The following is a 57,671-nucleotide window of genomic DNA, read 5'->3' on the forward strand; positions in this document are numbered from 1 at the left end:
ATCACCTGCTCAGAGCGATCGACCACTTCGTCGACCTGTCCGCCATCCGCCAGCATCTGGCGCCCTTCTACAGCCCGATCGGCCGGCCCTCGATCGATCCGGAACTGATGATCCGGATGCTGATCGTCGGCTACTGCTTCGGCATCCGCTCCGAGCGCCGGCTCTGCGAGGAAGTACATCTGAATCTCGCCTATCGCTGGTTTTGCCGGCTTGGCCTGGAGGGTGATGTCCCGGACCATTCCACTTTCTCCAAGAACCGGCACGGCCGCTTTCGCGACAGCGATCTGCTGCGCGAGTTGTTCGAGACTACGGTTCGCCGCTGCATCGAAGAAGGTCTCGTCGGCAACGAGGGCTTCGCCGTCGATGCCAGCCTCATCAGAGCGGACGCGAACAAGCAGCGCTCAGCCGATGGATCGGAGCAGGTCGACTGGGAGACGATGGCGGCAACACGCCGCTCGGTACAGGAGTATCTCGACACGTTGGACGATGCCGGGTGGGGTGCAGCCAGCGAGGTGAAGCCGAAGTTCGTGTCGAGGTCCGACCCAGCGGCGCAGTGGACCGGAGCGATGAAGGGGCATCCCTTCTTTGCCTATGCCACCAACTATCTGATCGACCTGAACCACGCCGTCATCGTGGACGTCGAGGCGAGCCGCGCAATCCGGCAGGCGGAGGTCGGTGCGGCACGTACCATGATCGAGCGCGTCCAGGATCGCTTCAATCTCTATCCGGAGCGGCTGGCCGCCGACAGCGCGTACGGTTCGGCCGAGATGCTGGGTTGGCTCGTGCACGAGCGCGGGATCGAGCCGCACATCCCGGTCTTCGACAAGTCGGAGCGTCGCGATGGGACCTTCGAGCGGGCAGAATTCAGCTATGATCGCAGGCGCGACCTCTACACTTGTCCAGGCGGCAAGGAACTCAGGCAGTATCGTCGGCGCTTCGCCTCACCCCGCGAGGGTGTCGACGACGAGGGCTTCATGCGCTACCGCGCCAGCAAGCTCGACTGCGACGCCTGCGCTCTCCAACCTCGATGCTGTCCGAACGCTCCAGCCCGCAAGATCCTGCGCTCCATCCACGAGGGTGCGCGCGACATGGCCCGTGATATCGCCGCCACCGACACCTATGTGACCTCGCGCCGCGAGCGAAAGAAGGTCGAGATGCTGTTTGCGCATCTCAAACGCATCCTGAAACTCGATCGCCTGCGACTACGGGGACCGAATGGCGCCCGAGACGAGTTCCACCTGGCAGCAGCCGCCCAGAACCTCCGGAAACTGGCCAAGCTGATCCCGGTGCGGATGCCGAAACCGGCGTGAGAGCCCTGGCCTTCGAACATCCTCAAATGGCGACAAACGAACACGCTGTCATCAGTCGACTTCTTCAACACAATCGGCGCCTAGCCGCCGTCCGCTGTCCTCCAGATCTGGCTACTGGCGCTTGATGCCAGGACAGAATTACCAACACTGACGCCCGCCTTCGGGTCCGATGCCCCTCACCTGCCCCTAGACAAGCTCCCCAAAATCCCGCGGACGATCGCCCGTCCGACCGACGACCCGACCGAGCGCACGACTGATTTGATCGCCGCCTCCGCCACCGTCTGGCGGTTGGAGGGGCGCGGCGCGCGGCGGCCGCCGGTCGGCTGGGGATCGTCATTGCCGAAGCCGGGAATGGTCCAGCGCGAACGGCCTGGGTCCTGTTGCTGCGCCTGTGCCTCCTGGGCGTCCCTGGCCTTCTTCTGCAGCATCTCGAAAGCCGATTCGCGGTCGATGGTCTGGTCGTATTGTCCGGCAACCGGGCTCTCAGTGATCAGCTTGCGGCGCTCGTCGGGCGCGATCGGGCCAAGCCGCGACGATGGCGGGCGGATCAGCGTTCGCTGCACCATGGACGGCACGCCCTTGGCTTCCAGCGTCGAGACAAGCGCCTCGCCGGTGCCGAGCTGCGTGATAACGGTTGCGCAGTCGAAATCGGGATTGGGCCTGAACGTCTCGGCCGCCGTCTTGACGGCCTTCTGTTCGCGCGGCGTATAGGCACGAAGTGCGTGCTGCACCCGGTTGCCGAGCTGAGCCAGCACTGTTTCAGGGATATCCAGCGGATTTTGCGTGACGAAATAAACGCCGACGCCCTTCGAACGGATCAGTCGGACCACCTGTTCGACGCGGTCGATCAGCACCTTCGGGGCGTCGTCGAACAGAAGGTGTGCCTCGTCGAAGAAAAAGACCAGCTTCGGCTTGTCCGGGTCGCCGACTTCCGGCAGTTCCTCGAACAGTTCCGACATCAGCCACAGAAGGAACGTCGCATAGAGCCTGGGATTCATCATCAGCTTGTCGGCGGCGAGCACGCTGATGGCGCCGCGTCCATCGCGAGTGGTGCGCATGATGTCGGATATCCGCAATGCCGGCTCGCCGAAGAAATTGGCAGCGCCCTGCTGCTCCAGGACCAGCAGCGTGCGCTGGATCGCGCCGACCGAAGGCTTCGTCACATTGCCGTAGCGGGCGCCGATCTCTTCGGCGCGGTCGGCGATATTGGCCAGCAGTGACTGCAGGTCCTTCAAATCGAGCAGCAGAAGGCCTTCCTCGTCGGCGATGCGGAAGGCGATGTTCATGATGCCTTCCTGCGCCTCGGAAAGGTTCATCAACCGCGACAGAAGCAGTGGGCCCATCTCCGAGATGGTGGCGCGGATCGGGTGGCCCTGCTCGCCGAACAGATCCCAGAAGATGACCGGGAATTCCTGGAATTCATAGGGATCGAGCTTGACCTGCTCGGCCCGCTTGACCAGGAAATCCTGCGCTGTGCCCATCATGGCGATACCCGACAGGTCGCCCTTGATGTCGGCGCAGAATACCGGCACGCCGGCATTTGAGAAACCCTCGGCCAATATCTGCAGGGTCACCGTCTTGCCGGTGCCGGTCGCGCCGGTGACCAGGCCGTGACGATTGCCATATTGCAGCAAAAGCTGTTCGGGCCGCTGATAGCTGTCGTCCGGCTTGCGGCTGGCCCCTATGAAGATACTGGTATCGTCGGCCATGTGTCCGGTCTCCGGCAAACCTATAGGGTTGAATGCCCTGATCCCTTGAAGAAAAGGGAGCCCCGCCGCAGGTATAGTGAGGCCATTGCGCAGCGACAATGGGCGTTGTCGAAAATGGCCTTTGGAGCTTGCGGAACCTGCCCATGTTTGGCAATCGGTTGACGGTCACCATCACGGAAGGCGCGTTGCACGGCATGTGTGCTGCATTGTGATATCGGGCCGGGGACCGTAGACTGACATAGTCGGCCGCTGCGGCCGCTAGAACGAGGAGAACCGATGGGCGCCGGTGCCTTGACCCAGGATGCCGAACTTCCGAACGCCGACCGGCAACGATGGCTGGCGCTGGCGGAGAAGGCGCTGGCCGGCGGGTCCTTCGAGGAAAAGCTCGTCTCGCATACAGACGACGCCATCCGCATCGAGCCGCTCTACGAGCGTTCGGTCACGGCGGAGCCTGTCGTGCGCGCCAACCCGGGATCACCGTGGATCGTCAGCCAGCGCATCGACGATCCGGACATAGGCCGCGCCAGTGCGCAGGCGCTGGAAGACGTCGCGCAGGGTGCCACCGGACTGTCGCTTGTCTTCGAGGGTGCGCCGAACGCCTTCGGCTATGGCTTGCCGAGGACGGCGGAGGCGCTGGAGGGCGTGCTCGACGGCGTGCCGCTCAACCGCATCCAGATCCGCATCGACGCCCATCCCTGGAGCCGTGCCGTGGCCGACTGGCTGGTGGCGTTTTTGACCAAGCGCCGCTCCGACCCGGCAAAGCTCAACCTCTCCTTCGGCATCGATCCGGCCGCGATCTTTGCCGGGACCGGCAGGCTGCGCATGTCGATCGAGGCTTTGCAGGCTTCGATGCCGCAGTCGCTGGCGCATTTCTTTTCGATGGGTGTGCCCGGCGTGCTGCTGGAGGCCGACGGGCGGGTATTCCACAATGCCGGCGCCAGCGAGGCGCAGGAGCTTGGCACCATGCTCGCCTCGGCCGTCTCCTATTTGAGGCTGTTCGAGAAGGCGCGCCAGCCGCTCGTCTACGCGGCGCCGCATATCGGTTTTGCGCTCAGCGTCGACCAGGACCAGTTCGTTTCGACGGCCAAGGTCAGGGCGTTGCGCAGGCTGTGGGCGCGTGTCCAGGAGGCCTGCTCGATACCGCCCTCCAGCGCCAGCGTCCATGCCGAAACCTCCTTCCGGATGATGACGGCGGCCGACCCGGAAACCAACATCCTGCGCACCACCATCGCCGCTTTTGCGGCTGCCGCCGGCGGCGCGGATTCGATCGCCATCCTGCCGCACACGATCGCGCACGGCCTGCCCGCGGGTTTTGCCCGCCGCGTTGCCCGCAACGCGCAACTGATCATGGCCAATGAAAGCAATATCGACCACGTCGCCGATCCGGTTTGCGGTTCGGGGGCCGTCGAAGCGCTGACTGCGGAGCTCTGCGCCGCGGCCTGGCAGGAGTTCCAGCAGATCGAGGCGGAAGGCGGCGTGCTGACCAGCCTTGAGCAAGGCCACATCCAGAGGCGCGTCCAGGCAGCTTCCGCCCGTCGCAACGCAGCCTACCAGGCGGGCGAACGGGCGATCGTCGGCACGACGCTGCACCCGTCGAAGACCGAGCGTCCGGTCGAGACGCTGGCGGCGGAGCGGCGGCCTGCCTTCACCGAAGGCGTTGCGGTGTGCGAGCCGCTATTTCCGATCCGCATCGATCAGTCGATCGGAGCCGTGCCATGATCCCGGATTTCAGCCAGATCGCCTGGTCGCCGCCGCGGCGGGCGCCGGTCGAGATCAAAGGCCAGCGGATGACGCCGGAAGGAATCGCCGTCAAGCATCTCTACAACCAGGGCGATCTCAAGGGCTTGCCGCACCTCGATACCTATCCAGGCCTGCCGCCTTTCGTGCGCGGCCCCTATCCGACGATGTATGTCCAGCAACCCTGGACGATCCGGCAATATGCCGGCTTCTCGACGGCCGAAGAGTCCAACGCCTTTTACCGGCGCAACCTTGCCGCCGGCCAGAAAGGCCTGTCGGTCGCCTTCGATCTCGCCACGCACCGCGGCTACGACAGCGACCATCCGCGCGTCGCCGGCGATGTCGGCATGGCCGGCGTCGCCATCGATTCCATTCTCGACATGCGCCAGCTGTTCGACGGCATCCCGCTTAACGAGATGACGGTATCGATGACGATGAACGGCGCAGTGCTGCCGATCATGGCGCTCTATATCGTCGCGGCGGAGGAACAGGGCGTTGCGCAGAAGGACCTCACCGGGACCATTCAGAACGACATCCTGAAAGAGTTCATGGTGCGCAACACCTACATCTATCCGCCAAAACCTTCGATGCGGATCGTGTCGGACATTTTTTCCTACACGTCGAAGCACATGCCGAAGTTCAATTCGATCTCGATCTCCGGCTACCACATGCAGGAGGCGGGAGCGACGGCGGACCTCGAGCTCGCCTACACGATTGCCGACGGTATCGAATATGCCCGCGCCGGCGTCGCGGCTGGCCTCGACATCGACCGTTTCGCGCCGCGCCTTTCGTTCTTCTGGGCGATCGGCATGAATTTCTTCATGGAAGTCGCGAAGCTGAGAGCAGCGCGCCTTTTGTGGGCCAGCCTGATGCTGAGGAACTTTTCGCCGAAGGACGAGCGCTCGCTGTCGCTGCGCACCCATTGCCAGACTTCGGGCTGGTCGCTGACGGCGCAGGATCCCTACAACAACATCATCCGCACCACGATCGAGGCGATGGCGGCGACTCAAGGGCATACGCAGTCGCTGCACACCAATTCCTTCGACGAGGCAATGGCGCTGCCGACCGACCATTCGGCCCGCATCGCCCGCAACACACAGCTCATCCTGCAGAAGGAGTCCGGCACGACGCGCATCATCGACCCGTGGGGCGGCTCCGCCTATGTCGAACGGCTGACGCATGATCTGGCGGCGCGTGCGCTTGCGCATATCGAGGAGGTCGAGAGCCTCGGCGGCATGGCCGCGGCGATCGAAAAGGGCCTACCGAAGCTGCGCATCGAAGAGGCTGCCGCGCGCACCCAGGCGCGCATCGATTCAGGCGAACAGATCGTGGTCGGTGTCAATGCTCACCGTCCCGGCACGGACATCGAAGTCGACGTGCTGAAGATCGACAATGCCGAAGTCAGGGCGCGGCAATTGTCGAAGCTGCAGCGGCTAAAAGGCACGCGTGACGTCGCCGCTGTCGAGAGCGCGCTCGATGCGCTTACCCGTGCTGCCGGGAGTAACGCAAACCTGCTGGAATTCGCCATCCGGGCCGCACGGGCCAACGCCACGGTCGGCGAGATTTCGCTGGCGCTGGAAAAAGTTTTCGGCCGCCATGTCGCCTCGGTGCAGACGATCTCCGGCGTCTATCGCAACGCGCTCGGCGACAATCCGGTGGTCGACCGGCTGCAGGACAAGATCGTCGCGTTCGAGGAAAAGTCCGGCGGCAAGCCGCGCATTCTGGTCGCCAAGATGGGGCAAGACGGCCATGATCGCGGCCAGAAAGTGATCGCCACCGCCTTTGCCGACCTAGGCTTCGACGTCACCGTCGGGCCGATGTTCCAGACTCCGGACGAGATCGCCAGGCTGGCCGTCGAGCATGACGTGCACATCGTCGGCGCCTCGTCGCTGGCTGCGGGCCATTTGACGCTTATTCCCGAACTCAAGCATGCGCTGAAGAAGCTCGGCCGCGACGACATGCTGATCGTCGCCGGCGGCGTCATTCCACCGCAGGATTACGACGCAGTCCGGCAGGCAGGCGCCACTGAAATCTTCCCGCCCGGCACGGTTATCCCCGAAGCGGCGGAGCGGCTGATGGACCGGCTGCTTAAGGTCGGCTGATGCGCTGTTGTTATAATGTCTGTTGCCACAGAAACACGGTTGGTTATAATCAGCGTTGCAACAGGATGTCTCACCATGAACACGACCATTCGCAAGATCGGTAATTCCGAAGGCGTGATCCTGCCGAAGGAAATTCTCGACCGCATGAACCTGAAGGCCGGCGACAGCATCGTCATCGTCCAGGAGGGCGATGAGCTTCGCCTGCGCCGCACCGAGGACACTGCCGAAGAATTCGAGCGCAAGATGAAGATCGCGCGCGAGCGGATGAAGAAGTACGAGGTTGCCTACCGCGCGCTCGCAAAATGACCGAGCATCATTCGAGGGAGTTCGTGGAGGCGCTTCACGCCGAGCAGTTGCGCCTCCACGGCGGCGCAGCGGGAATCCGCGATCAAGGAATGCTGGAGTCGGCGCTTTACAGGCCGCAGCAAAGAGAAATCTATGGCGAGCCCGATCTCTGTGAACTCGCAGCCGCCTATCTTTTCGGCATTGCCAAGAACCATCCATTCGTCGACGGCAACAAGCGCACGGCTTTTGCGGCGGCCGATCTGTTCCTTTATTTCAACGGGCTGAGCATCGAAGCCGAGCAGGCGGACATTATTCAACTGGTCATGATGGTCGCCGCCGGCGAAATCGACGAGGCCGGCGCCTCAGCGTTCTTCCGCGATCATGTCGTCAAGCTCGAAGACTAACTGTCGGAGAGCTTGACGATCTCCCATTCCTTGCCATTGACCACGGCAACTTCGCCGACCTTCTTGCCGAACAAGGCCATCGCCATCGGCGACATATGAGAAATTGTCCCCTTAGCGGGATTGGCTTCGTCCTCGCCGACGATCTTCCAGTGAACCTTCTTGCCGTCGTGGCTTTCCAGCGTGACGCCCATGCCGAAGCGAACCATGTCGCTGCCCGGTTCCGGCACCGAAAGCTCGGCGCTTTCGCGCCGCGCCGTCCAGTAGCGGAGATCACGCGACACCAGCGCGATACGCTCGCGGTCGGCCCTCTTTTCGGCTCTGCCCAGTTCGTCGCGCAGAGCGGCCACCTCCGCATCGATCAGCGTCAGGCCGCGTTCCGTCACCAGATTGCGGTGATGACTGATCGGCCGCTCGCCGATGCCGGCGATGGCGTTTTCGCTGTCTTCCTCGCGGGTGAAAGCCCTGCTCATTTATCGAACTTATGCCTGACGCGACGACTCCACAAGCCGTAGCCGGCGAACCGACGTCGGAGCCGATCCGGGCCGATCCTGTCTGGCACGAATCCTGCGGCGCGACCGTTGAACGCAAGGAATCTGTGCCGATGTTGAACAGACGAACGCTGCTTGCGCAGACCGCCGGCTTTGCCGTCATGGGGCTTTCGCTCGGCAAGGCAGCGGCGAAAAACCTGCCAAGCATCGAGAAAGCCGCGATGCGTGGCGCGATCAACGCGACCGAGCTCGGCGTCCGGCCCGGTGCGCTTGACGATCAGAGCAAGGCTTTCACCAAGCTGCTGCGCGACGCGCACGACCGCGACATGCCGGTGTTCCTGCCGCCGGGGATCTATATCGTTTCCAACCTGTCGCTGCCCGGCCGCGTGCGCCTGTCCGGCGTGCCGGGCGCATCGCGGATCGTCTATGGCGGCAATGGCCATCTCATCATGGCCGAACGGGCCGAGCACATCGAACTCAGTGGGCTGGTGTTCGATGGCCGCAAACGCTGGATGGGCGACTACACGCAAGGCCTGCTCGATCTGCGCCGCATCGCCCATCTGGTCGTCGACAATTGCCAGCTTACCGGCAGCGGCAAGAACGGTCTGGCGCTCGAGCACGCCTCGGGCCGCATCGAGCGCTTGGAGATTTCCGGTGCGGCCGATGCCGGCATCTATTCGGTCGAGGCCGATGGCCTGGAAATATCAGGCAATAGCGTCTCCGACTGCGCCAATGGCGGCATTCTCGTGCACCGCTGGCAGGCGGCTGAAGACGGCACCATCGTCAGCGGCAACCGGATCGAGCGCATCCAGGCGCGCAGCGGCGGAACCGGCCAGAACGGCAACGGCATCAATGCGTTCCGCGCCGGCAACGTCATCATCTCCGGCAATATTGTCTCGGACTGCGCGTTCTCGGCGATCCGCGCCAACACTTCCAGCAATTTGCAGATCACCGGCAACACCTGCTCGCGTTCGGGCGAGACGGCCGTGTATTCCGAATTCTCGTTCGAAGGCGCCGTCATCGGCAACAACATCGTCGATGGCGCCGCGAACGGTATTTCGATCGTCAATTTCAATGAGGGCGGCCGCATGGGCGTGTGCTCCGGCAACATCGTCCGCAATCTGTCGACCAGCGGCCCCTACCCTGCCGACGCGCCCGGCTTCGGCGTCGGCATCAGCGTCGAGGCCGACACCACCGTTTCCGGCAACGTCATCGAGAATGCGCCGCTCTACGGCATGCAGATCGGCTGGGGACCGTTCATGCGCAATGTGGTCGCCACGGGAAACATCGTCCGCAAGGCCGGAACCGGCATCGCCGTCAGCGTGGTTGAAGGTGCCGGAACGGCAATCATCTCCGACAATGTCATCGACGGAGTCCAGAACGGCGCGATCGTCGGCCAACGCTGGGCCGAGCGAGTGACCGGTGACCTCGCCGCATCAGGCAATGCCGGCTACGCGCATTTGACCGTCGAGCGCAACCACGTCAGTTGAAGGTGGCCGTCGGCCGGAGCGCGCCAACCTTGGCGCCGATCCGGCTCTCGATAGGCGGATTTGCCTGTTCGGTCAGTTTCGCTGCGAGCGCCTGGTCGGCTTGCAAAAGCTTAGCCAGCACGGCCGCGACCATCACTTCAGCGGCGCGGCCGGCGCCATCGTCGCACTTCAGCGCGATGCCAAGGCCAAGCTCCGGAAGGGCTGCACAAAAAACACCTTCGGCGCCTCCCTTGACGAAAATCCGGCCCGGTGCGGCGTCCATCATCGCGACATCGGACCTGCCCGTGCCGGCGACGAAAAACGGCTCGGCCATGCAGGCGGAAAGCAGCCGCTTCGCCGCCCGGGCGCGCACCGGCTCGAACCCGGCACCTGTCGCCATGCGGGCAAAGCCAAGGGCAAAGCTGCGCAGCGGCACGGCATAGGTCGGAATCGAGCAGCCGTCGGTGCCGCGGTGATCGGCGTCATGGGCAGCACCGGTCACCGCCTGCATCGCTTCGCGCACCATCTCCTGCGAGGCATGGCCAGCCTTGACGTAACCACGATGGGCGATGCCGCTGTGAACGCAGGTGCAGAGAAAGCCCGAGTGCTTGCCGGAACAATTGTTGTGCAGCGCGTTCGGCACGCTGCCGGCGCGGGCAAGTGCCAGGGTCGCTCCATGGCTCGAAGGCCAATGCGCGCCGCATTCGAGTGCCGTCTCGTCCAAGCCGGCCTTCGCCAGCATGGCGCGCGCCAGCTCGACATGTGACGGCTCGCCGGAATGCGAGGCGCAGGCCAGCGCCAGCTCCCGATCACCGAAGCCGTAGGCATCGGCAGCGCCGCTCTCGACCAGCGGCAGCGCCTGGATCGCCTTGACCGCCGAACGCGGGAACACCGGTTGTGCCGTGTCGCCGATCTCCCAGACAGGCTTGCCGTCGGCGTCGAAGACGGCAACAGCGCCGCGATGAGCACTCTCGACGATTGCGCCGCGCAAGACTTCGACCAGAACCGGATTTGCCATGTCACCTCCCGCGAATGCGGGCGGGTTTATCTGATCCGGTCGAGAATGGAAACGTAGTTGGCGACCGCGGCACCGCCCATGTTGAAGATGCCGCCGAGTTTTGCTCCCGGCACCTGGATGCCGCCCGCCTCGCCGACAAGCTGCATGGCGCTCAGCACATGCATCGATACGCCGGTGGCACCGATCGGGTGGCCCTTGGCCTTCAGTCCACCGGACGGATTGACCGGCAGCCTTCCATTTTTCGCCGTCTCGCCATCCAGGGCCAGCTTGGCGCCCTCGCCCGGCTTTGCCAGGCCCATCGCCTCATACTCGATCAGTTCGGCGATGGTGAAACAGTCATGCGTCTCGACGAAGGACAGGTCGCCGAGCGTCACGCCCGCCTGCTTCAGCGCCTGGTTCCACGCCTGCTCGCAGCCTTCGAAGGCGAGAATGTCGCGCTTCGACATCGGCAGGAAATCCTGCACATGCTCGTTGGCGCGGAAGGCGACGGCGCGGCGCATCTTCAGCGCCGTGGCCGTGTCGGCAAGGACAAGCGCGGCGGCACCGTCCGACACCAGCGAGCAGTCTGTGCGCTTCAGCGGACCGGCGACGAAGGGGTTTTTTTCGCTTTCCTGCCGGCAGAACTCGTAGCCGAAATCCTTGCGCATCTGCGCGTAGGGATTGTCGACGCCGTTCTTGTGGTTTTTGGCGGCGATCATCGCCAGCGCATCCGACTGGTCGCCGTAGCGCTGGAAATAGGCTTGGGCGATCTTGCCGAAGACGCCGGCGAAACCTGCCGGCGTGTTGCCGTCCTCCGGCAGATACGAGGCCTTGAGCAGGTTCTTGCCGATCTCGGGACCGGGCGTCGTCGTCATCTGCTCGGCGCCGACCACCAGCACGATACGGGCGGCATTGGCGTCGATGGCGCGGATGCCTTGCCTGACCGCCGCCGAGCCGGTGGCGCAGGCGTTCTCGACGCGGGTCGCAGGCTTGAAGCGCAGCCGGTCGTCTGCCTGGAGGACCAGGCTCGCGGTGAAATCCTGGGCGGAAAACCCGGCGTTGAAGTGGCCGAGCACGATCTCGTCGACGTCATCCGGACCGATGCCGGCATGATCGAGCGCCTCGACTGCCACCTTGGTGATCAGGCCCTCCAGCGTCTCGCCTTCGAGCTTGCCGAAGCGCGAATGCGCCCAACCGACGATGCATGCTGTCATGGCGATCTCCATCCTGTGGACCCGGGCTACGCGATACTTGCAGCGCGCCTCAGCATTGTTCAAGCATGAACCGTTCCGCCGGCTTCGTGAAGGGGCCAGAACCGCACAATCGCTTGATCTTGATCATCTGGTCATAGTGCCTGGCTTTTGCCAGCAAATCAGGCCGGATTTTTGTTGATTGATGCGTCAATAAAAAATAATCTTGCCCCAACAGGCCGGAGCAAGAATGCCGAAACTCGGAATGGAGCCGTTGCGCCGCAGGGCGCTAATCGATGCAACGATCTCGGCGATCGGCGAGCGCGGTTCGCTTGATGTGACGATGTCGGAAATCGCCGGGCGCGCCGGCGTGTCCTCGGCGCTTGCCCACCATTATTTCGGCGTCAAGGACGAATTGCTGTTGGCGACGATGCGGCACATCCTCAGCGAGCTCACCGCCGATACGCGCCGTGCACTTCGCGCGGCCGGCACGGCGCGCCAGCGCGTCTCGGCGGTGGTCGCGGTCAATTTCTCCGACATCCAGTTCCAGCCCGAAACGATCGCCGCCTGGCTCGCCTTCTATGTCGAGGCGCAGAAATCGGCAGCGCTTCGACGGCTGCTCAAGGTCTATGCGCGGCGGCTGCATTCCAATCTGCTCAGCGGGCTGGCCGGGATCCTGCCGAGAAGCGAGGCCGACCGGGTCGCCGAAGCGACGGCGGCGCTGATCGACGGGCTCTATATCAGGCGCGCGCTGAAAGACGGTGTTCCCGATGCCGCGACCGCGATCGCACTGGTCGAGGACTATCTCGAAACGAAGCTCAGCGGACGGCAGAAGCAGTGACATCCAAGCGACCCAACATCCTGATCGTCATGGTCGATCAGCTCAACGGAACGCTGTTTCCGGATGGGCCGGCGGACTTCCTGCACGCGCCGCATCTGAAGGCGCTCGCCGCGCGTTCGGCGCGTTTTTGCAACAATTACACGGCCTCGCCGCTCTGCGCGCCGGGCCGCGCCGCATTCATGAGCGGCCAGTTGCCGTCACGCACCGGGGTCTATGACAACGCCGCCGAATTCGCGTCTTCGATCCCGACCTTTGCCCATCATCTGCGCGCCGCCGGTTATCACACCTGCCTCTCCGGCAAGATGCATTTCGTCGGGCCGGACCAGTTGCACGGTTTCGAGGAGCGGCTGACCACCGACATCTATCCGGCCGATTTCGGCTGGACGCCCGACTATCGCAAACCCGGCGAGCGCATCGACTGGTGGTATCACAATCTCGGCTCCGTCAGCGGCGCCGGTACTGCTGAGATCACCAACCAGCTGGAATATGACGACGAGGTCGCCTTCCATGCCGTGCAGAAGCTTTATGATTTTGCCCGCGTCTCCGACGATGCCGCACATCGGCCCTGGTGCTTGACGGTTTCTTTCACCCATCCGCACGATCCTTACGTCGCACGGCGGCAATACTGGGACCTCTACGAGGATTGCCCGGCGCTCGAGCCTGAGGTCGGCTTCATTCCTTACGACAGGCAGGACCCGCATTCGCAGCGGCTCTACCGCGCCAGCGACTATGACAGGTTCGACATCACCGCTGAGCAGATACGCCGCGCACGGCGCGGCTATTTCGCCAACATCTCATATCTCGACGACAAGCTCGGCGAGCTGCTGTCGGTGCTCGAGCGCACGCGCATGCTCGACGACACGATCATCCTGTTCTGCTCGGATCACGGCGACATGCTCGGCGAGCGCGGCCTGTGGTTCAAGATGTGCTTCTTCGAAGGTTCGGCGCGGGTGCCGCTGATGATCGCCGGCAAGCGTATCGCCGCCGGGCTGATCGACACGCCGGTCTCCAACCTCGACGTGACGCCGACGCTTTGCGACCTCGCCGGCATCGACATCAGCGCGATTGCGCCGTGGACCGACGGCCAGTCGCTGCTGCCGCTGCTGAATGGAAAGAAGCGCTCCGCGCCGGTGCTGATGGAATATGCCGCCGAAGGCTCGAACGCGCCGATGGTGGCGCTGCGCGAGGGCCGTTACAAATTCATCCATTGCGAGATCGATCCGCCGCAACTGTTTGATCTTGAATCGGATCCGCTGGAATCGACCAACCTCGCCGCCGATCCGGCCAATGCGGCTTTGGTGACCGCTTTCTCCGACAAGGTGCGGGCGCGCTGGGACATGGCGGCGTTCGATGCAGCGGTGCGTGCCAGCCAGGCACGCCGCTGGGTGGTCTACCCGGCGCTGCGCAACGGCACCCATTATCCCTGGGAATTCCAGCCGCTGCAGAAGGCATCGGAGCGCTACATGCGCAACCACATGAACCTCGACCTGCTCGAAGAGCAGAAGCGCTTTCCGCGAGGCGAATGATGGCAGATAGTCTCGTCCCCTCGCTCGACCATCTCAGGCAGGCCTATGCCGTCACCTCCAAGGCGACGCAGATCACGCCGCTCCTGGAATCGGCGGCACTTGCCCGCGAGACCGGCGCCGCCCGCGTCTTCGTCAAGGCCGAATCGCTGCAATGGGCAGGATCGTTCAAGGTGCGCGGCGCCTACTGGCGGCTGAAGAAGCTCTCGCCTGACGAAACCAAAAAGGGCGTCGTCGCCTACTCCTCCGGCAATTTTGCGCAGGGGCTAGCGGCGGCTGGCCAAGCGCTTGGCATTCCCGTCACCATCGTCATGCCGATCGACGCCCCTGCCGCCAAACGCGATGCCACGTCAGGGTATGGCGCGCGCGTGGTGCTGACTGACCATGGCGAACGCGCGCGTGAGGAAGTCGCCGCCGCCAGAGCGCGTGAGATCGCCGCGAGCGATGGCTTGGCGCTGCTGCACCCGTTCGACGATCCGGAGATCGTCGCCGGCCAGGCCGGCGCCGGACTGGAGGCACTCGACCAGCTCGCCGCCAGGCAAGTGGAGGCCGATGGCTTGTTCTGTTCGGTCGGCGGTGGCGGGCTGATCGGTGGCGTTTCGCTGGCCTTCCACTATCTGTCGCCCGCCACGGAGATCATCGGCGTCGAGCCGGAAGGTTTTGACGGCATGGGCTCGTCGCTCGCGCATGGCGCCATCGAAACCATGCCGATCGGACCGAAATCGATCTGCGACGGGCTGATGTCGCGGCGGCCCGGCGACGCGCCGTTCGCAGCGGTGAAGGCCGCCGGCGTTCGCGGCGTCACCGTCGACGATGCTTCGGTGCGGCGCGCCATGCGCCTCGCCTTCGAGCGGCTGAAGCTGGTGCTCGAGCCATCCGGCGCTGCCTCGCTGGCGGCGGTGCTCGGCGGCAAGGTCGACATAACCGGCAAGACCGTTCTGGTGATGGCAACCGGCGGCAACGTCTCGCTGGCCGATTTCATTGCGCATATGAACCACGGGCGCGCATGAACCATGCTTGAAGCGGATTTCGTCATCATCGGCTCCGGCTCGGCCGGCTCGGCCATGGCCTACCGGCTGTCGGAGGACGGCAAGCATTCGGTGATCGTCATCGAATATGGCGGCAGCGATATCGGGCCGCTGATCCAGATGCCGTCGGCGCTGTCGATCCCGCTCAATATGAGCCTTTACGACTGGGGCTTCGCCAGCGAGCCGGAGCCGCATCTCGGCGGCCGCGTGCTGGCGACGCCGCGCGGCAAAGTCATCGGAGGCTCATCCTCGATTAACGGCATGGTCTATGTGCGCGGCCATGCCCGCGACTTCGACCATTGGGCCGAACAGGGCGCGACCGGCTGGGGCTTTGCCGATGTGCTCCCGTACTTCAAGCGCATGGAGGACAGCAATGGCGGCGAGAATGGCTGGCGCGGCCACGGCGGCCCGCTGACTGTGCAGCGCGGCTCGAGGACGAACCCACTCTACGGCGCCTTCGTCGAGGCAGGCCGTCAGGCCGGTTTCGAGCTGACCGACGACTATAACGGCGCGAAGCAGGAAGGCTTTGGGCCGATGGAGCAGACCATCCGCGGCGGCCGTCGCTGGTCGGCCGCGAGCGCCTATCTGAGGCCGGCGCTGAGGCGGAAAAATGTCAGCCTGGTCAAGGGTTTCGCCCGGCGGGTAATCATCGAGAATCAACGCGCCACCGGCGTCGAGATCGAAGTGCGCAAACGGATTCAGATGGTCAGAGCGCGGCGCGAGGTGATCGTTGCCGCGTCCTCGATCAACTCGCCCAAGATCCTGATGCTGTCCGGCATCGGCCCCGGCCAGCACCTTAGGGAGAATGGCATCCCGGTGATTGTCGACCGGCCCGGAGTCGGCCGCAATCTGCAGGACCATATGGAACTTTACATCCAGCAGGAATCGACAAAGCCGATCACGCTGAACTCCGTCTTGAACCCGTTCTCGAAGGCGCTGATCGGGGCACAATGGCTGTTCTTCAAGTCCGGCCTCGGCGCCACCAATCATTTCGAGGCGGCCGCCTTCGTACGCTCGCGCGCCGGCGTCGACTATCCCGATATCCAGTATCATTTCATCCCGGCCGCGGTCCGCTATGACGGCAAGGCGGCGGCCAAGGCGCACGGCTTCCAGGCGCATGTCGGGCCGATGCGGTCGAAGTCGCGCGGTTCGGTCACGCTGCGCTCGCCCGATCCCAAATCGAAGCCGGTGATCCGCTTCAACTACATGTCGCATCCGGACGACTGGACGGAGTTCCGCCACTGCATCCGGCTGACCCGCGAGATCTTCGGGCAGGCGGCCTTCGATTCGTACCGCGGCAAGGAACTGTCGCCAGGTTCACATGTGCAATCGGATGAGGAGCTCGACGCCTTCATCCGCGACCACGTCGAAAGCGCCTATCACCCGTGCGGCACCTGCAAGATGGGCCGTGCCGACGATGCGATGAGCGTCGTCGATCCAGAATGCCGCGTCATTGGCGTCGAAGGGCTTCGGGTCGCCGATTCCTCGATCTTCCCGCGCGTCACCAATGGCAATCTCAACGCTCCGTCGATCATGACCGGCGAGAAGGCCGCCGACCACATTCTCGGGCGTACGCCGCTGCCACCTTCCAACCAGGAACCATGGATCAATCCGCGCTGGCAGGTGTCGGACAGATAGGCCATGATCCGGCGGACGCATATTCCGCATGCCGCGACAAGACGATTTGGAGAACAGTCATGCGCGCCCAGCCAACGGCATCGCATTATGTCAACGGCCGCTATATCGACGACGAGCGCGGCGCAGCGCTGCCGGTTATCTATCCGGCAACCGGCGAGACCATCGCCATGCTGCGCTCGGCGACGCCGAACGTGCTGGAGCTCGCGATCGAGGCCGCGCGTGCAGCACAACCGGCCTGGGCGCGGCTGAAGGCGGTCGAACGCGGCCGCATCCTGCGCCGCGCCGCCGACATTTTGCGCGCGCGCAATGCCGATCTGGCGCGCATCGAGACGCTGGACACTGGTAAACCGATCCAGGAGACGCTGGTTGCGGACGCCCCGTCGGCGGCCGACTGCCTGGAATATTTCGGCGGCGCCGTCGCCGCCTTTAATGGCGAGGCCGTGGATCTCGGCGGACCCTTTGCCTATACCAGGCGCGAGGCGCTCGGCGTTTGCGTCGGCATTGGCGCCTGGAACTATCCGATCCAGATCGCCGGCTGGAAATCCGCACCCGCCCTCGCAATGGGCAATGCGATGGTTTTCAAACCATCGGAAAACACGCCGCTATCAGCGCTGGCGCTCGCCGAAATCTACACCGAGGCCGGGCTGCCCGACGGGCTGTTCAACGTGGTCCAGGGTTTTGGCGATGTCGGCGCCGGCCTTGTCGGCCACGATGTCGTCGCCAAGGTCTCGGTGACCGGCTCGGTGCCAACCGGCCGCAAAGTGCTGTCGCTCGCCGGCTCAAAGATGAAGCACGCAACGATGGAGCTCGGCGGCAAGTCGCCGCTGATCGTCTTCGAAGACGCCGACCTCGAAAATGCCATCGGCGGCGCGATGCTCGGCAATTTCTATTCGACCGGCCAGATCTGCTCCAACGGCACGCGGGTCTTCGTGCAGAGCGGCATCCATGACCGTTTCGTCGAGAGGCTGACCGAACGGACGAAGAAAATCCGCATCGGCGATCCGCTCGATCCGGACACGCAGATGGGGCCGCTGGTCTCGAAGGCGCAGCACGACAAGGTCGTCTCATACATAGAGGCCGGCAAGCAGGATGGCGCGGTGCTCGCCTGCGGCGGCAATGTGCCTTCGCTGCAGGGTTTCCAGGATGGCTTCTTCGTCGAGCCGACGGTGTTCACCGGTGTCACCGACACGATGCGCATCGCCCGCGAGGAGATTTTCGGGCCGGTTATGAGCGTGCTGAAGTTTGACAGCGAGGACGAGGTGATCGAGCGCGCCAACGACACCGAATTCGGCCTCGCCGCAGGCGTGTTCACGCGAGACCTGGCGCGCGCCCATCGTGTCATCGCCGAACTGCAGGCCGGCACCTGCTGGATCAACGCCTACAATCTGACGCCGGTCGAAATCCCCTTCGGCGGCTTCAAGCAATCCGGCATCGGCCGCGAGAATTCGCTCGCGGCACTGGCGCTCTATTCGCAGCTGAAGTCGGTCTATGTCGAGACCGGGGATGTCGCCAGCCCGTACTGATCCTTGGGCGCCGTGCCGTCCAGATACTGCGTCAGCGCGCAGACGAGATGATAGAAGATGCTGGCCGGCACCTCGCTCGCCAAGGAGCGGCCACGCTCGTCGATGCGGTCGATCCACAGGCCGAGCGGCGCCGGATTGATGTGCCAGCGGAACAGCCGGCCGACCCGTGCTTCGATCTCCGGCTTCAGGTCGGGACCGCCCGAACCGTCCAGCGCGATCGCCGCCTTGATCGCTTCGGCCTGCGGCCAGCTGCGCGAGACGCGGTCGAGCGGCAGGCCTTGCCGCGAGACGGCGCCGTAGGCGAGGCCCGTGGCGCGGTTCAGGCCATTGGCGATCGCCGACGCGTAGAGCTTCCGCGCAAGGCCGGTCAAGCCGCTCTGGCCGCTGCGGCCGGCGAAGTCGACCAGCAGCGAGGCCCATTCGAAATGATGGCCGGGTTCGGTCCACGTGCCCTTCTCACCAGGGGTCGGCCGCCATTCATGGTCGAAATACTCACCCAGCGTCCAGCTTTCCGGGTCGAAGAAATGGCTGCGAAACAGATCGACGATGCGCGCGGCGCGACGAAGATGGGCGCGCTCGCCGGTCGCCTGATGCCAGGCCAGGAATGCCTCGAGCAGATGCATGTGCGGGTTGGAGCGGCGCTCGCCCTCGCCGCTCGAGGTCTCGCGGAAGCCGGTCAGGCGTTCGTCCTCGAGATGCGCGTCGATGAACGCAAAGGTCTCCTGGCCAAGCCGCAACGCATCGGGATTGCCGCACATATGGGCATGCGCCAGCGCCAGGAGCACGCAGGAATGGTCATAGGCATCCTCGGCGGCGTCGGCGACGGTGCCGTCGACGTTGAGCGTGCGTACCCAGCCGCCATTGTCGGTACGTCCGTGCCTGGCCATGAATTCGAGGCCGTGGCTGATCAGCCGATCGGCCGGGCCGTTCCAGCCGCGCGCCTTGGCGACGGCGAAGGCGTAGATCTGCCTGGCCTGCGTGCGCATGCGCTTGGGTTTCATCAGAGGGGCGGCATCGAAGCCGAGCGCCTCGTGGAACCCGCCGTGGCGCTCATCGACGCCGACCGTCGACCATAAGGGCACCGTCTCCTCGAACAGCCAATGGTGCACGCGGCGCTGCCAGGCGCCGCTTTCGATGACGCGGTCGTCGGCGGGCGTGAACCTGGTCTCAAGGCGGCCGCTTTTTTCGAGCTGCTCGACGATCTTCTTGACGTTCTGGCTGTGACTGACCGGAGCAACGAAAGTGGCGTCGGCGGTCGACACGATGGCGACGTCCTTCAGGCCTATGGCCGACAGCAGGCGGCCGTCGCTGCGGATATAGGAGTTCTCGCAATCGATGGCGACGACATCGCCGACGATGACATTGCCCTGCGTGTCGGAGGGGCCGACGTCGAGCAGCGATTGCCAGGAGCCGAGATCGTTCCAGCGAAAGCCGGCCGGCACCATGGCGATGCCGCTGGCGCGCTCCATGATCGCATAGTCGATCGATGTCGATGGGATGGCGGCATAGAGATCCAGAGGCATGTAGAGGCCGGAAAGATCCGATGTCGCAGCCTGGTAGGCAGCCTCTGTGGCGCTCCAGATGTCGGGCTGGAAGGCCATGAACGCGTCGCGCATGGCACTTGCGCGAAACAGAAAGATGCCGGTGTTCCAGTAGAAGTTGCCAGCCTTGAGATAGCTCTGCGCCGTGGCGAGATCGGGTTTTTCGACGAAACGCGAGACATCGCAGATGCCATCGCGCTCGCCGGCCACCTCGATGTAGCCGTAACCGGTCTCGGGTTGGGCGGGCTTGATGCCGAACACAACCAGCCTGCCTTGGCGCGCGGCCGCCGTGCCGGCCTCGATGCTCCGCCAGAATTGCTGTGGCGTCGCGATCTCATGATCGGACGGCACCACCAGCACCAGGCTGTCGCCGAATTCCGACAGCGTGCGCAGGCTTGCCAAAGCGACGGCCGCCGCGGTGTTGCGTCCGGTCGGCTCGAACAGCGGGCCGCCGCCGGAAAGCTCGTGACCGGCAATGTCGGCATGAACGCGGTCGGCGTGCCTTTCCGAGGCAATCAGGAAAACCGGCGTTTCGCCTTCCGGCCGCGCGGTCAGCCGCCGCAGCGTCTTGGCCAGCATTGAGCCGTCGCCCGAGAAGTCATGGAACTGCTTGGGATTGTCCTCGCGCGACAACGGCCACAGCCGCGAGCCGACGCCGCCGCTCATCACAAAACTGACGATCCGTTCGGTCATGAAAACAAGCCCCGCGTTCAAAAAGTCTGATTGTAGGCGCCGACTTCGGGGCTGCGGCGCAGCACCGCATCGACGGCTTCGAACATCTGCCGGCGCCGCTCGGACGATACCGGGCTCTCCACCACCACCACAAGCTCCGGCTTGTTCGATGATGCCCGCACCAACCCCCATGTACCATCCTCCGCCACGACCCTGACACCGTTGACGGTGATCAGTTCGGCGATCTTCTGGCCGGCGAAGACCGTGCCCTCTTCCTTCATCTTGCGAAAGTCGCCTACGACGCGCTCGACGACGCCGTATTTGAGCTCGTCGGCGCAGTGTGGCGACATGGTCGGCGTGCCAAAGGTCAGCGGCAGATCGCGATAGAGGTCAGCCATGCTGCTTTGCGGGCTGCGATCCAGCATCTGGCAGATGGCGATGGCCGTGACCAGGCCATCGTCATAGCCGCGGCCGATCGGAGGATTGAAGAAGAAGTGGCCCGATTTCTCAAAACCGGCGACAGCGCCGAGTTCGGCCACGCGCCGCTTGATATAGGAGTGACCGGTTTTCCAATAGTCGGTGACCGCGCCATTTTCCCGCAACACCTTGTCAGTCATGAACAATCCGGTCGACTTGACGTCGACGACGAAAGTCGAGCCGGGACAGAGGTGCGAAATGTCGCGCGCCAGCATGACGCCGACCTTGTCGGCGAAGATCTCGTTTCCTTCATTGTCGACCACGCCGCAGCGATCGCCGTCGCCGTCGAAGCCTAGCCCGACATCGGCGCCCGTTTCCAGCACCTTGTCGCGAATGGCGTGCAGCATCTGCATGTCTTCGGGGTTGGGATTGTAATTGGGAAACGTATGATCGAGCTCGACGTCGAGCGGGATGACCTCGCAGCCGATCCTTTCCAGTGCCTCGGGAGCGAAAGCCCCGGCGGTGCCGTTGCCGCAGGCGGCCACCACCTTGAGCTTCCTGGAGATACGCTTTCCCGCGGTCAGATCGTCAAGGTAGGTTTTGCGGAAATCCGCAACGAAGGCGTAGGAGCCACCACCGACAAGGTCGAAATCGCCTGACAGCACGATCGCCTTCAGCGCGCTCATCTCCTCCGGACCGAAGGTCAGCGGACGCGCCGCGCCCATCTTGACGCCGGTCCAGCCATTCTCGTTGTGTGAGGCAGTGACCATGGCAACGGACGGCGTGTCGAGCGCGAACTGGGCGAAATAAGCCATCGGCGACAGGGCAAGCCCGACATCCTTGACCCGTGCGCCGGCCGCCATCAGCCCGGAAACCAGCGCCAGCTTGATGGCAAGCGAATAGGAGCGGAAATCGTGACCGGTGACGATGTCGGGTCCGGCACCCAGGCGACGGATCAGCGTGCCGAGCCCCATGCCGAGCGCCTGGACGCCGATTAGATTGAGTTCCGGCGTTTCGTTCGAGCCGGGATGGCCGAACCACCAGCGCGCATCATATTCGCGAAACCCGGACGGCATGACGAGCGCCGAGGTTTCGAACTCGAATGTGTTTGGTCTGGCATCGCTAACGATCTTCATCGACAAGGCTGCAAACTCCAGGCGGCTGAATCAGGTGCTTCGAGGCAAGTGGACGGTTACCCAGATGCCCTTTAAGCCGTGTTTGTGCGACAGGAAACTGAAACCTGTATGACGTGGCGGCGAAAGCGAAAGAAATGCGACAGAAGCGCTGCCATTGGCGCTTGCAGTAACCAAACTCGGCGGCTATAAGCCCGCGGTCTGGTCACGGAGTGTAGCGCAGCCTGGTAGCGCACATCGTTCGGGACGATGGGGTCGCAGGTTCAAATCCTGCCACTCCGACCAGAAAAAACATTGTCCAACCCGGGAGGCAATGGCTCAGGGCTCGTAGGGGCTCTTCCAAGTTGCGCCTGTACATTCGACAAAAAGAGGTTTGGCCGAGGAGAGGCTACGCGGTGCCCGCAGTGGCATCGGATCGCGGCTATTGCTAACGCATGTTCGTCACCGAAAAAAGCGAGATTTCCAAGGCATCGGAAACCTCCCCCGCTTCGAAATGCCAAATCGTCCCGTGAAGGCCGGCGTGAGATTTACACCTCGGTTGCAACCGGAACATGGGATAGCCCGAGCCACCATTTTGATGCGGCTGTCAGCCGCCCTCCGGGAATGCACCAAGACTCGTCATCCGGCGGGAAAGCCAAGCCGGCGAGATTCTGCGCCGCCTTTCGCAAGTCTTTGCATCTCACGGCACTATCGCCCATTTTGCTTGTTGCAAAGCCGGTCTTGTTGCCTCTTCTAATGATCCCCGTCCGCAGGACGAACAACTTCGGAGCAAAAAAGGGGACCATCGTGACGACCCATCATCATGCCCGCACGGGAGCGGTGTCTAGCGCTTCAGGTATGCTGCGCCCTCAACTCGGGCCTGCCGCCGCCGGCAAATATCAGCCCCCGATCTCCAGGGCCGATGCCCGCCGCCTGACTGTCGGTGACATCCTCGCCGCCTATACCGAAGCACGCCAGGCCAAGATTGCCGGTCGCAAGGAATTTCTCGCCAGGATGCGTTTTCTGAACGAATTCTTCGGCACCGAGCCGGTCGCCAACATCAATGGAAATCGCTGCCGCGCCTATGTCGAGCACCGTTCGCGCGAGCGCAATCGGGTAGAGCGTGAGCGAATCGCCAAGCTCAACGCTGCGGCGATGGAGACCCGCCGTGGGTTACTCCCGGCGTGGCGAGACAAGGACTTTACATCAGGCCCGCGTCGCGATCTTGAGGACCTCCGCTCGGCGATCAACTTTTGGGCCAAGGAATACGGTCTCGATCCGAAGCCGTCCGTCACCTTGCCAGACAAACCAGCAGCGCGCGAGCGCTGGCTGACGCGCGAGGAAGCAGCGGGACTGCTGCGCGCGGCATTGCGGCTGCGCCGGAAGCACGGTCAGTACGCTCATCTCTGCCGCTTTATCATTGTGGGGCTCTACACTGGCTGCCGACATCGTTCAATCCTGCAACTCAATTGGGATGGCGAGGCCGCAGAAGCTTGGCCGGACCTAGGCCGCGGCGTGCTCTATTGCAAAGATCAGCACGCGAAAAAAAGCAAGAAATGGCGTCCGCCGACGCGACTGCCGTCACGGCTGATCGCCCATATGCGCCGCTGGAAGCGTATCGATTGCGACTGCGGGCCGGTCGTCCATGACAGCCTGGGCGAACCGACAAAGCGCATCGAGAAGGCGTTCCGCACCTGCCGCGTGGAAGCCGGGCTCGGCGACGATGTCACCCCGAATGTGCTTCGCTATACCCGCGCCATGTGGCCTGTGCTGTGCGACGTCGACATGTGGCGGATCGCCAGCAAGGCTATGCGCTCAGGCGAAATCGCGTGACATCGATGGCCGCGGCCATCAGTGTCTGTGTGTAGGTTGCCTGCGGATTGCTGAAGATCGCCTCGGCCGGCCCCTCCTCGACGATCTTGCCCTGTTTCATGACGATGATGTAGTCGGCCATGGCGCGCACGACGGCGAGATCGTGGCTGATGAACAGATAGGACAGTTCGTGGTCGGCCTGCAGCTTGCGCAGCAATTCGACGATCTGCTTCTGCACGGAGCGGTCCAGCGCCGAGGTCGGCTCGTCCAGCACCACCACTTTAGGCTTGAGTATCATGGCGCGCGCAATGGCGATGCGCTGCCGCTGACCGCCGGAGAATTCATGCGGATAGCGGTTGCGCGTGTTCGGGTCGAGCCCGACTTCGAGCAAGGCATCGACCGCGCGGAGATCGCGCTGCCTGCCCGACAGATTGGGCTCATGGACCAGGAGCCCCTCGGTGATGATCTGGCCGACGGTCATGCGTGGCGACAGCGAGCCGAACGGATCCTGGAAAACCAGCTGCAATTCGCGCCGCAGCGGCCGCATCGCCTGGCGGTCGGCGTGGGAAATGTCGCGGTCACCAAGCCGGATGATACCGTCGCTGGGCAGGAGCCGCAGCAAGGCGCGGCCGAGCGTCGATTTTCCCGAGCCGGATTCGCCGACGATGCCGATCGTCTGGTTGCGCTTCAGCCGTATCGAAATGTGATCGACGGCGCGCAGCAGCAGCGGCTCGCCGCCAAGAAATCCGCCGCCGATCTTGAAGGTCACCTCGACGTTCCTGCCTTCAAGCAGGACAGGGGCATTCGGAGGCGGCGGCGCCTTGGTGCCGGTCGGCTCGGCGGCAAGTAGCATCTTGGTGTAGCCGTGCTGCGGGTTGGCGAAGATCGCTTCCGCCTCGCCCTCCTCGACCACCTCGCCATAGCGCATCACATAGACCCGATCGGCAAAGCGCCGGACGATGCCGAGATCGTGGGTGATGAAGACGATCGCCATGCCGAGCTTGCGCTGCAATTCGGCGAGCAGCATGAGGATCTGCGCCTGGATGGTGACGTCGAGCGCGGTCGTCGGCTCGTCGGCGATCAGTATGTCGGGGTCGTTGGCCAGCGCCATGGCGATCATGACGCGCTGGCGCTGACCGCCCGACAACTCGTGCGGATAGGATTTCATCCGCCGCTCCGGATCGGGAATATGGACCAGCCGCAGCAGCTTGAGCGCCTCCTCGCGCGCCGCGGCGGCGCCAAGTCCGCGATGCTTGCGGATCGGCTCGATCAGCTGGTTGCCGATCGAATAGAGCGGGTCTAGCGAAGTCATCGGGTCCTGGAAGATCATGCTGATCTTGCGGCCGCGGATCTTGTTGAGCTCGGGTTTGCTCAAGGTCAAAAGATTGCGGCCGCGATAATCGACTGTGCCGCTGGCTTCGCCGTTCGAGGCGAGCAGGCTCATCGCCGCCATCATCGTCTGGCTCTTGCCGGAACCGGATTCGCCGACGACGGCGACGGTTTCGCCTGATTTGACGTGGATATTGATGCCCTTCACCGCCTCCACCACACCGTCGAGGGTGCGGAAGCGGACTCGAAGGTCCTTGACGCTGAGAATGGTATCGGAAGCAGCCATCTCAACGATCCTTCGGGTCGAGCGCGTCGCGCAGCCCGTCGCCGACGAAATTCAGCGCGAACAGCGTGGAGACGAGAAAGAAGGCCGGGAACAGAAGCAGCCAGTTGGCCGAGCCGATGTTCTGGGCGCCAACCGAGATCAGCACGCCCCAGCTGGTCATCGGCTCCTGGACGCCGAGCCCGAGGAACGACAAAAAACTCTCCAGGATAATGACCTGCGGCACCAGCAGCGTCATGTAGATCACCACCGGCCCGAGCAAATTGGGGATCACATGGCGCAGCAGAATGCCGCGCTGGCCGACGCCCAGCGCCTCCGCCGCCTGGACATATTCCTGCCGGCGGATCGACAGCGCTTGTCCGCGCACGATGCGCGCCATGTCGAGCCACAGCACCGCGCCGACCGCCAGGAACATCAGCACGAAATTCCTGCCGAAGAACACCACCAGCATGATGACGAAGAAGATGAACGGCAAAGAATAAAGCACGTCGACGACACGCATCATCACCTCGTCGACCCTGCCGCCGGCAAGGCCGGCGGTGGCGCCGTAGAGCACGCCGATGACCACGGCCACAATGCCGGCAAGCAGGCCGATGGCCAGCGATATGCGCCCGGCCATCAGCGTTCTGGACAGGAGATCGCGGCCGGTATTGTCGGTGCCGAAAAGGAAATATTGCTGCTTGATCGAGGCACTCATCACCATTTCGAGACCGTCTGGCGATTTGCTCTCGATCTTTGTGTCATCAAAGGTATCGGAACGATCAAGGTAGCGAATGTTGCGGTCGTCGATCGGCTTGGACGATTTGACGGTAACGAACACACGGCTGCCCTCTTGCCGCCACTCCTTGATGTCGACGCGCATACGCCTGATCGCCTCATCGAGAGCGCCTTCGATCATGTCGGCCTTCGGATAGGCGGAGAAGCTCGGCGGCGTACGGACATAGTCGGCATAGATGGTGGTGTATTGGTGCGGCACGAAAGAGGGCCCAAACACGCTGATGACGGCGATGAAGGCAAGATAATAGAGGCTGAACATGGCCGCGCGATTGGCCTTGAGGCGCGCCCAGGCGTCACCCCACAGGGACCGGCCGACGACCGGTGCGGCAACTGCGATATCAGTCATAGCGCACCCTCGGATCGACGACCCCATAGAGGACGTCGACGATCAGGTTGAAGACAATGGTGAAGAGCGCGATGACCACCACCGTCCCCATCACCAGCGTGTAGTCGCGGTTGAGTGCAGCAACGACAAAATGGCGGCCGATGCCCGGGATAGAGAAGATGGTCTCGACGATGACCGAGCCGGTGAGAAGGGCTGCGGCTGCCGGACCGGTGAAGGAGACGATCGGCAGGATGGCGCCGCGCAGTGCATGCTTGACGACGACTGACCAGTCGGACAGGCCGAGAGCGCGCGCGGTGCGGATGTGATGCGAGTGCAGCGATTCGATCATCGAGCCGCGCATCAGGCGGGCAACAATGGCGATCTGCGGCAGAGCGAGCGTCAGCACCGGGCCGACCTTGTTGATGAGGGCTCCGTCGCCCCAGCCACCGATCGGCAGCAGCTTCCAGGTCAATCCGAATACAAGCTGGATTACCGGGGCGATGACAAAGGTCGGTATGGTGCTGCCGGCGGTCGCCAGCGCGATCACCGAATAGTCGGCAAGCTTGTTCTGGTTGAGCGCGGCAACAGTGCCGAGCACGCTGCCGAGGAGCAGCGCCAGAACGAGCGCCGAAGCGCCGAGTTGGATCGAGATCGGCAGGCCTTCCCTGAACAGCTCGCCGACGGTGAAATCCGGCATGTTGTAGCTGGGGCCGAAATTGCCGCGCAGAAGATTGCCTAAATAATGGAGGTACTGCAGCCAGAGCGGGTCGTTGAGCCCGAACTGGGCTTCGAGATTGGCCCTGATCTCGGGGCTCAGGCCCCGCTCCTGGTTGAACGGGCCGCCCGGCGCGACGCGTATCAGGAAGAACGCTATAGTCACGATGACGAACAGCGTCGGGATGGCGGTCAGGAGCCGCCGGAAAACGAATCGCAGCATCGATGCCCCGCTTGATCCAGAGCAGCGCGCGTCCGGCTGGACGATTGCGCTCTAGCCTTCAAATCTTCGCACCGACATTGTCGAAAATCGAATCCGGTTCCCGGGCCGATGCGATGGCAAACCGGCGCCGCCGCGCATTGAGTCGCGCGGCGGCCTGGCTAAGGGATCAGTCCTTGCTGATGAAGCGGGACGGATGGATGTCCATCACATTGTCGTCGAAGCCGTGCAGCTTCGAGGAAACGATGTCGTGGTAGCTGTAGTAGAGAAGCGGGATCTCGCCGACGTCGTCGACGAGGATGCGCTCGGCCTCGGCGAGTTCCTTCATGCGCTGGTCGGGCTTGCCGCCGGCGGCGGCAGCCTTGTCCATGGCCGCCTCGAATTTCGGGCTGTTATAGCTCGAATAATTGTTGCCGCTGGCCTTGCGAGATATGCCGAGGAAGGTTTCCGGGTCCTTGTAATCGGCGATCCAGGCGGCACGCGCCACATCGTAGTCGCCCTTCTGCTCGAGGAAGGAGTAGTGGGTCTTGGTGTCGGTGTTGAGCAGCGTGACCTCGACGCCAAGCGGCTTCAACTGTTCCTGGATGGCGACAGCGGTGTTCTTGTGGTTTTCCGAGGTGTTGTAGCGGATCTGCATCTTCAACGGATGCTCGGGTGTATAGCCGAGTTTCTCGAGGATCTTCTTGGCAGCGTCCTCGCGGTCGATCTGCGGCATGTCGGCGTATTTGGCCAGTGCCGGCGTGTAGCCCTGGATACCCGGAGGGACCATCGAATAGCCGGGCAGCATCGAATTCTGCCAGACTTTTTCAGCGAGGAAGTCGCGATCGATCGCCATCGAGATAGCGTTGCGCAGTTCGACGTTGTCCCAAGGCGCCTTGTCGGTCTTGATCGCGTAATAGTAGATGCCGAGATATGGCCCGACACGGACCTGGTCGCCGAATTTGGTCTTGAGATCGGCGAGCTGTTCGGTCGGCAGGTCACCGTAACTGTCGAATTCGCCGGCCTCGAAGCGCTTCATCGCGGACGAGCGATCCTCGGTCGGGATGTAGTTGACCACGTCCAACTTGACGCTGGCGGCGTCCCAGAATTTCGGATTCTTGACCAGCTTCAGATGGTCGTTGGGAATCCACTCTGCCGCTGTAAAGGCCCCGTTCGAGACCAGCTTGCCTGCCTTGATCCAGTCGGCGCCAAGCTTTTCGATAGACGCCTTGTTAACCGGATAGGTCGCCTGATGGGTCAGCATCTCCAGGAAGTAAGGCGTTGGCGCCTTGAGCGTGACTTCGAGGGTATTTGCGTCAATCGCCTTGACGCCCATATCCTCCGGCTTGCCCTTCTTGGTGTTGACTTCCTCGGCACCCTTCACTGGATAGAGCATGGAAGCGTATTCCGCAGCGGTGGCCGGATCTTCCAGCCGACGGAACGAATAAACGAAGTCGTCCGCCGTCACCGGGCTGCCATCCGACCAGAGGCCGTCCTTGCGCAGCTTGAAGGTGTAGACAGTGCCGTCGTCGGACACCGTCCAGCTTTCAGCGGCGCCCGGAATGAGATTCGTCTTCTGGTCATGCATGACGAGGCCCTGGAACAGGTCGCGTATGATATCGGCTTCGTAGACCGTCGAGGTCTTGTGCGGATCGAGCGTCTCCGCTTCGGCGGCGGCTCCGCGGTTGTAGACGGTCTCGGCGAAAGCCGGCGTGTAGAACGTACCGGCAGCCAAGACCATGGTCGTGGCGAGTACCGTCGCCTTCAGCACATGTTTCAGCATGGAATTCTCCCTAACGACGTCGCCCTTCGGCCACGTCTCTAAGTGTTGACGCCCCGAAACCGATTGGCTGGTTCCTTTCGAGCGCGCAGCCGGTTCCCTTTCCGGCAGCTGGTGGCCAAACAGTAACGTGGAGATTTTTTATTTCAACAGACTCTCGGGGTCACCCAAAGTAAGGGGGCCGGGGCAGTCGTTTTGCGGGCGGCCAATCAATGGTCGAAACCATGAGTTTGACTGGGTTTCCTGGCCAGAACGCCGATCTGGGAAATAATCTGGCCGATCTTTTCAGTTTACCGGAATGTATTAATTGGTTCTTAGGCAACCAAGGGTTACAAATTTCGATGGAATCGGCACATCGACCTTGGGTTCCAACGGGCAAGGGCAATGAACAAGATAGACAGTAATACTGTCGCATTGAAGCGTAAAATACTGCGCCACATACGGACGAATCTACGCAAAATTGGAGAAGAGTCCGGAACTTCCGCGGTCGAGTTCGCCCTGCTTTCCCCAATCTTTATCCTTCTTTTGCTCGGAATGGTTGCATATGGTATCTATTTTGGTGCAAGCAACTCCTTGCAGCAAATCGCCGCCGATGCCGCCCGCACCGCAATTGCCGGATTGAATCAAACCGAGCGCCAGGCGCTGGTGGCGAGTTTCGTCAAAAACAATGCCAGTGGATACCCGTTTGTCGATTCCGGCAAGCTGACCTATCAGGCGACGGACAGCACGGCCGACGGAAATCAGTTCGTCGTGTCGATCCAGTACGATGCCAGCAACCTGCCGATCTGGAACCTATTACCAAGCCTTGCGATGCCGCAAACCACGATGTCGCGCAGATCTACCATCAGGATTGGAGGCATTTGAAATGTCGCAGTTCTTGCTGAGGAGCATCGGGCGGATCGCTCGCTCGATGGTTGGCGACAAGAAGGCGAACTTTGCCGTCATGACGGCGCTGACAGCGCCATTCGCGCTGGGGCTGGCTGCCTTTGCTGTCGACGAAGGTTCGATCTACACGGAGCGCAGGGAAGCCCAGGCGATGACCGATCTGGCGGCGATCACCGCGGCGTCGAACATCAACAATTTGGAAGCCGCGGCGGTAACCACGCTCAGTGACAACCGAATGCCCGGCATCATTGTTCAAAAGGCAGGTCAGACAATCGTTCCCACGGTTGGCAAAACCGTCGTGTCGGTCACCGGCGGCCGATACTCAGCGGCGTCCTCCGTTGGTGTCGACAAGCGCTTCGAAGCCGGCAAAACGCCTTACAACGCCGTTCGCGTCACTCTGCGAAAAATCCCCGCCCGGTATTTTGCCAGTTCGCTCATCCCTACTCCGGTTGTCGGCACCGAAGCCATTGCCAGCGTGACCCCGCAAGCGATGTTCTCGGTCGGGTCCAGGCTCCTCAGCGTCAATGGCGGCATCCTCAACGCGCTTCTCAGCAAGTTGCTGGGCGCCAACATTTCGCTCAGCGTCATGGACTACAACGCGCTGATCTCGGCCGATGTAAACGTGCTTTCGTTCGTCGATGCCCTTGCCGTACAGTTGCAACTGACAGGTGTCAGCTATTCCGACGTGCTGGCGTCAAAAGCGACGGTAGGCCAGATCGCGACCGCCATGGCCAATGCGTCCGGGTCGGGCAGCGCCAGCAAACTTGTGCTGCAGACGATCGCGTCGAGGGCCACCAACACGGTCAAGATACCCCTCAGTCATCTTATCGATCTTGGCTCGATCGGCAGGCTCGGCCTCGGACAAAAGTCTCCCGGCTTTTCCGTCGACGCAAGCGCGATGGGCATGCTGGGTGCCGCCGCCTCGCTGGCCAATGGCTCAAACCAGGTCCAGGTCGATCTCGGCGCCACTATTCCGGGACTTACCTCCACCACGCTCGCCATCGCCATCGGTGAACCGATGCAATACTCACCCTGGCTGGCCGTCGGGGAAAAAGGCACCGTGGTGCGCACCGCGCAGACGCGCATCAAGCTGGTCACCACAGTGGGCATCGGCAATTCCAATCTCGGCGGCGGCATCAGCCTGCTGTCCGTCAACCTGCCTCTGCATGTCGAAGTCGCCTATGCGGAAGCCAAGCTAACCGACATCAGCTGCCCGACCGGCCGGCCGGATAGCATCAAGGTCTCGATCGCCGCGCAGCCTGGCGTGGCCTCGCTGCACCTTGCCGCCAGCGACGCCGACAACAACCCATCGGCCTTCGCCGATTTCAGCAATCCGCAATCGTTCTCCGATGCCACGATTGCCCAGGTAAGCGTGAAGCTTCTGCTGCTTACCCTCAATCTGCTTGATGTGAAGGGTTCGTCATCACTTGCCATCACCAACAACGATCCGACCACATTGACGTTCGACAGCACCGATATCGCCAACAAGACGATAAAAACTGTCGCCACAAAAAACCTGACGCAATCACTCACGACATCGCTGGTCAGCGGCCTCTCGCTCTCGGTCAATGCACTGGGCCTCGGGCTGGACGTGACGGCCCTGCTCGGAACGGTTAAGCCGGCGGTGGTAACGGTTCTGAACGGCGTGACGGCGCCGGTCGACGAACTGGTCTATAACGTGCTTGCAGCTGTCGGCGTGCATGTCGGCGAGGCCGATGTGCGGGTTGTCGGCGCGACTTGCGGGCGCTCCGTGCTTGTTCAATGAGATGATGAAATAGAGCTCAGCCAATCCGGCCGAGGAAGCAGCCCAGCGGCGGCAGCGACAGAGTTCTTTCCTGCAAGACGCCGGCAGCACCGCCAAGATCTCTCGGCTCTATCGCTTCCAGATCCGTTGGCAATTGCCAGCCGGCCGGCTCGTCGGCGAAATTGAAGACACAGAGCAGCTTTTCGTCACCGCCTTCGCGAATGAAAGCCAGGACGTCGCCTTCGGCATCGAGGAACCGGATCGAGCCTCGAACCAGCGCCGGATGCTGCTTGCGCAAGGCCAGCATCGCCCGGTAGCTCGCCAGGACGGAGGTTTGCTCGCCGTCCTGGACGTCGACCGCCCGGTCGCGATGGCTTGCCGGGACCGGAAGCCACGGCTTGCCCGTCGAAAAGCCGGCATTGTCGGCGCCAGCCTCCCAGACCATCGGCGTTCGGCACCCATCCCGCCCCTTGATCCCCGGCCAGAAGCGGATGCCGAAAGGATCACGCAAATCCTCGAACGCCAGTTCGACCTCCTCCAGCCCGAGTTCTTCGCCCTGGTAGAGGCAGATCGATCCGCGCAGGCAGGAAAGCAGCACGATCGAGAATTTCGCCACCCTGTCCGGATCGCCGCCCGGCCTTGTCCATCGACTGACATGGCGCACGACATCGTGGTTGGAGAACGCCCAGCAAACCCAGCCGTCGAACACCTTACTCTCGAAGGCATCGACACAGCCACGCACATGAGACGCCGAGAATTGCGGGCCGAGCAGGTCGAAGGTGTAGGACATTTGGAGCTTGTCGCCACCGCCGGTATAGGCGGCGAGTGTCTGCAAGGAACGCGTTTCGTCGCCAATCTCGCCGACAGCGGCGCGGCCTTCATATTCGTCAAGCAAGGCCCGGAAGCGCCTGAGGAAAGCAAGGTTTTCCGGCTGGCTCTTGTCGAACAGATGCTCCTGATAGAGATAGGGGCTGGTTGCCGTATTGGTGCCGGCGACGCTTTCCGCCAAAGGCGGGTTGCTGCGCAGCCAGCGGTCGTGGACGTAATAGTTGACCGTATCCATCCGGAAACCGTCGACGCCGCGCTCCAGCCAGAACCGCACCGTTTCCAGCAAGGCGTCCTGCACCTGCGGGTTGTGGAAATTCAGGTCCGGCTGCGAGGCGAGGAAATTGTGCAGGTAATATTGCCTGCGCGTTGCGTCCCATTCCCAGGCCGGGCCGCCGAAAAGCGACAGCCAGTTGTTGGGGGCGGTGCCGTCGGGCTTCGCATCGGCCCAGACGTACCAGTCGGCCTTGGGGTTGTCGTGGCTCGTGCGACTTTCGACGAACCATTCGTGCCGATCCGACGAATGCGACAAGACCTGATCGATGATCACCTTCAGGCCGAGCCGGTGCGCCTCCGCAATCAGTGCGTCGAAATCCTCTAATGTGCCGAACATCGGATCGACGGCGCAGTAATCCGAAACGTCGTAACCCATATCGGCCATTGGCGACTTGAAAAAAGGCGACAGCCAAACGGCGTCGGCACCGAGCGATGCGACATGGGCCAGCCTCGAGGTGATGCCGCTGAGATCGCCGCTGCCGTCGCCTGTCGTGTCCTGGAAGGAGCGCGGGTAGATCTGGTAGATGACGCAGCCGCGCCACCATTCGGCATTGTCAGCCATCATGGCTCTCCCCTGCGCCCGCCCGCGCGGGCCTGCTTTCGATCATGAACAGGACTGTTCGCCCAGGCACCGGCCGCGAGATATCGCTACTATCCGGTTCGATAGCTGGGCGCCAATGAAAACCCGCCCGTTCCGGCAGCGTGAACATGCAGGCCCGGCGGTCGCCATTGATGACCACCGCAAGGCGACTGTTCTCACCGCTACCGAGAACCATGACCAGCCGGTGCCGCCTGGCATCGTCCCAGGCTGCCTCTTCGAACGGCACGCCGGTTTCCGTCAGCCAGGCTACGTCTGGGATTTCCGAACCCGCAGGCTGTTCTCCGGTCAGGAATGCTGTGTCCAAGAGCGCCGGCACGGCGCGACGCATCCTGGCGAGCAGAGCCGTATGATGCTCGAGCGCCAGGTCGCGCCCGGCCCAGTCGAGCCAGGTGATGTCATTGTCCTGCGCGTAGGCGTTGTTGTTGCCGCGCTGCGTGCGGCCGAACTCGTCGCCGGCCGTCAGCATGATCGTGCCGCGCGAGGCAAAGAGCGTCGCCAGCAGCGCGCGCTGGTCATCGAAACGGGCCGTAACGATTGACTGGTCGCTGGTCTCGCCCTCGACGCCATCGTTCCAGGACAGGTTGTCGTCGTGACCATCGCGGTTCAGTTCGCCATTGGCCTCGTTGTGCTTGTGCCCATAAGCGACGATATCGGCCAGCGTCATGCCGTCATGCGCGGCGATGAAGTTGATGCTGCGGCTCGTTGTCTGGCCTGCTTTGGCAAAGACGTCGGACGAACCGGCAAGCCGCGTCGCCAGGGCACCGATCATGCCGCCGTCGCCGCGCCAGAAGCGGCGGATATCGTCGCGGTATTTGTCGTTCCATTCGAGGAAGGGCGGCGGAAAATTGCCGAGCTGATAGCCATCCGGTCCGATATCCCAAGGCTCGGCGATCAGCACCCGGTCGCCAAGAACAGGGTCGTTGCGAATGGCGTTCAGCAGCGGCGCATCGGCGTCGAAAACGCCGTCGACGCGGCCGAGGATCGGCGCCAGGTCGAAGCGGAATCCGTCGACACCGGCGCGCTGGACAAAGTGGCGAAGCGTGTGGAGGACCATTTCCCGGACGACCGGATGCTCGCAGGCGAGCGTATTGCCGGTTCCGGTGTCATTGACCAGAGCGCCGTCCGGCTCGTGCCGATAATAGGCGCGGCTGTCGAGCCCGCGCAGCGACAATGTCGGGCCGAGCCGGTCGCTTTCGCCGGTGTGGTTGAACACCAGGTCGAGAATGGTGCCGATGCCGGCCTCGCGCAGCGCGGCGACCGTTCCGCGCAACTCGGCCAGACCGCCGGGCGCCAGTCGCGGATCGAGCGCCATGAAGGTCACGGGATTATAACCCCAGGCGTTGCGCAGACCGAGCGGCGGTAAATGCCGTTCGTCGATCGATGCAGTCACCGGCATCAACTCAATGGCTGCCACGCCGAGTTTTTGCAGATGCTCGACAACGAGGGGGTGAGCGAGCGCTGCAATGGTGCCGCGTTGCTTCTCGGGAATGTCGGGATGCAGCTTTGTGAAGGCGCGTACCGGCACTTCGTAGATAAGGCCGCCGGGCCGAAACAGCGGCGGCAAGGCGGGCAAGGGTTCCGGCAAGGCGCCGGCGATGGCTTTCGGCATCAGCGGCGCAGTGTCGGCCCCCTCGCCTCGGCGCGCGGCGAGCCGGCCGTCATAGGCATAGGGCCTGTCGATCTCGACGGCATAGGGATCGGCCAGCAGCTTGTCGGGATCGAACCAGAGACCGTGTTCCGGCGCGTAGTCGCCATCGGCGCGGAACCCGTATCGGGTCCCGGCGGCGAGACCGGCAACAAAAAGTGCATGGACGCCCTCGTCTTCCGACTGGAGTTCCAGCCGGTCGACTTCGCGGTTGCCGTGTTCGTCGAAAATCGAAACCCAGATGCGCCGAGCCGACGAGGACCATGCGGCGAAGCGGATACCGCCCTCCCCGGCAAGCCCGCCAAATCGCGGACGATAGCCGGCGGATAGTCCCGACGACATCAGGTGATGACGCTCGGCTTGGCGCGGCCGGTATGGCTGCGAATCCCGGCAATGTCGTCGGCCGCCGCGATCAGATCGGCAAGCGCCTCCTGGGTGTCGAGATCGTGGCGGTTCTTGTCCGGCTCGTAGCGCTCGACATAAAGCCGCAGCGTCGCGCCCGAGGTGCCGGTGCCGGACAGGCGGAAGACGACGCGTGAGCCGCCTTCGAACAACACCCTGATGCCCTGGTTCTTGCTGACCGAGCCGTCGACCGGATCGTGATAGGCGAAATCATCAGCGCTGGCGATCGTCATGCCGCGCACGCGGGTGCCAGGCAGCGAGCCGAGCTTGGCGCGCAACTCGCCGACAAGCGCGTTGGCACGATCGGTCTCGACCTCCTCGTAGTCGTGGCGCGAATAATAGTTACGGCCATAGGCCGTCCAATGCTGGGTGACAATCTGCTTGGCGCTTTCGCCGCGAACGGCAAGGATGTTGAGCCATAAAAGCACAGCCCACAGGCCATCCTTTTCGCGGACATGGTTGGAGCCGGTCCCCGCACTCTCCTCGCCACAGATCGTTGCCATGCCGGCATCGAGCAGATTGCCGAAAAATTTCCAGCCGGTCGGCGTCTCGTAGATGCCGATGCCGAGCTTTTCGGCGACCCGGTCGGCAGCACCGCTGGTCGGCATCGAGCGGGCGATGCCTTTCAGCCCCGCCTTGTAGCCCGGCGCCAGATGGGCGTTGGCGGCGAGCATCGCCACCGAATCCGACGGGGTGATGAAAATTCCCTTGCCGATAATCAGGTTGCGGTCGCCGTCGCCATCCGAGGCGGCGCCAAAGTCTGGCGCATCCGGCCCCATCATCTCGTCGTAGAGGTGTTTTGCGTGCACCAGATTGGGATCGGGATGATGGCCGCCGAAATCCGGCAGCGGAATGAAATTGCGGGCGGTGCCGTTGGGCGCGCCGAGCCGGTTTTCGAGGATCTCCTTGGCGTAGGGGCCGGTCACCGCATGCATGGCGTCGAAGCGCATGCGGAAGCCCGACCTGAACAGCGCCCGCAATGCGTCGAAATCGAACAGGCTTTCCATCAGTTCGGCATAGTCGGCGACAGGATCGATGATTTCGACGGTCATGTCCCCCGTCTTGACCGTGCCGATCGTGTCGATGTCGACCTGCCCGATATCGGCGATCTTGAAGCTTGAAATCGCCTTGGTTTTTTCGAAGATCGCGTCGGTCAGCTTTTCCGGCGCCGGGCCGCCATTGCCGGCATTGTACTTGATGCCGAAATCCTCATGCGGGCCACCCGGATTGTGGCTGGCCGACAGGATGATGCCGCCAAAGGTCTCGTATTTGCGGATGACATGCGAAGCGGCCGGCGTCGACAAGATGCCGCCCTGCCCGACCATCACCTTGCCGAAGCCGTTTGCCGCGGCCATGGCGATGGCCTTCTGGATGACCTCGCGGTTATAGAAGCGGCCGTCGCCGCCGATCACCAGGGTTTTGCCCTCGAACCCGTCCAGCGCGTCGAAGATCGACTGGATGAAGTTCTCGGCATAGTGCTCCTGCTGGAACACCGGGACCTTTTTACGCAGCCCGGACGTGCCGGGCTTCTGGTCGGGATAGGGTTTGGTGGCGACGGTGCGGATCATCAGTCAGGCAGCCCTTTTCGAAAGCAGCAAGCGATAGAGTTGGACATATTTTTCGGCGCTTTTGTCCCACGAAACGTCGGCCTTCATGCCTTGCCGCTGCATCGACGTCCACACTGCGGGATTGGCACGCGCCTCGACAAGGCGGCGGACGGCGTGCAGCAAGGCGCCGGCATTGGCGGGCGCAAACTGGAAACCGGTCGCCACGCCGGCAGAGATGGCGGCTTCGTTGGCATCGATGATCGTGTCGGCAAGGCCGCCGGTGCGCGCGACGACCGGCACGCAGCCATAGCGCAGGCCGTAAAGCTGTGTCAGCCCGCAAGGTTCGAAGCGCGATGGGATAATGATTGCGTCGCAGCCGCCCTGCATGGTGTGGGAGAGTCCCTCGTCATAGCCGACGACGACGCCGATGCGGCCGCGATGGCGGGCTGCGGCGGCAAGCAACGCGCCTTCCAGCCCAGCGTCGCCGGAGCCGAGGATCGCCAGCCGTGCACCTGCCGCGACGATGCCGTCGATGGCCGCAGCCAGTATGTCCATGCCCTTTTGCCAGGTCAGCCGGCTGACGACGCAGACGATCGGGCTGTCATCGCGATCGAGGCTGAAACGGTCCTCGACCGCGGCCTTGTTGGGCATTCGCGCCTTGAGCGTCTTTGCGGTGTAGTTGGAGACCAGATGCTTGTCGGTTTCCGGGTTCCAGATCTCGGTATCGATGCCGTTGACGATGCCATGGAGATCGACGGAGCGCATGTTGATCAGGCCGTCGAGGCCCATGCCGAATTCGGGCAAGCGGATTTCCTGCGCATAGGTCGGGCTGACCGTGGTGATCGCCCACGCCGCCTGCAGGCCGGCCTTGAGGAAGCCGACGCCGCCGTAATATTCGACGCCGTCGAGCGCCATCGCCGCCGCCGGCAGGCCAAGCTCGCCAAAGATGCCGGCGCCGAACTGGCCTTGGAAGGCTAGGTTGTGCACGGTGATCATCGACGGCGTGCCGACCGCCTTGCCGTAGCGCATGTAGGCAAGCGTCATTGCCGACTGCCAGTCATGGGCATGGACGATATCGGGCAGGTAGCCCGAGATCGCGCCGCCGGCAATATCACCGCCTACCTGGCTCAAGGCCGCGAACCGCCGCCAATTGTCCGGCCAGTCGGCGCCTGTCGCGTTGCCGTATGGGCCGCCGGGACGGTCGAAAAGATGCGGCGCGTCAAGCACGAACAGGTCGAGCCCGGCGATCTGGGCGGCATACACCGAAGCCTTGCCGCCCTGCAGCAATGGATATTGCTGAACCGGCTTCTTTTTCCTGAAGGCGCCCATCACCTGAGGATAGCCGGGGACGAGCGTGCGCATGGTGACGCCCTTGCCGGCCAATGCCACGGGCAAGGCGCCGGTCACGTCGGCGAGCCCGCCCGTCTTGACCAGCGGAAAGATCTCGGGCGCCACCGACAGAACCTGCATGCACTACGATCCCAGCCTGTTGATCATGTCCTGCGTGACGAGGCAGATGCCTTTTTCCGAAACGCGGAAACGCTTGGCGTCGAGGACGGGATCCTCGCCGACCACCAGACCCTCCGGGATCCTGACGCCGTGATCGATGACCACGCGCTTCAGCCTGGCGTTGCGGCCGACATGGACGTCCGGCAGCATGACGACCTCCTCCAGCGTCGAATAGGAATTGATGCGCGCGCCGGTGAAGATCAGGCTTCGCTTCAGCGAAGCGCCCGAAACGATGCAATCGCCCGACACGAGAGACGACACGGCCGACCCGCGGCGGCCATCCTCGTCATGCACGAATTTTGCCGGCGGCTTCAACTCGGCATAGGTCCAGATCGGCCAATCGCGGTCGTAAAGGTCGAGTTCCGGCGTGATGTCGGTCAGGTCGATATTGGCCTCCCAATAGGCGTCGACCGTGCCGACGTCGCGCCAATAGGCCTCGTTCTCGGCGGTCGAGCGCACGCAGGATTTGGCAAAACGATGGGCGATCGCCTTTCCGTGCTCGACGATGTAGGGGATGATGTCCTTGCCGAAGTCGCGGCTCGAGCCGGGCTCCGCCGCATCGCGACGCAATTGCTCCATCAGGAATTTGGTCTTGAACACATAGATGCCCATCGAGGCCAGCGCGAAATCCGGTTTGTCGGGAATGCCCGGCGGATCGGCGGGCTTTTCGATGAAGGAGATGATGGTGTCCTTGGGATCGACATGCATGACGCCGAAGCCGGTGGCTTCCATGCGTGGCACTTCGAGGCAGCCGACGGTGACGTCGGCGCCGGCCTCGACATGCTGGCGCAGCATCATTTCGTAGTCCATCTTGTAGATGTGGTCGCCGGCCAGGATGACCATGTATTCCGGCCCGTAGGCCTCGATGATGTCGATGTTCTGGTAAACGGCGTCGGCCGTGCCCTCATACCATTGCGTTTCCGATACACGCTGGCTGGCAGGCAGGATGTCGAAACTCTCGTTGCGCTCGGGCCGCAGGAAGTTCCAGCCGCGCTGCAGATGGCGGATCAGCGAATGCGCCTTGTACTGGGTGGCGACGCCGAGGCGGCGGATACCGGAATTGAGCGCATTGGAGAGCGCGAAATCGATGATGCGGGTCTTGCCGCCAAAATAGACCGCCGGCTTGGCGCGGCGGTCGGTCAGTTCCTTGAGCCGGCTGCCACGGCCGCCTGCCAGCACATAAGCCATGGCGTCGCGTGCCAGCGGCTGTGTTCGTTTTATTTCAGCCATTCCTATCCTCCCAGGTTAGATGCTCCAGACATAGCTCAGTCCGGGACGAATTCGAGCATGATCGTCGACAGCGGCGGCAAAAGCATCGTCGCCGAAATCCCTCCCCCTTCCGCCCGAGCCTCGACGACGCCGCTATTGCCCTTGCCGGAACCGCCATAATCCGTGGCATCGGTGTTGATGATCTCGCGCCATTTTCCGGCCTGCGGCAACGGCACGCGGTAATTGTCGCGCGGCACCGGCGTGAAGTTGGAAATGACGGCGACCGGGTTGCCGCCCGGCGCGCTGCGCAGCCAGGCAAAGACCGAGTTCGCGCTGTCGTCGACGATCAGCCAGGAAAAGCCCTCCGGCTCGCAGTCGCGGGCATGCAGCGCGGGGCGCGAGCGGTAGAGATAGTTGAGATCGCGCACCGTCTGCCAGACGCCACGGTGGAACCGGAAATCGAGCAGGTTCCAGTCGAGCGCGCGCGCCTCGCTCCACTCGCGGCGCTGTGCGAACTCCTGGCCCATGAACAACAGCTTCTTGCCAGGATAACCCCACATGAAGGCGTAGTAGGCCCGCAGCGTCGCGAATTTCTGCCAGTCGTCGCCGGCCATCTTGTTGAGCAGCGTGCCTTTGCCGTGCACCACCTCGTCATGGGACAGCGGCAGCACAAAATTCTCGCTGAAAGCGTAGACCAGGCCGAAGGTGATGTCGTTGTGGTGATGCTTGCGGAAGATCGGCTCCTTGGAGAAATACTCCAAAGTGTCATGCATGAAACCCATGTTCCACTTGAAACCGAAGCCCAGTCCGCCTTCATGCACCGGCTGCGAGACTTTCGGCCACGAGGTCGATTCCTCGGCGATGGTCATCACACCTGGATGGTGGCCGTAGACCTCCTTGTTCATCCGCTGCAGGAAGCTGACCGCTTCGAGGTTCTCTCGCCCGCCCTTCTCGTTGGGAATCCATTCACCGGCCTTGCGCGAATAATCGAGATAAAGCATCGAGGCGACCGCATCGACGCGCAGTCCGTCGACGTGATATTTCTCGGCCCAGAACAGCGCATTGTTGACCAGGAACGAAATCACTTCGCGACGGCCGAAATTGTAGATCGCTGTGTTCCAGTCGGGATGGAAGCCCTTGCGCGGATCGGCATGTTCGTAGAGCGCGGTACCGTCGAACTTTGCCAGACCGTGTTCGTCAACCGGGAAATGCGCCGGCACCCAGTCAAGGATGACGCCGATGCCTGCACGGTGGGCGCCGTCGACGAAGCGGGCAAAACCGTCCGGATCGCCAAAGCGGGCAGTCGGCGCATAAAGACCCGTCGTCTGGTAGCCCCAGGACGGGTCATAAGGGTGTTCGGAGATCGGCATGAATTCGATGTGGGTAAAACCGGTCTCGACCACGTAAGGGATCAGCCTGTCGGCGAGCTCATCCCACGACAGGAAGCTGCCGTCGTCGTGAAGCCGCCATGACCCGGCATGGACCTCGTAGATCGATACGGCTTCGCGCCTGTGGTCGGCATTGCGCCAGTAGTTCCGGTGCGCCTCGTCACCCCATTCATGCGCCGGCGGCAGTGCCGTAACCGAGGCGGTGGCCGGGCGCAGTTCGGACTTGAAGGCAAACGGATCGGCTTTGAGCGGCAATCTCACGCCATCCGGCCCGATGATTTCATACTTATACGGGCGGCCAGCGCCGATGTCGGGAATGAACAGCTCCCAGATGCCGGTGTCGCGGCGGACGCGCATGGTATGCCTGCGGCCGTCCCACTCGTTGAAGTCGCCGACCACTGAGACACGCCTTGCATTGGGCGCCCACACCGCAAAATGCACACCCGATGCACCTTCATGGTCGATGAGATGGGCGCCGAGCTTGTCGAACAGCCTGAGATGCGACCCTTCGGCGATGTAATAATCGTCCAGCGGGCCGAGCACGGGACCGAAGGAATATGGATCGGTCAGCCACCAGTCACCGCCGGAATTCCTGGCGTGATAGCGCAGCGGCTGGCGTTTGCGCAGCGACAGTTTGCCTTCGAAGAAACCGCGGTCGTCGTGTCTCGACAGCTCGCCGGCCTTCTTGCCGGTCAGCGTATAGGCGGTGACGAACTCGGCATGAGGGACGAAGCAGCGGGCGACAAAGCCCTTTCCCGCCTCATGCACGCCAAGCACGGCAAACGGATCGCCGTGCGTGCCGGCGACAATCGCCGCGACATCGCCGGCTGGCGCCAGTCCGTCCGGCCCGTTTGTCGCAACGGTCGCGCGCGGCTTGCTCATCAGGCAGTGACCCTCCCCGGGCACCAAGTGTATGTTTCTAGTGGAGTTTTGAATTCGACATTCGCCATACCGCCTTACCCTCCAAGGGATGCGAGGGTCAAATCACTCCACTAGGGCCACATTGTTCGTAGTCTCATGCAATCACATCAGGCGGGCACGTGCCAGATGTCTTTCGCATATTGGCGGATCGTGCGGTCGGACGAGAACCAGCCGACGCGCGCGACATTGCGGACGGCTCTGGCGTACCAGTCCGGGCTGTTGCGCCAGACGGCATCGACGTCGCGCTGGGTGGCGGCGTAGGCATCGAAATCCGCGGCGACCATGAACCAGTCGCTCTGGTAAAGACCGTTGATCAGGTCGCGATAACGGTCCGGATCATCAGGTGAAAAAACCCCGGATGAAACCGCGGCCAGCGCCTGCGCCAATTCAGGCGATCCCTCGATCACAGCGCGCGGATCGTAACCATTGTTGCGCCGCTCGGCGACTTCCTCTGTGGTCAGCCCGAAGATGAAGATGTTGTTGTCGCCCACGCATTCCTTGATCTCGACATTGGCGCCGTCGAGCGTGCCGATGGTCAGCGCGCCGTTCAGCGCGAACTTCATGTTGCCGGTGCCGGACGCTTCCATGCCGGCGGTCGATATCTGCTCCGACAGATCGGCGGCCGGCATCATGATCTCGGCCAGGCTGACATTGTAGTTCGGCACGAATACCACTTTCAGCAAGCCGCGTACCGCCGGGTCGCGGTTGATGACTCGGGCGACGTCATTGGCAAGTTTGATGATCAGCTTGGCGTTGTGATAGCTGGGCGCCGCCTTGCCGCCAAAGAATTTGACGCGAGGCATCCAGTCGCGCTCCGGATGCGAGCGGATCTGGTCGTAAAGCGCGACCGCTTCGAGAATGTTCAAGAGCTGGCGCTTGTATTCGTGGATGCGCTTGACCTGGATGTCGAACAGCGCCGACGGGTCGACCTTGATGCCGAGCCGGTCTGCAACGAGATTGGCAAGCCTCGTCTTGTTCGCCCGTTTGACGGCGGCGAACTTGTCGCGGAAGGCGGCGTCCTCGGCAAGAGGATCAAGCCGGTTTATCTCGTCGATGTCGTCGAGGAAGCCGTCGCCAATCGCCTCTCGGGTGAGTGCAGTGAGGCCGGGATTGCACTGTATCAGCCAGCGCCGCGGTGTGATCCCGTTGGTCTTGTTGTTGATGCGATCCGGGTAGAGCCTGTGGAGGTCGGCAAACACCGTCTCCTTCATCAATTCCGTATGCAGTGCCGAGACGCCGTTGATCGAGTGCGAGCCGACAAAGGCCAGATTGCCCATACGCACGCGGCGATCGCCATTTTCCTGGATCAGCGAGATGCGGCTGATCTGCTCGTCCGAGAACTGGTCGGAGGCGCGCGCCTCGAGCAGCACCTCGGCGTTGATGGCGTAGACGATCTGCATGTGGCGCGGCAACAGCCGCTCGAACAGCGGCACGGGCCAGCTTTCCAACGCTTCGGGAAGGAGCGTGTGGTTGGTGTAGCCGAAGGTGCGCTTGGTGATGCTCCAGGCCTGGTCGAAATCCATGCCGTGGACATCCATCAACAGGCGCATCAACTCGGGGACGGCGATGGCCGGATGGGTGTCGTTAAGATGGATCGCCGCCTTGTCGGGCAGCGATTGCAGGTCGCCATACTGGCTGAGATGACGCTGGACGATGTCCTGCAGCGAGGCGGTGGAGAAGAAATACTCCTGCCTGAGCCGCAACTCCTGGCCGGCCTTGTGGGAATCGGCCGGGTAAAGGACGCGCGACAACGCATCGGCCTTGTTGCTTTCGGCGAGCGCACCGATGTGATCGCCGGCATTGAACTTGTCGAGCAGGATCGGGTCGACCGGCATGCCGGACCACAGACGCAGCGTGTTGACGCGGTTGGCCCGCCAGCCAACCACCGGCGTATCGTAGGCAACGGCCAGAACATGTTCGGTCGGCTTCCAGACGTGCCGCTCGAGCCTGCCGTCCTTCGAGGTGATCGATTCCACCGAGCCGCCGAAGCCGACCTCGAAGGAGCGTTCGCGGCGCTCGAACTCCCAGGGATTGCCGTGATCGAGCCACGTCTCGGGCAGCTCCACCTGCCAGCCGTCATGGATCTCCTGCCGAAACATGCCGTTGGCGTAGCGGATGCCGTACCCATGCGTGGGGATATTGACGGTCGCCATGCTTTCCATGAAGCAGGCGGCGAGCCGGCCAAGACCGCCATTGCCAAGGGCAGCGTCCGGTTCGAGCGCTGCAATGATGTCGAGGTCGACGCCAAGCGACGACAGCGCCTCGCGCATATTGTCCATCAGGCCGAGATTGGAGAAGGCATCGCGCATCAGGCGGCCGATGAGGAATTCCAGTGACAGGTAGTAGACGCGCTTTTCCTGCTGGGCGTAGGCCTCTTGGGTCGCCTGCATCCAGTGATCGACTATGCGGTCGCGTACAACCTTGATCGAGGCGGTGAGCCAATCGTACTGGGTTGCAACGTTGGTGCCCTTGCCGAGCCTGTATTTGAGGGCTTGCAAGACTTCCTCGGCGAGCGTCTTGGGATCCGGGTTTTTGAGCGTGGGCAGAGGAGCTTCGGTTGTCATCGCGCGCGTCATGCTGCCTCTCGTGACGTTGCCAGGATCATGCGGCTTTCACCATCTCTGCCAATGCTAGTGCATCCCACCGGATGTTCAATCGATTCAGGTGATCGCAAGCCGGGTTGCCCTGCGGCAATTTGGCATTTGGAAACAGCGCGTTTGGGACCCTTGGCGATGGGCCTCAAGTTCTTGCTCAAGCCGCCAGCGCCGCTTCCGGCGGCACCTTGGCGCCCGTCATGAAGGCGACCGCGTCGGACATCGTATACTGCTTCGGATCGATGACGCACAGGCGACGGCCGAGCCGGTGAATGTGGATGCGGTCCGCCACCTCGAAGACATGCGGCATGTTGTGTGAAATCAGCACGATCGGCAGGCCTCGCTTCTTCACGTCGAGGATCAGTTCGAGGACGCGGCGGCTCTCTTTGACGCCAAGTGCCGCCGTCGGCTCATCCATGATCACCACCCGGCTGCCAAAGGCGGCGGCGCGCGCCACCGCCACGCCCTGACGCTGGCCGCCGGAAAGCGTTTCCACGGCCTGGCTGATGTTCTGGATGGTCATCAGGCCAAGCTCCGTGAGCTTGTCGCGGGCGCGCTTTTCCATCGCCGGGCGGTCGAGCATGCGCAGCCATTCGCCGAGGAACCCCGGCTTGCGGATCTCCCGGCCGAGGAACATGTTGTCGGCGATGGACAGCGCCGGCGACAGAGCCAGGTTCTGATAGACTGTTTCGATGCCGGCCTCCCGTGCCTCCATCGGCGACTTGAACGCAACGGGCTTGCCTTCAAGTCGTATCTCACCTTCGTCGGGCACGACCGCGCCGGAAATCGCCTTGATAAGCGACGACTTGCCGGCGCCGTTGTCGCCAATGACGGCAAGGATTTCGCCCGGATAGAGGTCGAAATCGGCGTTGTCGAGGGCGGTGACGCGGCCATAGCGCTTGACCAGACCGCGCGCGATGAGGATGGGTTCCTGGGTCATGGCTATGCCGAAACCTTTCTGATCCATTGATCGATCGCCACGGCGCCGATGATCAGCACGCCGGTGAGCAGCACCTTCCACTGCGGATCGGCGCCCAGCATGTTGAGGCCCATCGAGACGACGCCGACGATCATGGCGCCGAACAGCGTGCCGAGGATCGAGCCGCGCCCGCCGAACAGAGAAATACCGCCGATCACCGTCGCGGTGATGGCCTGAAGATTGTAGTCGGTGACAGCGGCGGAAGGAGAGATCGAGCCATTGCGGCCGATGGAGACCCAAGCTGCGAAGGCGGCGATCAGCCCGGCAAGGGCATAGACGGTCATCAGCACCTTCTTCGTCTGGATGCCCGACAGTTTCGCAGCCTCCTGATCGTCGCCGACCGCGTAGACATGGCGGCCCCATGCGGTGTGGTTGAGCACGTACCAGAGGACCAACACGAGAACGACCATGGCAATGACGCCAAGCGTCAGCACGGCCGTGCCGACCTTAAAGCTCAGGGCAAACAGGTGCAGCAGAGGCGCCTGGACGTCGACGTCGGTGTCGCGGATCGTCTCATTGGCCGAATAGATGAAGTTGGTGGCCATGACAATGTTCCAGGTGCCGAGCGTCACGATGAAGGGCGGCAGCTTCATGTAGGCGACCAGCACACCGTTGAGCAGGCCGCACGCGCCACCGGCGAGAAGCCCGATCGCCACCGCGAGCACGGCCGGCATACCGTAGCTGACCGCGCAATTGCCCATGATCACAGCCGAAATCACCATGATCACGCCAATCGACAGGTCGATGCCGGCAGTCAGGATCACCAGCGTCTGTGCGGCGCCCAGAATGCCGACAATGGCGATCTGCTGAAGGATCAGCGTCAGCGTATAGGATGAAAAAAAACGCCCGCCGATGGTGATACCAAAAATAATGATAGCCAGAACCAACACGATAAGCGGCACCGCTGCCGGCGTGGAATGCAGGAAATGCTGGGCACGCTTGACGGCCGATTTATGGTCGTCGAACGCGGCGACGCTTGTGTCGCTGCTCGATAGAACTTTTTCGAATTCTTGTGCTTGAGCCATGTTTCCTCCCCTGGGCTTCGGCCAACCGCCGACGCCATCCACGCCTTCCGGTCTGCCGCCGGCACTATTTGCGTTTAGATCGGCACATCGTCCACCCGGAGCGGCCGGGGATCAAGCCCCGGCCGATCGCGATCTGTTGCCGGTCAGGCCAGGCTCAACCCCAGCACTTGGCGAGGCCTTCCTTGGTGTCGATGGACTTCACACCGTTGGCGGGCTTGTCGGTGACAAGATTGACGCCGGTATCGAAGAAGTTCTTGCCTTCGGTCGGCTTCGGCTTCGTCCCGTCCTTGGCGAAAGTGGCGATCGCCTCGATGCCGAGCGCCGCCATTTGCAGCGGATATTGCTGCGAGGTAGCGCCGATCACGCCTTCGGTCACCGATTTCACGCCGGGGCAGCCACCGTCGACCGAGACGATCAGCACCTGGCTTTCGAGACCGACGGCCTTCAGCGCCTGGTAGGCGCCGACAGCTGCGGGCTCGTTGATGGTGTGGATGACGTTGATGGTGTTATCCTTCTGCAGAAGGTTCTCCATCGCCTTGCGACCACCCTCTTCATTGCCGTTCGTCACGTCGTGGCCAACGATGCGCGGATCGTCCTCGTCGCCGATCTTGTTGGGGTCCTTCACGTCTATGCCGTAGCCCATCATGAAACCCTGGTCGCGCAGCACATCCACCGTGGGCTGCGACGGCGTCAGGTCGAGGAAGCCGATCTTGGCATCCTTGGCCTTATCGCCAAGCGTCGCGGCGGCCCATGCGCCGATCAGCTTGCCGGCTTCCAGATTGTCGGTCGCGAAGGTCGCGTCAGCCGCATCGATCGGATCAAGCGGGGTGTCGAGCGCGATCACCAACAGCCCGGCGTCCCGCGCTTTCTTCACGGTCGGCACGATACCCTTGGTGTCGGACGCGGTGATGAGGATACCCTTGGCCCCGTCGGCGATACAGCTCTCGATTGCAGCCACCTGGCTCTCGCTGTCGCCGTCGATCTTGCCGGCGTAAGTCTTGAGATCGACGCCAAGCTCCTTGGCCTTGGCCGCCGCACCTTCCTTCATCTTGACGAAGAAGGGATTGGTGTCGGTCTTGGTGATCAAGCAGGCGCCGACCCCGGCGGCCGATGCCGTCGACGCAAAGGCCATCAGGCTCAGTCCGGCCGCGGCAAACACGGTGGATTTCAACAGTTTTGACGTGGTCACGATTTTCCTCCCATGGAACCATTTAGGATGCCGGCCAACCGGCATCTGCAGCGCGTCCGACGAAATCTCCCAGTGTCGGCGCCGACCTCAAGAGACACCAGTCCGGCAGCACTGTCAATAATTAAATCACTCTTATTTATTATTGACAACGCAGGATTGTTCACTCACTCTAGACCAAAAGCATTGAGGGGAAACGACGGGAGGAACAGGGTGGAGACCGGCATTACGAGGCACGGCTCGCCCGATGCGGCCGAAAGCCGCCTGCACCGCGGCACCAATCAAAGCGGCATGCGGGACCACAATGAGCGGCTGGTGCTGTCGCTGGTGCGCCAGCACGGCAGCCTGGCCAAATCCGACATCGCACGTATGACCGGCCTTTCGGCGCAGACAGTGTCGGTCATCATGCGCGAGCTGGAGGAGGACGACCTGCTCGTCCGCCAGGCGCCGTTGCGCGGCAAGATCGGCCAGCCCTCGATACCCATGGCGCTCAATCCCGACGGCGCCTATTTCATCGGCCTGAAGATCGGCCGCCGCAGCGCCGAATTGGTGCTGATCGATTTCCTCGGCAGTGTGCGCTCGATGCTGCAGCATTCCTACCGCTATCCGGCGCCGCGCGAAACGGTGGAATTCGTCACAAGCGGCATGAAGAAGATGCGCGGCGAACTCACCCCGGCGCAGGATAAACGCATTGCCGGGCTTGGCATCGCCATGCCGTTCGAATTGTGGAACTGGGCCGACACCGCCGGCGCGCCGCGTGAAATCATGGACGAATGGCGCCATCGCGACATCCGCGCCGATATCCAGGCGCAATGCGAATTTCCAGTCTATCTGCAGAACGACGCCACCTCGGCCTGCGGCGCCGAGCTCGTGTTCGGCCACGCGGCGGGTGCGGCACGCGATTTCGTCTATTTCTATATCGGTGCCTTTGCCGGCGGCGGCATCGTGCTGAACGGCCGGTTGTTTGGTGGCCCAACCGGCAATGCCGGCGCGCTGGGCTCGATGCCGGTGCCAGGGCCGGACGGCAAGCCGACGCAGTTGATCGACGTGGCGTCGATCGCCATGCTGGAAAAGGCGCTCAACGCGCGCGGCATCGAGGCCTCGCATCTGTGGACATCACCGGGGGACTGGGGCGAGATCGGCGCCGAGCTTGACGACTGGATCGCCAGCGCCTCGCAGGCGCTTGCCTATGCCATCGTTTCGGCCTCCTCCGTCATTGACTTCGATGCCGCGGTGATCGACGGATGGATGCCGCTTGCCGTGCGCAGGCGGCTTGTCGATGCCGTTATCCAGGCCATCGGCCGGATCGACGGCGAAGGCCTGAGGCTGCCGGCCGTTCGCGAGGGAACCGTCGGCATCCATGCGCGGGCGCTGGGTGGCGCCAGCCTGCCGCTGTCGGAGCGCTTCCTCATCGGCTCGACCACGATTTCCCGGAGCTTCTGAGCATGCTGATCGGCATCCCGGCGCTGCTCGGCCCCGAGCTTCTGGCGATATTGCGCGCCATGGGCCATGGCGACGAGATCGCCTTGGTCGACGGCAACTACCCGGCCGAGCAGCAGGCACAGCGGCTGGTCCGCGCCGACGGTCATCATCTCGTCCCCGTGCTCGATGCGGTATTGAGCGTATTGCCGGTCGACGACGCCGTGCCGCAGGCGCTGTTTCGCGCCTCGGCCAAAGGCGATCCCCTGCTCGCCGATCCGGTTCACTATGAGATGGAAGCGATCTGCGCCAGGCGTGCGCCGGGCCGCAAGGTGGTTGCGCTTGCCGGTGCCGACTTCTATGCACGGGTCAAGGCCGCGCACGCGATCGTCGCGACTAGCGAGCCGCGGCTTTATGCCAACATCATCATTCGCAAGGGCGTGATCTATCCGCCGGAAAGCAAGACTTCATGATCCTCTGCTGCGGCGAAGCCCTGATCGACATGCTGCCGCGGACCACGACGGAGGGCGAGCCGGCCTTTGCCCCCTATGTCGGCGGTGCCGTCTTCAACTCGGCCATTGCGCTAGGCCGGCTCGGCGCGCCCGCTGCCTTTTTCTCCGGCCTGTCGTCGGATCTGTTCGGCGGGCAGTTCAGGGAGGCGCTGGGGAACAGCAAGGTCAGCTCGACCTATGCGCACACTTCGCCGCGGCCGACCACGCTCGCCTTCGTGCGGCTCACCAACGGCCAAGCGACCTACACCTTCTATGACGAGAACACCGCCGGGCGCATGCTGACCATCGAGGACCTGCCGGAACTCGGCAGCGAGATCGAGGCCATGCTGTTCGGCGCCATCAGCCTGATCTCGGAGCCGGCCGGATCGGCCTATGAGGAGTTCATGCGGCGCGAACATGAGCGCCGCGTGATGATGCTCGACCCCAACATCCGGCCAAACTTCATTCCCGACAAGGCCAAGCACCTCAGGCGCATCCGCGGCATGATGGCGATGGCCGACATCGTGAAACTGTCGGACGAGGATTTGAACTGGTTCGGCGAAGCCGGCTCGCATGAAGACGTCGTCCGTAACTGGCTGGATCGCGGCCCAAAGCTGATCGTGGTCACCCACGGCAGCGAAGGCGCGGTCGGTTACAGCAGCCAGCACCGGGTCACCGTCGTGCCGGACAAGGTCGAGGTGGTCGATACGGTCGGAGCCGGCGACACATTCAATGCCGGCATTCTTGCCTCCTTGCATGAACAGGGTCTGCTGTCGAAGACGGCAATCGCCAGTTTGCCGGAAGACGCCATCCACAAGGCGCTGACGCTTGGCGCCAAGGCCGCGGCGGTGACGGTATCGCGGGCCGGCGCCAACCCGCCATGGCGGCATGAAATCGCCTGACCGGCTGGTGCGCAGCCCATGGACTGCTCACCGGCGATCACTTTATGTTTCGTCCAGCCTGGCGGGCGGGGTGCGAAGCCTGTAACAGGCCGGCCGAAGCCCGGATTTCCACGCCTTTAAGAGGCCAGATCGGAAATCAGAGGTAACAGGCTGCGACACTTGAGCAATTCAGGGTTTTTGCCCTGCGGCTTTCTCGGCCGTACCAAGTCTGCTACCAGCGGCCGGTTATCTGACTAAAACCGTTTGAGGCCGACATGCAGTTCATCGATCTTGGCGCGCAGCGCGAACGCATCCGCGACAGGCTGAAAGCGGCAATCGACCGGGTTGTCGACGAAGGCCGCTATATTCTCGGACCGCAGGTCACCGAATTCGAAAACAAGCTCGCCGCCTATATCGGCATCAAGCACGTGGTCGCTTGCGCCAACGGCACCGATGCGCTGCTGCTGCCGCTGTTTGCCGCCGGCATCGGCCCGGGCGACGCGGTGTTCGTGCCGAGCTTCACCTTCGCCGCCACGGCCGAAGTGGTGGCGCTGACCAAGGCCGAACCGGTGTTCGTCGATGTCGATGCCGACAGCTACAATATCGACATCGCCAGCCTCGAGGCGGCAATTGCCATGATCAAGGCGGAGGGCCGGCTGAGGCCGAAGGCAATCATTCCCGTCGACCTGTTCGGCCTCGCCGCCGATTACGAGGCGATCATGGCCATCGCCGATCGCGAAGGCCTGATGGTCATCGAGGATGCGGCGCAGGCGACCGGCGGCTCGGCTGACGGCAAGATGTGCGGCTCGTTCGGCACCGTCGGCTCGACCAGCTTCTATCCGGCAAAGCCGCTCGGCTGCTATGGCGACGGCGGTGCGATGTTCACCAATGACAATGCGCTGGCCGAACAGCTGCGCTCGTTCGCCTTTCACGGAAAGGGCGAAACGCAATATGACAATGTCCGCGTCGGCATCAATTCACGGCTCGACACGCTTCAGGCGGCGATCCTGATAGAGAAGCTGGCCATCCTCGAGGACGAGATGGTGGCGCGGCAAGCGGTCGCCAATCGCTATGCCGAAGGTCTCGGCGATATCGTCAAGGCGGCGCGCAATCTGGGCGGCGGCCGCTCGGCCTGGGCGCAATACGCCATCGAAACGCCGAAACGGGACGGGCTCAAGGCACATCTCGGTGAAAAGGGCATTCCGTCGGTCATCTACTATGTGAAACCGCTGCACAGCCAGATTGCCTATCGCGATTATCCGCGCACGCCGACCGGCCTTGCCGTTTCGGAAGAGCTGCCGAAGCGCATCCTGTGCCTGCCAATGCATCCCTATCTGAGCGAGGCTGACCAGGACCGGATCATCGAAACGATCCGAAACTATATCGGCTCGAATTCGGCGCATGTAGCGGCGGCATAAATTCGAAAGCTTCGAAGCATGGTCGCGGAATACATCGACGAGTTCATCATGTTCTGCGCCGGGTTGTGGATGGCTGGCATCGGCTTCGGATTTCTCGCGGACCCGTTCCAAGCTCGCCCCGGCCAGCAGCAAGCATGGTGGACCAACTTTGGGACTCGCTTCAAATGGATGGGACCGCTGTTGATCCTCATCGCGATAGCGCTCGCATTCGCGGCACCTTCCTAGGCTGGCGTCCGACGGCAGCTCGGCACGGTCGGCCATCGTTGATCAACAACCGCCGATTCAAGCTTTGCGCGTCAAGGCAGGCGGTCATCGGCACCGATTTTGCGATGCTTTGCTGCGCGCCGCAGCATAGTCTGCACCTGGCTCCCCTTTAGGCTGGTTCTCATGAAGAAGATTGGTTTCCTCTCGTTCGGGCACTGGACGCCCTCGCCGCAATCGCAGACGCGGACGGCATCCGACGCGCTTTTGCAGTCCGTCGAGTTGGCGGTCGCGGCCGAGGAGCTGGGTGCGGACGGCGCGTATTTCCGCGTGCATCACTTCGCCCGCCAGCTCGCCTCGCCCTTCCCGCTGCTGGCGGCGGTCGGCGCAAAGACCAGCCGAATCGAGATCGGCACGGCGGTGATCGACATGCGCTATGAGAACCCGCTCTACATGGCCGAGGACGCCGGCGCCGCCGACCTAATCGCCGGAGGGCGTCTGCAGCTGGGCATCAGCCGAGGCTCGCCGGAGCAGGTGATCGAGGGATGGCGCTACTTCGGCTACGCCCCGCAAGAGGGCGAGAGCGATGCCGACATGGCCCGTAGACACACCGGAGTGCTGCTCGAAGTGTTGCTGGGCAAAGGCTTTGCGCAGCCCAACCCGCGGCCGATGTTTCCCAACCCGCCTGGCCTGCTTCGCGTCGAGCCGCACTCGGAGGGCCTGCGCGAGCGCATCTGGTGGGGCGCCGCCACAAACGCCACCGCCGAATGGGCGGCGAAACTGGGGATGAACCTGCAGAGCTCCACGCTCAAATTCGATGAAGGCGGAAAGCCGTTTCACGTCCAGCAGGCCGAACAGATCCGGGCTTTTCGTGAGGCCTGGAAGGCGGCCGGACACACGCGCGAGCCGCGGGTGTCGGTGAGCCGGAGCATTTTTGCGCTGGTCGACGATCGCGACCGAGCCTATTTCGGCGGCAACCAGAGCGGAGATCATTTCGGTTACATCGAGGCAGACAGACGCGCGGTGTTCGGCCGCTCCTATGCCGCCGAACCGGACGTCCTGATCGAGCAGCTAAAGGGCGACGAAGCCATCGCTGAGGCCGATACGCTGCTGCTTACCGTCCCCAACCAGCTCGGCGTCGAATACAATGTCCATGCCATCGAGGCGATCCTGACCCATGTCGCTCCAGGCTTGAGTTGGCGCTGACGGGTTGTGTTAAGTAGCAACCTGCCTCTCTGCCCGGCTCAGGAGCCAAACAGGCGGCTATCCCAGTATACGGGTTGATGCAGGCTGGCCGTGATCAGGGAAAACTCCGGATGTGCCGGATTGATCAACACGTTGTTGTCGGGGCGAGCCACGACGCTTGGCACGATCAGGATCGCGCTGCGGCGCTCGACACACCATGTCTCACCGAATTCCTTGCTCACCGTTGCCGGCATCATATCCCATCCGGGCAACGACGGCTGAGAAAAGAGTTCGTAGCTCAGCCCGCGCGGAAGCATGATCTGGACGTAAGGCTGGTTGGGCGGCAGTCTGCCGCTGCCGTGCACCAGCTTTTCCAGCAAGGCCGTTGAATAATGCTCGCTGGTGTAGATCAACGGGCTGCCGGGCGTGTTCCAGCGGCCAGGCGCTATCGTCGAGCCCGTCGCGTCGAAGATCGGATATGTGCCGGCTGGATCGCCGATCCTGAAGCACTGCAGCATGCGATCGAGTATCTGTGCCGTCAAGCAGCGGTGCCGTACTTCAGGCCTGCAAGGATATCGAGCACCAGTTCGGCGCCGATCTCGCTTTGAATGACCACGTCGATCGGGCGTCGGTCTTCCAGCATGGGATGAGACCGAAACAGAAAGTCACGAGCCTCACCTTCGATCTGCCAAACGTCGAGGGCCAGGTTCCATAGGCGCGCCACCCGCGCCACCCGCATGCCCTCTTCCGAAGAGAGTCGGAGAGCACCTCTCTTGCGGCGCTCATAAGTTGCCTTTGGGACGAGGCGATATTTGAATTGCGTATCGGCCGGTGCCAGCAATTGTGAGACGCGTTCAAGCGCACCCAACGGCAATCCGTCTTCGATTCGAGCCATCAGCCCGAATGGCGACCGTGCAGCCGTCTCCTTGGGCGGCAGCCCCAGCACATCGGCTATATTTCCAAATGCCAACATCGCCGCTCTCCATTCATGTGAAGCATTGCATAGCCTCAGGTGAGGCCAAGTGCAAGCATCCCCGTAGTCTCACGGCTGCTTCCCGTCGGCTCGTTTCAGCATCGCAAATGCGCGACTGATCCGTTGCAGGGCTGTGGCGTTGGCCAGCACTGCGTACAGCGCGAACCCACCCGCCAGAATCCAGGGCGAAGCCGCGCCCATCGCGGTCGCGACTCCGTCGGCGGCGAGCAGCACGCAAATGAACACCAGACGTTCCATCCGCTCGAAGAAATCCGGCCAACCGTGGTTTTTCACAGGGATTTCCAGCGCCGTCCGCGCCTTGGCGTAACTGGTGAGGATCCCGCCCGCGAATGCGAACATTGCGATCGCCCACAGATCGGCAACCCAGCCGATAGCCGCAAAGACGGCCAATTCCTGATAGCGGTCGACGACGGCGTCGAAATAGCCACCGGCCTTGGTGCTCATATTTGTCCGGCGGGCGACCGCACCGTCCAGCGCATCGAAGCTGAAGGCAAACGCCAGGCAAAGGCCAAAGGCAAGACTTGAATGATGAAACGCGTAGGCGGCCGAAGACAAAGCCACGAGCACCAGCCCGCTGGCCGTAACCTGGTTCGGCGTCATGCCGATCCCGATCAGCGGAGAGGCGGCCTGCTCCCATAGCGGGTCGATGCGACTTTTCATGAGACCGGCGATCATGGCGGCTCCTCTGATGATGTCGGTTGACGGAGCTTTACCAGCAATTTGCGGGTTTGTTCCACCGTCGCCACCGTTTCGGTTGGCCAATGCGGGCCGAGACCGGGCTCAGCAACGTTCTCAACTTGCCGCAAAAATGATCTCGTTTGGCGAATGGGGCCGGCGGATTAAGGTACTCGCCGAGCTGGCGGCGAAACAGAACTTCCAGTCGCTGCGACAGCTGCCCGACAGCATTTTCACGGTTTGGGCGATGCCCTTGTGAGGTGGTGCAAATCGAACAGCAGTCTGGCGGCAGCACCCGAACGATGTGACTATGATCGCTTGCGATCCGTGGGAAGCCGGCCGAAAATCGATGCATAAGTTTCCACCCAAGTTCGCCTACCTGCTCGCGACCTCTGTCGGCGCGGGATTATCTCCAATATGGCCGGGCACGGCCGGCGCAATGGTTGGAGTGGCTGTTGCCGCGGCTCTGATACCCGCATCACCTTGGCTGACGGTGCTTGCCTACGTGGCCCTGTTCGCCGTCGGCGTATGGGCGTCATCGTATGTTATCTCCCGTACCGGGACGGAGGATCCGCAGATCGTCGTCATTGATGAGACCTTCGGCGCGGCCCTGACCCTTTCCATGCTGCCCCTCGATCCGCTCTGGTGGGCAGCAGGCTTCCTTGCTTTCCGGTTTTTCGACGTCGTCAAGCCTTGGCCCATCCGTATCGCACATGACAAGGTAAGGGGTGGGGCCGGTATCATGGTGGACGATGCGGCTGCGGCTGTGGCCGCCGGGGTGCTGCTGCTCCTGCTGAACGGATTGATTGACCATTTGCCGTAATGGCGGCATTCGGCCTCACGGCCAAAGGCCAGCACGATGGTCCATGCTAGTTTAGCGCCACAAGGGGAGGACTGGACTAATGCGAAGCTATAGGATCGCGGCCATTCCAGGCGATGGGATCGGCAAGGAAGTCGTAGCGGCCGGCCTTCGTGCGCTGGCCGCCTGCGCCACGCGCGACGGCGGTTTCAGTCTCGACGTGCAGCATTTCGACTGGGGCTCGGACTACTACAAGTTCAACGGCGTGATGATGCCCAAGGACGGCACCGAGCGGCTGAAGGCCTTCGATGCGATCTATTTCGGCGCTGTCGGCGCGCCAGACGTGCCCGACCATCTGACGCTTTGGGGGTTGCGGCTCGCGATCTGCCAGCCCTTCGACCAGTACGCCAATGTCCGCCCGACCCGCATCCTGCCCGGTATCGAGAGCCCGCTTCGCGGCGTCACGGCAGGGGATCTCGACTGGGTCATCGTTCGGGAGAATTCGGAAGGCGAATACGCCGGCCAGGGCGGGCGCTCGCATCTCGGCCTGCCTGAGGAAATCGCGACCGAGGTCTCGATCTTCACCCGCGCCGGCGTGACGCGCATCATGCGCTTCGCCTTCGAGATGGCGCGGTCGCGGCCGCGAAAGCTGTTGACCGTGGTCACCAAGTCGAACGCCCAGCGTCACGGCATGGTGCTCTGGGACGACATCGCCCGTGAGGTCGCGGCCGATTTTCCTGATGTCGCATGGGACAAAATGCTGGTCGACGCGATGACAGTGCGCATGACGCTCAATCCGCGCTCGCTCGACACAATCGTCGCGACCAATCTTCACGCCGATATCCTGTCGGATCTTGCGGCCGCACTTGCCGGATCGATCGGCATTGCGCCGACTGCGAACCTCAACCCCGCGCGGCGGTTTCCGTCGATGTTCGAGCCGATCCACGGCTCGGCCTTCGACATCACCGGCAAGGGCATCGCCAATCCGGTCGGCACGTTCTGGTCGGCGGTGATGATGCTGGAGCATCTTGGCGAGCCGGCTGCCGCGGCGCGCCTGATGCGCGCCATCGAGCGCGTGACGGCGGACGCCTCACTGCACACGCCCGATCTCGGCGGAAGTGCCACCACCGATAAGGTCACCGAAGCGGTGTGCGCGGCCCTACTCGGCGACAACGAGTAGGAAAGGAGCAAGCGCCTGGCATCGTTGTCATTCCCAGTGATGGCATCGGCAAGGAAGTCATGCCCGAAGGCGGGAGGCGCATCCGCACTCGCCGCCGCTCACCGATGATGTTCGTGCGCCTCCGTGCGGAAACCGAGCCCATCAAGTGTTTCGATCAGCACCTGTACAGGATCAGGCACACCGTGCGTTGACCGCCACGCGACAAATCCGTCCGGTCTGACCAAGGCGGAACCGCCGCTTTTAACCCCGAGCACGGAAGGCCACCGATGGTCCAAGTCAAGCAGATCCCCATTCGCACCCAACGAGTGGCACGTCAGCGGCATCCCGAGGCGCTGGCTTACGGAGTCAGCGGCCTGACACCATGCTTCGTCGGCGCAGAGGAGAAGAAGATCGCGGTCGCACAAATCGAGACTCGAAATCCGCTGGCCGGCACGTCCGACCGCGAAATGCGGCAAACGCGTGCCGGGGCGGCCCGACAGCTCCGTGG

The 57,671-nt window shown here is 62.9% G+C and carries 47 protein-coding genes and 1 tRNA gene (1 of these 48 running past the window's edge); 24 read left to right on the forward strand and 24 right to left on the reverse strand.

Features of this window, described 5'->3' with window-relative positions; translation table 11 throughout:
- A partial coding sequence (locus NKI39_RS15900; protein ID WP_352832882.1) for a transposase occupies positions 1 to 1,310 on the forward strand: 1,310 nt, incomplete at its 5' end.
- 176 nt (positions 1,311 to 1,486) lie between these two features.
- Here NKI39_RS15900 and NKI39_RS15905 read toward each other — a convergent pair.
- Positions 1,487 to 3,019, reverse strand: coding sequence for a helicase HerA-like C-terminal domain-containing protein (locus NKI39_RS15905; protein WP_352832884.1), 1,533 nt, complete (start codon positions 3,017 to 3,019; stop codon positions 1,487 to 1,489).
- Between the two features lie 276 nt (positions 3,020 to 3,295).
- Here NKI39_RS15905 and NKI39_RS15910 point away from each other — a divergent pair, with 276 nt between their 5' ends.
- The 4 genes from NKI39_RS15910 to NKI39_RS15925 all read left to right on the forward strand — a co-directional run bounded on the left by NKI39_RS15910 (position 3,296) and on the right by NKI39_RS15925 (position 7,547).
- Positions 3,296 to 4,738, forward strand: a complete 1,443-nt coding sequence (locus NKI39_RS15910) for a methylmalonyl-CoA mutase subunit beta (protein ID WP_352832887.1) — start codon at positions 3,296 to 3,298, stop codon at positions 4,736 to 4,738.
- Positions 4,735 to 6,858 (forward strand): methylmalonyl-CoA mutase, encoded by a 2,124-nt coding sequence (scpA, locus tag NKI39_RS15915; protein ID WP_352832890.1) that lies wholly within the window; start codon positions 4,735 to 4,737, stop codon positions 6,856 to 6,858. The genes NKI39_RS15910 and scpA overlap by 4 nt, the downstream gene beginning before the upstream one ends.
- Positions 6,859 to 6,933: 75 nt before the next feature.
- Positions 6,934 to 7,164 carry an AbrB/MazE/SpoVT family DNA-binding domain-containing protein gene (locus tag NKI39_RS15920; RefSeq protein WP_352501761.1) on the forward strand — a complete coding sequence of 77 codons (231 nt, stop codon included), beginning with the start codon at positions 6,934 to 6,936 and terminating at the stop codon, positions 7,162 to 7,164.
- Positions 7,161 to 7,547, forward strand: coding sequence for a type II toxin-antitoxin system death-on-curing family toxin (locus NKI39_RS15925; protein ID WP_352501760.1), 387 nt, complete (start codon positions 7,161 to 7,163; stop codon positions 7,545 to 7,547). The genes NKI39_RS15920 and NKI39_RS15925 overlap by 4 nt, the downstream gene beginning before the upstream one ends.
- On the opposite strand, the gene NKI39_RS15930 is transcribed toward NKI39_RS15925, so the two are convergent.
- Positions 7,544 to 8,017, reverse strand: a complete 474-nt coding sequence (locus tag NKI39_RS15930; protein WP_352501759.1) for a GreA/GreB family elongation factor — start codon at positions 8,015 to 8,017, stop codon at positions 7,544 to 7,546. The two genes, NKI39_RS15925 and NKI39_RS15930, sit on opposite strands and share 4 nt — an antisense overlap.
- Positions 8,018 to 8,148: 131 nt before the next feature.
- On the opposite strand from NKI39_RS15930, the gene NKI39_RS15935 reads away from it, so the two are divergent.
- The gene (locus NKI39_RS15935; RefSeq protein WP_352832892.1) at positions 8,149 to 9,525 is read left to right on the forward strand and encodes a TIGR03808 family TAT-translocated repetitive protein; all 1,377 of its coding nucleotides are present in this window, start codon (positions 8,149 to 8,151) and stop codon (positions 9,523 to 9,525) included.
- Here NKI39_RS15935 and NKI39_RS15940 read toward each other — a convergent pair.
- Both NKI39_RS15940 and NKI39_RS15945 read right to left on the reverse strand, forming a co-directional pair.
- Positions 9,518 to 10,522, reverse strand: coding sequence for an asparaginase (locus NKI39_RS15940; protein ID WP_352832895.1), 1,005 nt, complete (start codon positions 10,520 to 10,522; stop codon positions 9,518 to 9,520). The two genes, NKI39_RS15935 and NKI39_RS15940, sit on opposite strands and share 8 nt — an antisense overlap.
- Positions 10,523 to 10,548: 26 nt before the next feature.
- Entirely contained in the window at positions 10,549 to 11,715 is a 1,167-nt protein-coding gene (locus NKI39_RS15945) for an acetyl-CoA acetyltransferase (protein WP_352540731.1), read from the reverse strand.
- A gap of 226 nt (positions 11,716 to 11,941) precedes the next feature.
- Between NKI39_RS15945 and betI the strand changes: the two genes are divergently transcribed.
- From betI to betB, 5 genes are read left to right on the forward strand one after another with little or no spacing between them, the layout of a single operon-like run.
- A complete protein-coding gene (gene betI, locus NKI39_RS15950; protein WP_352454288.1) occupies positions 11,942 to 12,532 on the forward strand; it encodes a transcriptional regulator BetI in 591 nt (196 codons plus the stop codon).
- Entirely contained in the window at positions 12,529 to 14,058 is a 1,530-nt protein-coding gene (gene betC, locus NKI39_RS15955; RefSeq protein WP_352832898.1) for a choline-sulfatase, read from the forward strand. Before betI ends, betC begins: the two co-directional genes overlap by 4 nt.
- Positions 14,058 to 15,065 carry a threonine/serine dehydratase family protein gene (locus NKI39_RS15960; protein WP_502898575.1) on the forward strand — a complete coding sequence of 336 codons (1,008 nt, stop codon included), beginning with the start codon at positions 14,058 to 14,060 and terminating at the stop codon, positions 15,063 to 15,065. The genes betC and NKI39_RS15960 overlap by 1 nt, the downstream gene beginning before the upstream one ends.
- A gap of 3 nt (positions 15,066 to 15,068) precedes the next feature.
- Positions 15,069 to 16,721 (forward strand): choline dehydrogenase, encoded by a 1,653-nt coding sequence (betA, locus tag NKI39_RS15965; RefSeq protein ID WP_352832904.1) that lies wholly within the window; start codon positions 15,069 to 15,071, stop codon positions 16,719 to 16,721.
- A gap of 59 nt (positions 16,722 to 16,780) precedes the next feature.
- Positions 16,781 to 18,244: a betaine-aldehyde dehydrogenase gene (gene betB / locus NKI39_RS15970; protein ID WP_352832906.1), complete on the forward strand. Its 1,464-nt coding sequence runs from the start codon at positions 16,781 to 16,783 to the stop codon at positions 18,242 to 18,244.
- Here the strand turns inward: betB and NKI39_RS15975 are convergent.
- Positions 18,208 to 20,478, reverse strand: a complete 2,271-nt coding sequence (locus NKI39_RS15975; protein ID WP_352832908.1) for an AGE family epimerase/isomerase — start codon at positions 20,476 to 20,478, stop codon at positions 18,208 to 18,210. The two genes, betB and NKI39_RS15975, sit on opposite strands and share 37 nt — an antisense overlap.
- Positions 20,479 to 20,495: 17 nt before the next feature.
- Positions 20,496 to 22,010: a phosphomannomutase/phosphoglucomutase gene (locus tag NKI39_RS15980; RefSeq protein WP_502898576.1), complete on the reverse strand. Its 1,515-nt coding sequence runs from the start codon at positions 22,008 to 22,010 to the stop codon at positions 20,496 to 20,498.
- Positions 22,011 to 22,215: 205 nt separating this feature from the next.
- Here NKI39_RS15980 and NKI39_RS15985 point away from each other — a divergent pair.
- Both NKI39_RS15985 and NKI39_RS15990 read left to right on the forward strand, forming a co-directional pair.
- Positions 22,216 to 22,292, forward strand: a tRNA-Pro gene (locus NKI39_RS15985).
- Between the two features lie 501 nt (positions 22,293 to 22,793).
- Positions 22,794 to 23,819, forward strand: a complete 1,026-nt coding sequence (locus tag NKI39_RS15990) for a site-specific integrase (RefSeq protein ID WP_352832914.1) — start codon at positions 22,794 to 22,796, stop codon at positions 23,817 to 23,819.
- Here the strand turns inward: NKI39_RS15990 and NKI39_RS15995 are convergent.
- From NKI39_RS15995 to NKI39_RS16010, 4 genes are all read right to left on the reverse strand, one after another.
- Positions 23,794 to 25,413, reverse strand: a complete 1,620-nt coding sequence (locus NKI39_RS15995; RefSeq protein WP_352832917.1) for an ABC transporter ATP-binding protein — start codon at positions 25,411 to 25,413, stop codon at positions 23,794 to 23,796. The two genes, NKI39_RS15990 and NKI39_RS15995, sit on opposite strands and share 26 nt — an antisense overlap.
- Position 25,414: 1 nt before the next feature.
- Positions 25,415 to 26,533 carry an ABC transporter permease gene (locus NKI39_RS16000; RefSeq protein ID WP_352832919.1) on the reverse strand — a complete coding sequence of 373 codons (1,119 nt, stop codon included), beginning with the start codon at positions 26,531 to 26,533 and terminating at the stop codon, positions 25,415 to 25,417.
- On the reverse strand, positions 26,526 to 27,449 hold the full coding sequence (locus NKI39_RS16005; RefSeq protein ID WP_352770573.1) for an ABC transporter permease subunit: 924 nt from the start codon (positions 27,447 to 27,449) through the stop codon (positions 26,526 to 26,528). The genes NKI39_RS16000 and NKI39_RS16005 overlap by 8 nt, the downstream gene beginning before the upstream one ends.
- Positions 27,450 to 27,615: 166 nt before the next feature.
- Positions 27,616 to 29,208: a peptide ABC transporter substrate-binding protein gene (locus NKI39_RS16010; protein WP_352771877.1), complete on the reverse strand. Its 1,593-nt coding sequence runs from the start codon at positions 29,206 to 29,208 to the stop codon at positions 27,616 to 27,618.
- Positions 29,209 to 29,589: 381 nt separating this feature from the next.
- Between NKI39_RS16010 and NKI39_RS16015 the strand changes: the two genes are divergently transcribed.
- Both NKI39_RS16015 and NKI39_RS16020 read left to right on the forward strand, forming a co-directional pair.
- Entirely contained in the window at positions 29,590 to 30,069 is a 480-nt protein-coding gene (locus NKI39_RS16015) for a TadE family protein (RefSeq protein ID WP_084641571.1), read from the forward strand.
- Position 30,070: 1 nt separating this feature from the next.
- Positions 30,071 to 31,855, forward strand: a complete 1,785-nt coding sequence (locus NKI39_RS16020; RefSeq protein ID WP_352832921.1) for a pilus assembly protein TadG-related protein — start codon at positions 30,071 to 30,073, stop codon at positions 31,853 to 31,855.
- A 16-nt stretch (positions 31,856 to 31,871) separates the two neighbouring features.
- Here NKI39_RS16020 and bglA read toward each other — a convergent pair whose 3' ends face one another.
- The 10 genes from bglA to NKI39_RS16070 form a co-directional block, all read right to left on the reverse strand.
- On the reverse strand, positions 31,872 to 33,500 hold the full coding sequence (gene bglA, locus NKI39_RS16025) for a beta-galactosidase BglA (RefSeq protein WP_352832924.1): 1,629 nt from the start codon (positions 33,498 to 33,500) through the stop codon (positions 31,872 to 31,874).
- Positions 33,490 to 35,523, reverse strand: a complete 2,034-nt coding sequence (glgX, locus tag NKI39_RS16030) for a glycogen debranching protein GlgX (protein ID WP_352832927.1) — start codon at positions 35,521 to 35,523, stop codon at positions 33,490 to 33,492. The genes bglA and glgX overlap by 11 nt, the downstream gene beginning before the upstream one ends.
- Positions 35,523 to 37,151: an alpha-D-glucose phosphate-specific phosphoglucomutase gene (locus NKI39_RS16035; protein WP_352470957.1), complete on the reverse strand. Its 1,629-nt coding sequence runs from the start codon at positions 37,149 to 37,151 to the stop codon at positions 35,523 to 35,525. Before NKI39_RS16035 ends, glgX begins: the two co-directional genes overlap by 1 nt.
- A 3-nt stretch (positions 37,152 to 37,154) precedes the next feature.
- Positions 37,155 to 38,600, reverse strand: coding sequence for a glycogen synthase GlgA (gene glgA / locus NKI39_RS16040; protein WP_352832930.1), 1,446 nt, complete (start codon positions 38,598 to 38,600; stop codon positions 37,155 to 37,157).
- 3 nt (positions 38,601 to 38,603) lie between these two features.
- Complete coding sequence (gene glgC, locus NKI39_RS16045; RefSeq protein ID WP_352490794.1) at positions 38,604 to 39,869, reverse strand: glucose-1-phosphate adenylyltransferase; 1,266 nt, start codon at positions 39,867 to 39,869, stop codon at positions 38,604 to 38,606.
- 35 nt (positions 39,870 to 39,904) lie between these two features.
- Positions 39,905 to 42,118, reverse strand: coding sequence for a 1,4-alpha-glucan branching protein GlgB (gene glgB / locus NKI39_RS16050; protein ID WP_352832933.1), 2,214 nt, complete (start codon positions 42,116 to 42,118; stop codon positions 39,905 to 39,907).
- 146 nt (positions 42,119 to 42,264) lie between these two features.
- Complete coding sequence (locus NKI39_RS16055) at positions 42,265 to 44,733, reverse strand: glycogen/starch/alpha-glucan phosphorylase (RefSeq protein ID WP_352832936.1); 2,469 nt, start codon at positions 44,731 to 44,733, stop codon at positions 42,265 to 42,267.
- Between the two features lie 175 nt (positions 44,734 to 44,908).
- Complete coding sequence (locus NKI39_RS16060; protein WP_352470952.1) at positions 44,909 to 45,691, reverse strand: ATP-binding cassette domain-containing protein; 783 nt, start codon at positions 45,689 to 45,691, stop codon at positions 44,909 to 44,911.
- 2 nt (positions 45,692 to 45,693) lie between these two features.
- Positions 45,694 to 46,755 (reverse strand): ABC transporter permease, encoded by a 1,062-nt coding sequence (locus tag NKI39_RS16065; protein ID WP_352503463.1) that lies wholly within the window; start codon positions 46,753 to 46,755, stop codon positions 45,694 to 45,696.
- A 154-nt stretch (positions 46,756 to 46,909) separates the two neighbouring features.
- On the reverse strand, positions 46,910 to 47,887 hold the full coding sequence (locus NKI39_RS16070; RefSeq protein WP_502893787.1) for a sugar ABC transporter substrate-binding protein: 978 nt from the start codon (positions 47,885 to 47,887) through the stop codon (positions 46,910 to 46,912).
- A gap of 267 nt (positions 47,888 to 48,154) precedes the next feature.
- Here NKI39_RS16070 and NKI39_RS16075 point away from each other — a divergent pair, with 267 nt between their 5' ends.
- From NKI39_RS16075 to NKI39_RS16100, 6 genes are all read left to right on the forward strand, one after another.
- The gene (locus NKI39_RS16075; RefSeq protein WP_352470950.1) at positions 48,155 to 49,384 is read left to right on the forward strand and encodes an ROK family transcriptional regulator; all 1,230 of its coding nucleotides are present in this window, start codon (positions 48,155 to 48,157) and stop codon (positions 49,382 to 49,384) included.
- A 2-nt stretch (positions 49,385 to 49,386) separates the two neighbouring features.
- The gene (locus NKI39_RS16080; RefSeq protein ID WP_352470949.1) at positions 49,387 to 49,833 is read left to right on the forward strand and encodes an RbsD/FucU family protein; all 447 of its coding nucleotides are present in this window, start codon (positions 49,387 to 49,389) and stop codon (positions 49,831 to 49,833) included.
- Positions 49,830 to 50,753, forward strand: a complete 924-nt coding sequence (locus tag NKI39_RS16085) for a carbohydrate kinase family protein (protein ID WP_352470948.1) — start codon at positions 49,830 to 49,832, stop codon at positions 50,751 to 50,753. The genes NKI39_RS16080 and NKI39_RS16085 overlap by 4 nt, the downstream gene beginning before the upstream one ends.
- A gap of 254 nt (positions 50,754 to 51,007) precedes the next feature.
- On the forward strand, positions 51,008 to 52,150 hold the full coding sequence (locus tag NKI39_RS16090) for a DegT/DnrJ/EryC1/StrS family aminotransferase (protein ID WP_352832939.1): 1,143 nt from the start codon (positions 51,008 to 51,010) through the stop codon (positions 52,148 to 52,150).
- A gap of 18 nt (positions 52,151 to 52,168) precedes the next feature.
- Entirely contained in the window at positions 52,169 to 52,375 is a 207-nt protein-coding gene (locus NKI39_RS16095) for a hypothetical protein (RefSeq protein WP_352470946.1), read from the forward strand.
- Positions 52,376 to 52,537: 162 nt separating this feature from the next.
- Positions 52,538 to 53,557 carry an LLM class flavin-dependent oxidoreductase gene (locus NKI39_RS16100; RefSeq protein WP_352470945.1) on the forward strand — a complete coding sequence of 340 codons (1,020 nt, stop codon included), beginning with the start codon at positions 52,538 to 52,540 and terminating at the stop codon, positions 53,555 to 53,557.
- 38 nt (positions 53,558 to 53,595) lie between these two features.
- On the opposite strand, the gene NKI39_RS16105 is transcribed toward NKI39_RS16100, so the two are convergent.
- The 3 genes from NKI39_RS16105 to NKI39_RS16115 all read right to left on the reverse strand — a co-directional run bounded on the left by NKI39_RS16105 (position 53,596) and on the right by NKI39_RS16115 (position 55,205).
- Positions 53,596 to 54,078: an RES family NAD+ phosphorylase gene (locus tag NKI39_RS16105; protein ID WP_352470944.1), complete on the reverse strand. Its 483-nt coding sequence runs from the start codon at positions 54,076 to 54,078 to the stop codon at positions 53,596 to 53,598.
- Positions 54,075 to 54,509, reverse strand: a complete 435-nt coding sequence (locus NKI39_RS16110; protein WP_352470943.1) for an antitoxin Xre-like helix-turn-helix domain-containing protein — start codon at positions 54,507 to 54,509, stop codon at positions 54,075 to 54,077. The genes NKI39_RS16105 and NKI39_RS16110 overlap by 4 nt, the downstream gene beginning before the upstream one ends.
- A gap of 69 nt (positions 54,510 to 54,578) precedes the next feature.
- On the reverse strand, positions 54,579 to 55,205 hold the full coding sequence (locus tag NKI39_RS16115) for a CDP-alcohol phosphatidyltransferase family protein (RefSeq protein WP_352470942.1): 627 nt from the start codon (positions 55,203 to 55,205) through the stop codon (positions 54,579 to 54,581).
- Between NKI39_RS16115 and NKI39_RS16120 the strand changes: the two genes are divergently transcribed.
- From NKI39_RS16120 to NKI39_RS16130, 3 genes are all read left to right on the forward strand, one after another.
- Positions 55,204 to 55,464, forward strand: a complete 261-nt coding sequence (locus NKI39_RS16120; RefSeq protein ID WP_352614884.1) for a hypothetical protein — start codon at positions 55,204 to 55,206, stop codon at positions 55,462 to 55,464. The genes NKI39_RS16115 and NKI39_RS16120 overlap by 2 nt on opposite strands.
- 51 nt (positions 55,465 to 55,515) lie before the next feature.
- Positions 55,516 to 56,028 (forward strand): phosphatidylglycerophosphatase A family protein, encoded by a 513-nt coding sequence (locus NKI39_RS16125; protein WP_352470940.1) that lies wholly within the window; start codon positions 55,516 to 55,518, stop codon positions 56,026 to 56,028.
- 79 nt (positions 56,029 to 56,107) lie between these two features.
- Entirely contained in the window at positions 56,108 to 57,184 is a 1,077-nt protein-coding gene (locus tag NKI39_RS16130) for a tartrate dehydrogenase (protein ID WP_352832942.1), read from the forward strand.
- Between the two features lie 98 nt (positions 57,185 to 57,282).
- Here the strand turns inward: NKI39_RS16130 and NKI39_RS16135 are convergent, their stop codons facing one another.
- Positions 57,283 to 57,671: the 3' end of an FAD-dependent monooxygenase gene (locus tag NKI39_RS16135; protein ID WP_352832945.1), read on the reverse strand. Its footprint extends 1,213 nt past the window's final position; the window shows 389 of its 1,602 coding nt (coding positions 1,214–1,602); the start codon falls outside the window, past its right edge; it ends in the stop codon at positions 57,283 to 57,285.

The organism is Mesorhizobium sp. M0664, assembly GCF_040320565.1.
In the GTDB taxonomy this organism is placed as follows: domain Bacteria; phylum Pseudomonadota; class Alphaproteobacteria; order Rhizobiales; family Rhizobiaceae; genus Mesorhizobium.

Coding starts and splice junctions, on each gene's coding strand:
- NKI39_RS16095 (WP_352470946.1), top strand. CDS start 52,169: ATGGTCGCGGAATACATCGACGAGTTCATCATGTTCTGCGCCGGGTTG.
- NKI39_RS16055 (WP_352832936.1), bottom strand. CDS start 44,733: ATGACGCGCGCGATGACAACCGAAGCTCCTCTGCCCACGCTCAAAAAC.
- NKI39_RS15940 (WP_352832895.1), bottom strand. CDS start 10,522: ATGGCAAATCCGGTTCTGGTCGAAGTCTTGCGCGGCGCAATCGTCGAG.
- NKI39_RS15910 (WP_352832887.1), top strand. CDS start 3,296: ATGGGCGCCGGTGCCTTGACCCAGGATGCCGAACTTCCGAACGCCGAC.
- NKI39_RS16060 (WP_352470952.1), bottom strand. CDS start 45,691: ATGACCCAGGAACCCATCCTCATCGCGCGCGGTCTGGTCAAGCGCTAT.
- NKI39_RS16090 (WP_352832939.1), top strand. CDS start 51,008: ATGCAGTTCATCGATCTTGGCGCGCAGCGCGAACGCATCCGCGACAGG.
- NKI39_RS15905 (WP_352832884.1), bottom strand. CDS start 3,019: ATGGCCGACGATACCAGTATCTTCATAGGGGCCAGCCGCAAGCCGGAC.
- NKI39_RS16100 (WP_352470945.1), top strand. CDS start 52,538: ATGAAGAAGATTGGTTTCCTCTCGTTCGGGCACTGGACGCCCTCGCCG.
- NKI39_RS16130 (WP_352832942.1), top strand. CDS start 56,108: ATGCGAAGCTATAGGATCGCGGCCATTCCAGGCGATGGGATCGGCAAG.
- NKI39_RS16005 (WP_352770573.1), bottom strand. CDS start 27,449: ATGCTGCGATTCGTTTTCCGGCGGCTCCTGACCGCCATCCCGACGCTG.
- glgB (WP_352832933.1), bottom strand. CDS start 42,118: ATGAGCAAGCCGCGCGCGACCGTTGCGACAAACGGGCCGGACGGACTG.
- NKI39_RS15975 (WP_352832908.1), bottom strand. CDS start 20,478: ATGACCGAACGGATCGTCAGTTTTGTGATGAGCGGCGGCGTCGGCTCG.
- betA (WP_352832904.1), top strand. CDS start 15,069: ATGCTTGAAGCGGATTTCGTCATCATCGGCTCCGGCTCGGCCGGCTCG.
- bglA (WP_352832924.1), bottom strand. CDS start 33,500: ATGATGGCTGACAATGCCGAATGGTGGCGCGGCTGCGTCATCTACCAG.
- NKI39_RS16125 (WP_352470940.1), top strand. CDS start 55,516: ATGATCGCTTGCGATCCGTGGGAAGCCGGCCGAAAATCGATGCATAAG.
- NKI39_RS16080 (WP_352470949.1), top strand. CDS start 49,387: ATGCTGATCGGCATCCCGGCGCTGCTCGGCCCCGAGCTTCTGGCGATA.
- NKI39_RS16000 (WP_352832919.1), bottom strand. CDS start 26,533: ATGACTGATATCGCAGTTGCCGCACCGGTCGTCGGCCGGTCCCTGTGG.
- NKI39_RS16070 (WP_502893787.1), bottom strand. CDS start 47,887: ATGGCCTTTGCGTCGACGGCATCGGCCGCCGGGGTCGGCGCCTGCTTG.
- glgA (WP_352832930.1), bottom strand. CDS start 38,600: ATGCAGGTTCTGTCGGTGGCGCCCGAGATCTTTCCGCTGGTCAAGACG.
- NKI39_RS15935 (WP_352832892.1), top strand. CDS start 8,149: ATGTTGAACAGACGAACGCTGCTTGCGCAGACCGCCGGCTTTGCCGTC.
- betB (WP_352832906.1), top strand. CDS start 16,781: ATGCGCGCCCAGCCAACGGCATCGCATTATGTCAACGGCCGCTATATC.
- NKI39_RS15945 (WP_352540731.1), bottom strand. CDS start 11,715: ATGACAGCATGCATCGTCGGTTGGGCGCATTCGCGCTTCGGCAAGCTC.
- NKI39_RS16035 (WP_352470957.1), bottom strand. CDS start 37,151: ATGATCCGCACCGTCGCCACCAAACCCTATCCCGACCAGAAGCCCGGC.
- glgX (WP_352832927.1), bottom strand. CDS start 35,523: ATGTCGTCGGGACTATCCGCCGGCTATCGTCCGCGATTTGGCGGGCTT.
- NKI39_RS16115 (WP_352470942.1), bottom strand. CDS start 55,205: ATGATCGCCGGTCTCATGAAAAGTCGCATCGACCCGCTATGGGAGCAG.
- scpA (WP_352832890.1), top strand. CDS start 4,735: ATGATCCCGGATTTCAGCCAGATCGCCTGGTCGCCGCCGCGGCGGGCG.
- NKI39_RS16110 (WP_352470943.1), bottom strand. CDS start 54,509: ATGTTGGCATTTGGAAATATAGCCGATGTGCTGGGGCTGCCGCCCAAG.
- NKI39_RS16020 (WP_352832921.1), top strand. CDS start 30,071: ATGTCGCAGTTCTTGCTGAGGAGCATCGGGCGGATCGCTCGCTCGATG.
- NKI39_RS15995 (WP_352832917.1), bottom strand. CDS start 25,413: ATGGCTGCTTCCGATACCATTCTCAGCGTCAAGGACCTTCGAGTCCGC.
- NKI39_RS16015 (WP_084641571.1), top strand. CDS start 29,590: ATGAACAAGATAGACAGTAATACTGTCGCATTGAAGCGTAAAATACTG.
- NKI39_RS16065 (WP_352503463.1), bottom strand. CDS start 46,755: ATGGCTCAAGCACAAGAATTCGAAAAAGTTCTATCGAGCAGCGACACA.
- NKI39_RS15930 (WP_352501759.1), bottom strand. CDS start 8,017: ATGAGCAGGGCTTTCACCCGCGAGGAAGACAGCGAAAACGCCATCGCC.
- NKI39_RS15925 (WP_352501760.1), top strand. CDS start 7,161: ATGACCGAGCATCATTCGAGGGAGTTCGTGGAGGCGCTTCACGCCGAG.
- NKI39_RS15980 (WP_502898576.1), bottom strand. CDS start 22,010: ATGAAGATCGTTAGCGATGCCAGACCAAACACATTCGAGTTCGAAACC.
- NKI39_RS16085 (WP_352470948.1), top strand. CDS start 49,830: ATGATCCTCTGCTGCGGCGAAGCCCTGATCGACATGCTGCCGCGGACC.
- glgC (WP_352490794.1), bottom strand. CDS start 39,869: ATGGCTGAAATAAAACGAACACAGCCGCTGGCACGCGACGCCATGGCT.
- NKI39_RS16010 (WP_352771877.1), bottom strand. CDS start 29,208: ATGCTGAAACATGTGCTGAAGGCGACGGTACTCGCCACGACCATGGTC.
- betI (WP_352454288.1), top strand. CDS start 11,942: ATGCCGAAACTCGGAATGGAGCCGTTGCGCCGCAGGGCGCTAATCGAT.
- NKI39_RS15920 (WP_352501761.1), top strand. CDS start 6,934: ATGAACACGACCATTCGCAAGATCGGTAATTCCGAAGGCGTGATCCTG.
- NKI39_RS16120 (WP_352614884.1), top strand. CDS start 55,204: ATGGCGGCTCCTCTGATGATGTCGGTTGACGGAGCTTTACCAGCAATT.
- NKI39_RS15960 (WP_502898575.1), top strand. CDS start 14,058: ATGGCAGATAGTCTCGTCCCCTCGCTCGACCATCTCAGGCAGGCCTAT.